General features: G+C 70.2%; 44 protein-coding genes, 2 tRNA genes and 3 pseudogenes (1 of these 49 running past the window's edge). 39 read left to right on the forward strand and 10 right to left on the reverse strand.

Annotation, left to right across the window (positions count from 1 at the left end; genetic code table 11):
* A pseudogene (locus tag KUM44_RS04025) lies at positions 1-866 on the forward strand (serine/threonine protein kinase); the annotation flags it as partial.
* 71 nt (positions 867-937) lie between these two features.
* On the opposite strand, the gene KUM44_RS04030 reads toward KUM44_RS04025, so the two are convergent.
* On the reverse strand, positions 938-2,413 hold the full coding sequence (locus tag KUM44_RS04030) for an amino acid permease (protein ID WP_217206296.1): 1,476 nt from the start codon (positions 2,411-2,413) through the stop codon (positions 938-940).
* Positions 2,414-2,630: 217 nt separating this feature from the next.
* Between KUM44_RS04030 and KUM44_RS04035 the strand changes: the two genes are divergently transcribed.
* Positions 2,631-3,116, forward strand: coding sequence for a ribose-5-phosphate isomerase (locus KUM44_RS04035; RefSeq protein ID WP_217206297.1), 486 nt, complete (start codon positions 2,631-2,633; stop codon positions 3,114-3,116).
* Positions 3,117-3,299: 183 nt separating this feature from the next.
* Positions 3,300-4,109 carry an Fpg/Nei family DNA glycosylase gene (locus KUM44_RS04040; protein ID WP_217206298.1) on the forward strand — a complete coding sequence of 270 codons (810 nt, stop codon included), beginning with the start codon at positions 3,300-3,302 and terminating at the stop codon, positions 4,107-4,109.
* Positions 4,110-4,140: 31 nt separating this feature from the next.
* On the opposite strand, the gene KUM44_RS04045 is transcribed toward KUM44_RS04040, so the two are convergent.
* Entirely contained in the window at positions 4,141-5,397 is a 1,257-nt protein-coding gene (locus tag KUM44_RS04045; RefSeq protein ID WP_217206299.1) for a GNAT family N-acetyltransferase, read from the reverse strand.
* 162 nt (positions 5,398-5,559) lie between these two features.
* Between KUM44_RS04045 and KUM44_RS04050 the strand changes: the two genes are divergently transcribed.
* Positions 5,560-6,756, forward strand: coding sequence for a PP2C family protein-serine/threonine phosphatase (locus KUM44_RS04050; protein WP_217206301.1), 1,197 nt, complete (start codon positions 5,560-5,562; stop codon positions 6,754-6,756).
* Between the two features lie 488 nt (positions 6,757-7,244).
* Positions 7,245-7,712: an HD domain-containing protein gene (locus KUM44_RS04055; RefSeq protein ID WP_217206303.1), complete on the forward strand. Its 468-nt coding sequence runs from the start codon at positions 7,245-7,247 to the stop codon at positions 7,710-7,712.
* Positions 7,713-7,760: 48 nt separating this feature from the next.
* Here the strand turns inward: KUM44_RS04055 and KUM44_RS04060 are convergent, their stop codons facing one another.
* Positions 7,761-8,900, reverse strand: coding sequence for an acyltransferase family protein (locus tag KUM44_RS04060; RefSeq protein ID WP_374202008.1), 1,140 nt, complete (start codon positions 8,898-8,900; stop codon positions 7,761-7,763).
* Between the two features lie 612 nt (positions 8,901-9,512).
* Between KUM44_RS04060 and KUM44_RS04065 the strand changes: the two genes are divergently transcribed.
* The 5 genes and pseudogenes from KUM44_RS04065 (at position 9,513) to KUM44_RS04085 (ending at position 13,549) form a co-directional block, all read left to right on the forward strand.
* Entirely contained in the window at positions 9,513-9,707 is a 195-nt protein-coding gene (locus KUM44_RS04065) for a hypothetical protein (RefSeq protein ID WP_004001285.1), read from the forward strand.
* A gap of 111 nt (positions 9,708-9,818) precedes the next feature.
* On the forward strand, positions 9,819-11,987 hold the full coding sequence (locus KUM44_RS04070) for a PQQ-binding-like beta-propeller repeat protein (RefSeq protein WP_217206305.1): 2,169 nt from the start codon (positions 9,819-9,821) through the stop codon (positions 11,985-11,987).
* Positions 11,988-12,308: 321 nt separating this feature from the next.
* Positions 12,309-12,545, forward strand: a pseudogene (locus KUM44_RS47475) (transposase); the annotation flags it as partial.
* A 244-nt stretch (positions 12,546-12,789) separates the two neighbouring features.
* Entirely contained in the window at positions 12,790-13,245 is a 456-nt protein-coding gene (locus KUM44_RS04080; RefSeq protein ID WP_254389019.1) for a hypothetical protein, read from the forward strand.
* 127 nt (positions 13,246-13,372) lie between these two features.
* The gene (locus KUM44_RS04085; protein ID WP_217206308.1) at positions 13,373-13,549 is read left to right on the forward strand and encodes an integrase; all 177 of its coding nucleotides are present in this window, start codon (positions 13,373-13,375) and stop codon (positions 13,547-13,549) included.
* Between the two features lie 69 nt (positions 13,550-13,618).
* Here KUM44_RS04085 and KUM44_RS04090 read toward each other — a convergent pair.
* Positions 13,619-13,689 (reverse strand) — tRNA-Gly (locus KUM44_RS04090).
* A 131-nt stretch (positions 13,690-13,820) separates the two neighbouring features.
* Between KUM44_RS04090 and KUM44_RS04095 the strand changes: the two genes are divergently transcribed.
* The 5 genes from KUM44_RS04095 to clpX all read left to right on the forward strand — a co-directional run bounded on the left by KUM44_RS04095 (position 13,821) and on the right by clpX (position 18,685).
* Positions 13,821-13,897, forward strand: a tRNA-Pro gene (locus KUM44_RS04095).
* Positions 13,898-14,130: 233 nt separating this feature from the next.
* On the forward strand, positions 14,131-15,525 hold the full coding sequence (gene tig, locus KUM44_RS04100) for a trigger factor (protein ID WP_217206309.1): 1,395 nt from the start codon (positions 14,131-14,133) through the stop codon (positions 15,523-15,525).
* Between the two features lie 351 nt (positions 15,526-15,876).
* A complete protein-coding gene (locus KUM44_RS04105; protein ID WP_217206386.1) occupies positions 15,877-16,485 on the forward strand; it encodes an ATP-dependent Clp protease proteolytic subunit in 609 nt (202 codons plus the stop codon).
* A 52-nt stretch (positions 16,486-16,537) separates the two neighbouring features.
* Complete coding sequence (locus KUM44_RS04110; RefSeq protein ID WP_308402482.1) at positions 16,538-17,218, forward strand: ATP-dependent Clp protease proteolytic subunit; 681 nt, start codon at positions 16,538-16,540, stop codon at positions 17,216-17,218.
* A gap of 180 nt (positions 17,219-17,398) precedes the next feature.
* On the forward strand, positions 17,399-18,685 hold the full coding sequence (clpX, locus tag KUM44_RS04115; RefSeq protein ID WP_217206310.1) for an ATP-dependent Clp protease ATP-binding subunit ClpX: 1,287 nt from the start codon (positions 17,399-17,401) through the stop codon (positions 18,683-18,685).
* A gap of 72 nt (positions 18,686-18,757) precedes the next feature.
* On the opposite strand, the gene KUM44_RS04120 is transcribed toward clpX, so the two are convergent.
* The gene (locus KUM44_RS04120; protein ID WP_217206312.1) at positions 18,758-19,723 is read right to left on the reverse strand and encodes a hypothetical protein; all 966 of its coding nucleotides are present in this window, start codon (positions 19,721-19,723) and stop codon (positions 18,758-18,760) included.
* A 136-nt stretch (positions 19,724-19,859) separates the two neighbouring features.
* Here KUM44_RS04120 and KUM44_RS04125 point away from each other — a divergent pair, with 136 nt between their 5' ends.
* From KUM44_RS04125 to KUM44_RS04175, 11 genes are all read left to right on the forward strand, one after another.
* Positions 19,860-22,484 (forward strand): valine--tRNA ligase, encoded by a 2,625-nt coding sequence (locus KUM44_RS04125; RefSeq protein WP_217206314.1) that lies wholly within the window; start codon positions 19,860-19,862, stop codon positions 22,482-22,484.
* Between the two features lie 171 nt (positions 22,485-22,655).
* Positions 22,656-24,158: a folylpolyglutamate synthase/dihydrofolate synthase family protein gene (locus tag KUM44_RS04130; RefSeq protein ID WP_217206317.1), complete on the forward strand. Its 1,503-nt coding sequence runs from the start codon at positions 22,656-22,658 to the stop codon at positions 24,156-24,158.
* 7 nt (positions 24,159-24,165) lie between these two features.
* Positions 24,166-24,522 carry a DUF4233 domain-containing protein gene (locus tag KUM44_RS04135; RefSeq protein WP_217206319.1) on the forward strand — a complete coding sequence of 119 codons (357 nt, stop codon included), beginning with the start codon at positions 24,166-24,168 and terminating at the stop codon, positions 24,520-24,522.
* 70 nt (positions 24,523-24,592) lie between these two features.
* Positions 24,593-25,006: a nucleoside-diphosphate kinase gene (gene ndk / locus KUM44_RS04140; RefSeq protein WP_062720617.1), complete on the forward strand. Its 414-nt coding sequence runs from the start codon at positions 24,593-24,595 to the stop codon at positions 25,004-25,006.
* 269 nt (positions 25,007-25,275) lie between these two features.
* Complete coding sequence (locus KUM44_RS04145) at positions 25,276-26,295, forward strand: rod shape-determining protein (RefSeq protein WP_004931372.1); 1,020 nt, start codon at positions 25,276-25,278, stop codon at positions 26,293-26,295.
* A gap of 199 nt (positions 26,296-26,494) precedes the next feature.
* Positions 26,495-27,544 carry a rod shape-determining protein MreC gene (mreC, locus tag KUM44_RS04150; RefSeq protein WP_217206320.1) on the forward strand — a complete coding sequence of 350 codons (1,050 nt, stop codon included), beginning with the start codon at positions 26,495-26,497 and terminating at the stop codon, positions 27,542-27,544.
* Positions 27,545-27,557: 13 nt separating this feature from the next.
* Positions 27,558-28,241, forward strand: a complete 684-nt coding sequence (mreD, locus tag KUM44_RS04155; protein ID WP_217206321.1) for a rod shape-determining protein MreD — start codon at positions 27,558-27,560, stop codon at positions 28,239-28,241.
* A 197-nt stretch (positions 28,242-28,438) separates the two neighbouring features.
* Entirely contained in the window at positions 28,439-30,700 is a 2,262-nt protein-coding gene (mrdA, locus tag KUM44_RS04160) for a penicillin-binding protein 2 (protein ID WP_217206322.1), read from the forward strand.
* A complete protein-coding gene (gene rodA, locus KUM44_RS04165; RefSeq protein ID WP_217206323.1) occupies positions 30,697-31,896 on the forward strand; it encodes a rod shape-determining protein RodA in 1,200 nt (399 codons plus the stop codon). Before mrdA ends, rodA begins: the two co-directional genes overlap by 4 nt.
* Positions 31,897-32,722: 826 nt before the next feature.
* On the forward strand, positions 32,723-34,234 hold the full coding sequence (locus KUM44_RS04170; RefSeq protein ID WP_217206324.1) for a CYTH and CHAD domain-containing protein: 1,512 nt from the start codon (positions 32,723-32,725) through the stop codon (positions 34,232-34,234).
* An 81-nt stretch (positions 34,235-34,315) separates the two neighbouring features.
* Positions 34,316-36,295: a TIGR03960 family B12-binding radical SAM protein gene (locus KUM44_RS04175; protein WP_217206325.1), complete on the forward strand. Its 1,980-nt coding sequence runs from the start codon at positions 34,316-34,318 to the stop codon at positions 36,293-36,295.
* 281 nt (positions 36,296-36,576) lie between these two features.
* Here KUM44_RS04175 and KUM44_RS04180 read toward each other — a convergent pair whose 3' ends face one another.
* The 4 genes from KUM44_RS04180 to KUM44_RS04195 form a co-directional block, all read right to left on the reverse strand.
* Positions 36,577-36,966, reverse strand: a complete 390-nt coding sequence (locus tag KUM44_RS04180) for a hypothetical protein (protein ID WP_217206327.1) — start codon at positions 36,964-36,966, stop codon at positions 36,577-36,579.
* Positions 36,967-36,983: 17 nt separating this feature from the next.
* A complete protein-coding gene (locus tag KUM44_RS45030) occupies positions 36,984-37,427 on the reverse strand; it encodes a protease inhibitor I42 family protein (RefSeq protein ID WP_217206329.1) in 444 nt (147 codons plus the stop codon).
* Positions 37,428-37,444: 17 nt separating this feature from the next.
* A complete protein-coding gene (locus KUM44_RS04190; protein ID WP_217206331.1) occupies positions 37,445-39,061 on the reverse strand; it encodes a WXG100 family type VII secretion target in 1,617 nt (538 codons plus the stop codon).
* Between the two features lie 64 nt (positions 39,062-39,125).
* On the reverse strand, positions 39,126-39,506 hold the full coding sequence (locus KUM44_RS04195) for a type VII secretion target (RefSeq protein ID WP_217206333.1): 381 nt from the start codon (positions 39,504-39,506) through the stop codon (positions 39,126-39,128).
* 277 nt (positions 39,507-39,783) lie between these two features.
* On the opposite strand from KUM44_RS04195, the gene KUM44_RS47480 reads away from it, so the two are divergent.
* From KUM44_RS47480 to KUM44_RS04250, 11 genes and pseudogenes are all read left to right on the forward strand, one after another.
* Positions 39,784-39,873, forward strand: coding sequence for a hypothetical protein (locus tag KUM44_RS47480; protein ID WP_374202009.1), 90 nt, complete (start codon positions 39,784-39,786; stop codon positions 39,871-39,873).
* A gap of 109 nt (positions 39,874-39,982) precedes the next feature.
* Positions 39,983-40,339, forward strand: a complete 357-nt coding sequence (locus KUM44_RS47485; RefSeq protein WP_374202010.1) for a universal stress protein — start codon at positions 39,983-39,985, stop codon at positions 40,337-40,339.
* Positions 40,340-40,361: 22 nt separating this feature from the next.
* Positions 40,362-40,487: pseudogene (locus KUM44_RS04210) on the forward strand (gluconokinase); the annotation flags it as partial.
* Between the two features lie 209 nt (positions 40,488-40,696).
* A complete protein-coding gene (locus tag KUM44_RS04215) occupies positions 40,697-41,821 on the forward strand; it encodes a hypothetical protein (protein ID WP_217206335.1) in 1,125 nt (374 codons plus the stop codon).
* A 48-nt stretch (positions 41,822-41,869) separates the two neighbouring features.
* Entirely contained in the window at positions 41,870-42,652 is a 783-nt protein-coding gene (locus KUM44_RS04220) for a TIGR03936 family radical SAM-associated protein (RefSeq protein WP_217206337.1), read from the forward strand.
* A 262-nt stretch (positions 42,653-42,914) separates the two neighbouring features.
* Entirely contained in the window at positions 42,915-46,982 is a 4,068-nt protein-coding gene (locus KUM44_RS04225; protein ID WP_217206338.1) for a ribonuclease E/G, read from the forward strand.
* A gap of 419 nt (positions 46,983-47,401) precedes the next feature.
* Complete coding sequence (locus KUM44_RS04230; protein WP_217206339.1) at positions 47,402-48,514, forward strand: DegT/DnrJ/EryC1/StrS aminotransferase family protein; 1,113 nt, start codon at positions 47,402-47,404, stop codon at positions 48,512-48,514.
* On the forward strand, positions 48,511-49,536 hold the full coding sequence (locus KUM44_RS04235; RefSeq protein WP_217206340.1) for a Gfo/Idh/MocA family protein: 1,026 nt from the start codon (positions 48,511-48,513) through the stop codon (positions 49,534-49,536). Before KUM44_RS04230 ends, KUM44_RS04235 begins: the two co-directional genes overlap by 4 nt.
* Entirely contained in the window at positions 49,526-51,109 is a 1,584-nt protein-coding gene (locus KUM44_RS04240; protein WP_254389020.1) for a glycosyltransferase family 4 protein, read from the forward strand. The genes KUM44_RS04235 and KUM44_RS04240 overlap by 11 nt, the downstream gene beginning before the upstream one ends.
* Entirely contained in the window at positions 51,106-52,770 is a 1,665-nt protein-coding gene (locus KUM44_RS04245; protein ID WP_217206341.1) for a glycosyltransferase family 2 protein, read from the forward strand. The genes KUM44_RS04240 and KUM44_RS04245 overlap by 4 nt, the downstream gene beginning before the upstream one ends.
* A gap of 12 nt (positions 52,771-52,782) precedes the next feature.
* Complete coding sequence (locus tag KUM44_RS04250; protein ID WP_217206342.1) at positions 52,783-54,066, forward strand: nucleotide sugar dehydrogenase; 1,284 nt, start codon at positions 52,783-52,785, stop codon at positions 54,064-54,066.
* Between the two features lie 97 nt (positions 54,067-54,163).
* Here the strand turns inward: KUM44_RS04250 and KUM44_RS04255 are convergent, their stop codons facing one another.
* Positions 54,164-54,766 (reverse strand): acyltransferase, encoded by a 603-nt coding sequence (locus tag KUM44_RS04255; protein ID WP_217206343.1) that lies wholly within the window; start codon positions 54,764-54,766, stop codon positions 54,164-54,166.
* Positions 54,767-55,037: 271 nt separating this feature from the next.
* Between KUM44_RS04255 and KUM44_RS04260 the strand changes: the two genes are divergently transcribed.
* Together KUM44_RS04260 and KUM44_RS04265 are read left to right on the forward strand one after the other, a co-directional pair.
* A complete protein-coding gene (locus KUM44_RS04260) occupies positions 55,038-56,510 on the forward strand; it encodes a VCBS repeat-containing protein (RefSeq protein WP_217206344.1) in 1,473 nt (490 codons plus the stop codon).
* Between the two features lie 18 nt (positions 56,511-56,528).
* A protein-coding gene (locus KUM44_RS04265; RefSeq protein WP_217206345.1) for a LamG domain-containing protein crosses the window boundary here: on the forward strand, positions 56,529-57,671 show its beginning. It continues 2,568 nt past the right edge of the window; only the first 1,143 of its 3,711 coding nucleotides appear in the window; it begins with the start codon at positions 56,529-56,531; its stop codon lies off the right edge, out of view.

Here is a 57,671-nt window from a genome sequence, read left to right on the forward strand (position 1 = left end):
CCCCCACCCCCTCCGAACTCGCCTCCCAAGCCACGTCGGAGGCCTGCTCGGAGGTCCGTTCACCCACTCCGACCGGCAACTCCGGCGCAGCCGCACCCCACCGCCCCGGCGTCTCCCTGGCCCGCTCCGAAGCGGTGACCGAGCAGCGTCCCGCGCCCGCAGGTGCCCGCCCGCACGGCGTCATGCCACCGGGCGAGCTCCCCGGCCCCGCCGTCCCGGCGGGACGACAACCCCGGCGCGGGCGACGCCGTACAGGGAGAGTCGGCGCCGTCGGGATCGTCGCCGCAGGCGCCGCCGTGGCGGTCGTCCTGGCGATCAACCCCGGCGCGCCCGAGGACGACCACGCCGGCTCCGCACCGTCACGGTCGCCGTCGTCCTCCTCCGTGTCCTCCCCGGGCGACGACCCGTCCACCACGGTCGAGGGCACCTCGAGGCCGCAAAGCCTCCCGCCGGGATCGCGCAGGGAGGCGGGCGGGTTCGCGTGGGTGCCGCCCGAGGGCTGGCGGCGGGACGTCAAGACCGGGTCGGAGGTCCACTACACCTCCCCGGACGCCGAACAGGAACTCGCCGCCAAGTCCTCTCTGGCCCGCGACGACCTGATGGACTCCTGGCAGAAGTCGGAGCAGAACGCCCAGCAAGGGCAGCAGTACCGCAAGATCCGCCTGGAACGGACGACGTTCCGCGGGCACCCGGCCGTCGTCTGGGAGTACACCTTCACGCTCCAGGGCGACCCCTGGCACGCCCAGCTGCTGGGCTTCACCGTGGACGGCAAGTCGTACCAGATCAACACGTGGTACCAGCCGGACATGGAGACAGAGGCGTTGCAGACCTACGAGAAGGTGAGAGACAGCTTCACGGTGCTGTAGGCACGCAAACCGAGGGGCCTTCGGAAACGCGCACGCGTTCCGAAGGCCCCTCGCCGCCTCGAACCTTGGGCTCAGCCGGTCTTGACCTCATCGCGCGGCGCGTCCGGAACGGCAGCCGCCCCGCCTCCCACCGCACGACCATGCCCCCGACCGGCCTTCTGCTTCGCGAAGGCCACGATCAGCACGACCGCCGCCACCAGCAGCGACAGCAGCACGGTCCGCCGGCCGTCGTGCTCGGTGTCGGTCAGCATGTAGCCCAGCACGAACACGATCAGCGCGGCCGTCGCCCAGGTCAGATACGGGTACAGCCACATCCTCACGACCAGCTTCTCCGGCGCCTCGGCCTGGATGATCTTCCGCATCCGCAGCTGCGAGAAGCAGATCACCAGCCACACGAACAGCGCGACCGCACCGGAGGAGTTGACGAGGAAGAGGAAGACGGAGTCCGGGAACTTGTAGTTGAAGAAGACGGCGACGAAGCCGAACACCACGGACACGAGGATCGCCGTCCGCGGCACACCCTGGCCGGTCGTCCGCGCGAACGACTTCGGCGCATCCCCGCGCTGGCCGAGCGAGAAGGCCATACGGGAGGCGGTGTAGAGGCCGGAGTTGAGACAGGACAGCACCGAGGTCAGCACGATGAAGTTCATGATCTGGCCGGCGTGCGGGATACCGAGGGAGTCGAGGGCGGCGACGTACGAGCCGTCGTCGGCGATCGACTTGCTGTCCCAGGGCAGCAGAGCCACCACGACGAAGATCGAACCGAGGTAGAAGACGGCGACACGCCAGATGATGCTGTTGGTGGCCTTGGTGACCGCCCGCTGCGGGTTCTCGGACTCACCGGCGGCCAGGGTGGCGATCTCGCTGCCCATGAAGGAGAAGACGACGAGCAGCACACCGGTGAGGATCGCCCCGGCACCGTTGGGCAGGAAGCCGCCGTGGTCGGTGAGGTTGCTCAGCCCGGCCTGCGAGCTGTCGACGCCCGGCAGCAGCCCGAACACGGCGAGCCCGCCGACGACGATGAACGCGGCGATGGCCACGACCTTGATCCCGGCGAACCAGAACTCGAACTCACCGTAGGAGCCGACGGAGACCAGGTTGGTGGCGGTGAGCACCACCATCACGATCAGCGCCCAGCCCCACTGCGGGACGGCCGGTATCCACCCCTCCAGGATCTCCGCACCGGCGGTCGCCTCGACCGCCAGCACGACCACCCAGAAGAACCAGTACAGCCAGCCGATCGAGAACCCGGCCCAGGGCCCGAGCGCGCGGTCGGCGTGGGCCGAGAACGACCCGGACGTCGGGTTGGCCGCGGACATCTCGCCGAGCATCCGCATCACCAGTACCACGAGCGTGCCGACGAGGGCGTACGACAGGAGGATGCCGGGTCCTGCGGTGGCGATACCGGAGCTGGACCCGACGAAGAGTCCGGCGCCGATGACGCCACCGATGGCGATCATGGAGAGGTGACGGTTCTTGAGTCCGGCCTGGAGGCCATGGCCGCCGACGGCCGGCTCGGCCGTCTTCTGGTTCGGCTGCGAAGTCATGGAACGGATTTCCTTTGAGCCGTGGGGAGCGGTCCTCGTACGAGTCGTAACGGAGCGGCGTACGAGTCGAACCAGTGAATCGGAGGAGAACGGATTCGGGAACCTTTGATTCGGGATTGTTACTTGAGGTTTCCTTGAGCTTCCATGGCGTGCGTCACATGAAACGCGATCGACACCCGGCGCTGCTGCCCTGAAACAGCCGTGTCACACTCGTTCCATGCGCGTGTATCTCGGCTCCGACCATGCGGGCTTCGAACTCAAGAACCACCTCGTCGACTGGCTGAAGGCGGCGGGCCACGACCCGGTCGACTGCGGCCCCCACATCTACGACGCCCAGGACGACTACCCGCCCTTCTGCCTCCGCGCGGCGGAGCAGACGGCCGCGGACCCCGACGCCCTTGGCATCGTGATCGGCGGCTCGGGCAACGGCGAGCAGATCGCCGCGAACAAGGTGAAGGGCGTCCGCGCGGCCCTCGCCTGGAGCGAGGAGACGGCGTCCCTGGGCCGCCAGCACAACAACGCGAACGTCGTAGCGGTCGGTGCCCGCATGCACACGCAGGACGAGGCGACGAAGTTCGTCGAGACGTTCCTCAACACCCCGTACTCCGGTGACGAGCGTCACACCCGCCGCATCACCATGCTCGCCGCATACGAGACGACGGGCGACCTCCCCCCGATCCCCCCGCACCACCCCCAGCAGTAGCACCCGTGAGCCCGTCCGGCGTTTGAGGACGAGGCCGCAGGCCGATGGGGGTCCAGGCGGCGAAGCCTCCTGGCGGGGTCGAAGGGGCGGAGCCCCTTCAAGGGATGGGACGGGTAGGGGCGGCGGGGGCGAAAAAACCTGGCGCCCCCACCCCACCCCACTCCACACGAACAAGGAGCCACCGTGCCCGAGGGCCACACCATCCACCGTCTGGCCCACGACTACGCCACAGCGTTCCGCGGCACGACCCCCCACGTCACCAGCCCCCAGGGCAAGTTCTCCGACGCCGCCGCCCTGCTCGACCACGCCGAACTCACGCACACCGAGGCCCACGGCAAGCACCTCTTCCTCGGCTTCCGCGACACCGACTGGATCCACATCCACCTCGGCCTCTTCGGCAAGGTCAACTTCGGCCCCACCCCCGCACCCCCACCCACGGAAACCGTCCGCCTCCGCCTGGCGAACAGCACCGCATACGTGGACCTCCGCGGCCCCACCACCTGCGCCCTGATCACCGACACCGAGAAGCAGGCGATACACGACCGCCTCGGCCCCGACCCCCTCCGCGCCGACGCCGACCCCCACCAGGCCTACCGACGGATCTCCCGCAGCCGTACGACGATCGCCGCCCTGCTCATGGACCAGAAGATCATCGCGGGCGTCGGCAACGTCTACCGCGCCGAAGTCCTCTTCCGCCACCGCATCGACCCGTACCGCGCCGGCCGGGACATCACCCCCGCGCAATGGGACGCCATCTGGACGGACCTGGTCGACCTCATGCACGAGGGCGTCCGCAACAACCGCATCGACACCGTCCGCCCCGAGCACACCCCGGAGGCGATGGGCCGCCCGCCGCGGGTGGACGACCACGGCGGCGAGGTCTACGTCTACCGAAGGGCCACCCTGCCCTGCCACATCTGCGGCGGCGAGATCCGCACCGCCGACCTCGCCGCCCGCAACCTCTTCTGGTGCCCGAACTGCCAGACCCCGTAAGGTCGTTGCCGGATCCGCCCCCGGCTCGGGCTCAGAACCCGTGCGGCAGCCAAGGTGCCACAGCCGAAGCGAACCCCACGGAGGCCTCCGCCAGCGCCCCCTGCCGCAGCTCCCGCACCCGCCCGGCCGCGCCCAGCGCCTCCAGGCTCACGCCACCGAGATAGGCCGCCCCCAACTCCCGTACGGACAGGGAGAGATCGGCCGCGTCGGTCGTACGCTCGCAGGACGCGCCCTTGGGGTCGCCCGACAGCCGCCAACGCCCGGCGTTCCAGGGACAGAAGGCGTCCTCGACCTCCAGCACCACATCCACCGGCGCCTGATAGGTCCGCGCCTCCAGCGCGGCCCCGAGGTCCACCAGCCGTACATGCAGGGAATCCCGCACCCGCAGTGCACAGCGCCGGATGTCGGACACCTGGTACTGCCAGGCCTCGTCCACCGGACGCCCGTACGCCTTCACCGTGGACGTGAGGTCGATGTCGAACAGGAACCGCCACAACGCGGCCTGCGCCGCCGGGTCCAGGGCCTCGGTGTCCCGCAGATGGACGACGCTTTTGGGCCCGCCGGCATCCCACTCCGGCTTGACCCGGAAGCGCGCGTACCCCACGACCTCGCCGTCCCGCTCCGCCAGCACGCACTGCAAGGGTGACGCGCCGTCCCGGTCGCTCTCCGGGTCGAGCAGCCCGAGCCGCTCCCAGCCGGGCGTCCGTACGAGCATCCCCGGCCGCCCGGGGACCTTGCGCGCGTACACGGCCTCGCACACGTCGAGGACGTCGGCCGCGACGGCGTACCGCAGACGTACGTCATCGGTGCCGGGCGGCACGGACAGCCGGACGCGGGCCGTGTCGATCTCGCAGTTCGCATGGAAGGTGCCGATGCCGTACCCGAACCGGCCGTAGATCTCCGGCTCGGAGGCGGTCAGTACGGCGAGCGGCCAGCCCCACGCGCGCACGTCGTCGAGCTGCCGGCGCATCATCGACGTCAGGACGCCGCGCCGGCGGTGCGTCGCGGCGACGCTGACCATGGTGACCCCGGCGGCGGGCACGGCGGCCCCGCCGGGCACGGTCAGCCGGAAGCTGAAGGCACCGGCCGTGCCCACGCACGCGTCCCCGTCCCAGGCACCGAGGGAACGGTCGAGCTCGGTGAGGGAGTTCCACAACTCCCGCTCCTCGGCTGCCTCCGGGACCCCGCCGAAGCCGCGGATCAGCGTGTCGTACCAGTTGTCCCACTCGTCCCGTCGTAACACCCGCAGCTCGGCGTACCCGGGGTGGCTCGCACTGTCATTCGCCATGAACCATGCCTACCAGGGCATTGCTGGACGAGCGAGGGAATTTCTCGTTGGCGGCTACGAGGTGGCTTTCCGTGAAGTTCACTGTGAAGTTGAACCTCGGACGGGGGACAAGTGGGACCTCCCGTGCCAAGCAGCTGGTCCGATGGATAGGGTCCCGAACTAATGGCAGCAGGACGAGAGCGGCGCACGGCGGCCGAGACGTTCACGGCCCGGTTGAAGATGCAGTGGCACCGGGCCCGCGTCGGCGTGCGCAGAAGCGCGGTGGACTACTTCCGCGGCGACGGCTCGGACTGGATCGCACTGGCCGGCCTCCTGCTGACCGTCCCCCTGATCTGCGCCGTGACGATGGCCAACCCGGTGTGGTTCTCCCCGGCCGCGCTGGTCCTCCCCATCGTCGCGGGCGGCCTGCTGCTGCGCCCGGCGAGCCTGCTGGGCCTGTACGCGGCGGCGGCGACGGCGCTGATCGTGGAGTCGGTGCAGCTGGGCCCGTACACGGAGGGCCCGTCCCGTGTCACCCCGGGCGTGGTCCTGGTCGTAGCCGCCTGCGGCTTCTTCGGTCTCCTCATCGCACAGTTCCGCAGCCGCGTGGGCGTGCCCTGGCGGCGCGGCGGCACGATGCTCTTCGACCTGCGCGAACGCATCCGCGTGCAGAGCAAGCTGCCCAGCCTGCCGCACGGCTGGCATCGCGAGATGGCACTGCGCCCGGCGGGCGGCCAGTCCTTCTCGGGCGACTTCGTCGTCGCGGCCCGCACCAACGGTGGCCGCACCCTGGAGGTCGTCCTCACGGACGTCTCCGGCAAGGGCATGGACGCGGGCTCCCGGGCCTTGCTGCTGTCCGGGGCGTTCGGCGGCCTCCTGGGAAGCCTGCCCCCGCACGCCTTCCTCCCGGCGGCCAACGGCTACCTGCTCCGCCAGGACTGGGACGAGGGCTTCGCCACCTCGATCCACCTGGTCCTGGACCTGGACTCGGGCGACTACGAGCTCTACTCCGCGGGCCATCCCCCGGGCCTCCAGCTGAGCGCGGGCAGCGGCCGCTGGGAGGAGAAGGCGGCCGAGGGCCCCCTGCTCGGCGTCTACGACGGTGCCCAGTTCGACCCCGTCAAGGGCTCACTCCGCCCCGGAGACGTACTGATGCTCTTCACCGACGGCCTGGTCGAGACCTCCGACCGCGACATCGTCGAGGGCATAGACCGCCTCACCGGCGAAGCCGACCGCTACGTGGCCGGCGGCTTCCACGGTGCCGCCTGGCACCTCATCGAGGCAGTGGCCAAGGACGTCAACGACGACCGAGCCCTCTTGCTCATCTGCCGAGAGGGCCCGACGGCCGGCCCGGGCAACCTCAGCCCGTCCAACATGTGACCCGCACGGCGCACATCGCCTCACGACCCACCCACGGTCTCTCTCGACGCCGACCCAGGCACCTTCGGCCCGTCCGGCATTCGAGGACGAGACATCGCCGTCCCGAACCCCTGCCCACCCGGCAGGGGCGTTGCCTGACGGCCGGAGGCAGCCACTTTCGGTGTCGAGCCGGGCTTCTTCAGCCCAGGGGCGTTGCCTGACGGCCGGAGGCGGACTTTCGGCGTTGGCCCGGGCTTCTTCAGCTCCGTGAGGACGAGCCATTGCCGTCCCGAACCCCCGCCCACCCGCAGGGGCGTTGCCTCACGGCCGGAAGCGGCCACTTTCGGCGTCGGGCCGGGCTTCTTCAGCCCGTCCGGCGTTTGAGGACGAGGCCTTTCGGGCCGAAGCGGGGGTCCAGGGGGCGGCAGCCCCTTGGCGGGGTGGAAGGGGCGGAGCCCCTTCAAGGATGGGACGGGTAGGGGCGGCGGGGGCGAGGGCACACTGGACCAGTGACCGACACCGACCACCCGACCCCGCTGTCCCTGGCCGACGTGGAGGCCATCGCCCGCACCGCCCACGCCCACCAGACCGACAAGGCCGGCCACCCGTACACCGAGCACCTCAGAGCCGTAGCAGAGGGCGTACAAGAGCGCGGCGGCGACGAGGCCCAGATCGCCGCGGCCTGGCTCCACGACGCGGTGGAGGACGACGCCCTCTCCGAACAGTGGCTGGAAGAGGCCCCACTGAGCCCCCGCACCAAGGCGATCGTGCGCGCCGTCACCAAGCGCCCGGGAGAACCCCTCGAGACCTACGCCGCCCGCATCCTCACCACCCCGGGCGCCCTCCTCGTGAAGGAGGCGGACCTGGCACACAACGCGGACCCTGCCCGCCTGGCCGCCCTGGACGAACCCACCCGCAAACGACTGACCGAGAAGTACGCACGGATGCGCGCACTTCTCGGCCTGACCGGAGACTGACTCTCCGCGATGTTCTGATGTGTAGGTGTGCGGGGGAAGGGCGCAGGATCAGGCGCTGACCTTCTCCCGAGCGCCCGCACCCTCCCGCTTCTCACGCGCACGAGCCAACTCGGCCGCGTCCCGCTTGAACGCCCACTCCATCTTGGGCTCCATGGCGAACCGGAACACCCGCTGGACAGGAGGAGTGCACAGCAGCGTCACACCGACCGCCGCGACGACGGAGACGAAGATCTCACCGAGCGGCCGGTGCAGCCAGTCGTGGTCGAACCACCCCTGGTAGTCCCCGGCCTTCACGAAGAACCCGTGCAGCAGATAGCCGTACAGCGTCCCCGCCCCGAGCGCCGTGAACCACATGTGCCGCCGCGGCACCCACGCGAAGAAGCAGGCCGTCAGCAGCAGCGAGCAGCCGAACATCGCGAGCACCATGACGGGCCCGGCCCACCACGGCGCACCGAGCTCCTGCGCGGCGTCCCGGTGGTAGAACCACGCGGTGTTCATCCGCGGCACGGCCCACCACCCGAAACCCAGCGCCATCGCGAACACCGGCACGGCCAGGATCCGCACCGTGCGCGTACGCACCATGTGGAAGTGCTCGGGCTTCATGCACAGGCCCAGCACGAAGTACGGCAGGAACTGGAACACCCGCTGGAGATCGAGGTCGTCACCGATCTCCGGGGTCACGGTCGCCGCCATGGCGAGGCCCAGCGCGAGCGGCAGCGGCCAGCGCACCATCTTCCAGATGGGGGTGGTCATCCGCCAGATGAACAGCGCGCACAGGAACCAGGTCAGGTACCACGGGTCCAGGAGGCTGATCTCCTGGCTCGGGTCCTCGTCGATCCAGCGCTTGAAGAGCGGATAGGCCGACTCGAAGACGATGTACGGCACCGCGACGCCGGTGATCAGGCGCTTCAGCCGGTTGGGGGTCGCGTCGAAACTGCGCGAGAAGAAGCCGGAGATGATGATGAACGCCGGCATGTGGAAGGTGTACACGACGGTGTACACGGCCTCCAGGATCCGGCTGTCACCCTTGATCGGCTCCCAGCTGTGTCCTATGGCGACGAGCACGATCGCCAGGTACTTGGCGTTGTCGAAGAACGCGTCGCGCTGCTTGGCACCGCCGGACGCGGATCTCTTGTCGGTCTGAGCCGGCTGGCTGTGCTGGTTCTGCGGCGAGCGCGGACTGGGCACTCCGTCCGCCGACGACTCTGCCGGGGGGAGTGGCGCTCTGTTGTGGCCGTGCGGTCGCAGCGAGTTGTTCACAGACCCTCCCGCCGAAAGCCGGGGGAGTCGATCGAGGCCCTCGCTGCGCATGCGGGGGACGAGGCAGCATGGAACATCTGAGGCACCCTAGCGTTGCCTGTGGGATTTCGTAAAACCCGCGAGATCATTACCGGTTATTGCGCTCGACCCCGTGTGTACAGCGAACATGCACTGGCAGGACACCTATTGGACACCCGTATTGTCCGGATTCATCCGGACTAAGGGGTGCATATGCTCAGGAGATGACTCCGATGGAATGATCAACTCACGCGTAATTCGAAATACCCGCGAACATGTTGTGTGCCGATGGAAACGAACCCGCCGAATTCCCTTCGCGGGTGTCCACCCGAAATCCTGTACGGGTGCAATGTGAGAGGTTGTCGCGCCCCGTGGGCCCGCACACATCCCGCACAGGTGTGGCGAACGAAACGTCACGTGCCGCATAGCGGGGCCCGGTTGGTGGCACGATGGTTCTGGCGGGGGTGCGCGGGGTCGCGTCCCCGGGCCGGGAGAGCGGACCGACCGAGGGTGTGATCTGTTGTGGCCATTTCGCTGTCAGTGGTGTTGCTGTTGGCGATCGTCTTGGTGGTGCTGATCCGTGGCGGATCCCTGAAGGCTGGTCCCGCCGTCGTCGCCGTGCTGTTCGGCTTCTTCCTCGCCTCGACGGGCATGGCCGACGACATCCAGAGATTCCTCAACTCGATAGCCGAGACCATCAACTCCATCCAGTTCTAGGGGCTGTTCCGGGGCTGTTCCGGGGTGTCCCGGGGTCCGTGGGGTGGCCCGGAAGGGTACGGATACCCTCGTTCGTGATCGTCGAACGGTCCGGAACGGGGGAACGTACGGATGGCGCTGCGCGAGACGGACCCGGCGGAGGTGGGCGGCTACCGGATCGAGGACCGCCTCGGCTCCGGTGGCATGGGCGTGGTCTACCTCGCCCGTTCGGCCTCCGGCCGCCGCCTGGCCCTCAAGGTCGTGCACGCGCAGTACGCCGACGACGACGAGTTCCGCACCCGGTTCCGCCGCGAGGTGGCCGCCGCCCGCCAGGTCAGCGGCGCCTTCACCGCCCCCGTCGTGGACGCGGACGCCGACGCGCCGCGCCCCTGGATGGCCACGCTCTACATCCCCGGCGCGGACCTCGGCACCCACATCCGCCGCCACGGCCCCCTGCCCCTGCCGCAGTTGCGCGAACTCGCCGCCGGCCTCGCCGAGGCCCTGCGGGACATCCACCGCGCCGGCATGGTCCACCGGGACCTGAAACCGGCCAATGTGATGCTCGCCGAGGACGGCCCCCGCGTCATCGACTTCGGCATCTCCCGCGCCGCCGAGTTCGCGCCCTCCGACGTCCTCACCCAGACCGGGCGCGTGATGGGCACACCGCCCTACATGTCCCCGGAACAGTTCTCCTCCCCGCAGGACGTGGGCCCGGCCGCCGACGTCTTCTCCCTCGGCTCGGTCCTCGCGTACGCCGCCACCGGACGCGGCCCCTTCGACAGCCCGAGCCCGTACGAGACGGCCATCCGGGTCGTGGAGGGCACCCCCGAACTCGACGGCACTCCGTCCGAGTTGCTCACCTTCATCCGGCTCTGTCTGGAAAAGCGCCCCAAGTCCCGCCCCTCGCCGGACGCCTTGCTGACCCTGCTGCGCGACGGCGCCCTGCCCGACCCGCGCCCCGCGGAGGAGCCCCCGGCCGTGGTGGACCCGGCCGAGGTGGACCCCGGTCGCCCCCGCCCCCGCCGCAGACGCCTCTGGCTGGCCTCCGCGGCCGGTGCGGTAGTCCTCGCGGCCCTCGCCACCACGACGGTCGCCCTCACCGGCGACGACACCGACCCGGGCGATCTGCCCCTCGGCTGGCAGGCCTGGCACAACAAGTCGAAGGACCCGAGCGTCGACAAGGACCCGATAGGCGCCGACGGTCCGTTCAACCGCTGCGCGGCCACCGGCCGCTCCCTCGTCTGTGCGGGCGACGACGTCATGGCGACCCGCTTCGCCCTCGCCGACGGCCGCAACACCTGGGCCCGGCCGATCGACGAGACCGCCGACGACAACGGCAGCAGCAACTCGGGCACGATCATCGCCGCGCGCAGCGGCCGCGTGTACGTCTACGGCGCCGACGACCGGCCCGTCGGCGAGGACGGGGGCAGCTCCTACCGCTACACCGTCCAGGCGCTCGACGCCGAGACCGGCAAGGTGATCTGGAAGACGGTCACCGGCGAAGGCGACGGGGCCTCGGAGCCCAACGCCGAAGAGGGCTTCTCCACCGCCGTCCCGGAGGGCGTCATCACCGTCCAGGGCGCCCAGGGGCAGCAGTACACCCTGCTCGACCCCGCCGACGGCAAGGTCCGCTGGAAGCGTCCGATGCCCGACACCGACACGCAGACGTGCCTGCTCCGCACCGCCGCCCGGAACGCGTACCTGGTGTGCCAGAGGTGGGGCGAGGAGGGCCATGCCAGCAGCACGAGCGTCGCGCAACTCGACCCGGCCACCGGCCGTCCCCGCTGGACCGTGCGCGTCAAGGGAGAGCAGGACATCGTCGGACAGGCCGACGGGCGCCTGGTGGTGCTGAACACGACCGGCGTCCGCCGCACACTGACCCTGATCCATGCCGCCTCGCACGTCATGACGACCGTACGGCTGTCGCAGCCCCAGCCCGAGGGCACCACCCCCACCCTCCTGGGCGACCGGCTCTACGTCACGTCGCACAGCGGCGGCGTCCGTGCGGTCGACCCGGGCAGCGGGCGCCAGCTCTGGGAGAGCAACTCCACCGTGGAGTCGCCGGGCCGCCCGATCGCCACCGCGTCCCACCTCTACGTGGCATCCCCGAGCGGCCGCCTGGCGGCCCTGAACCTGCGCACCGGCACCGTGGAGGCCACGCTCCAGGGACGCGACGACGGCGGCACCGCCGACTTCTCCGACGTAGGAGCTCCCCCGACCCTCGTCGGCGACGCCCTCTACGTCCCGTACGGCACCCGCTCCGTCTACACGGTGGACATCCGCACCCTGCGCGGCGACTGACCGGACCCCCGGAAACGATCAGGGCCAGGCGGAGGAATCATCCTCTGACCTGGCCCTGAGCCGTATGGAGCGGGCGCCGGGAATCGAACCCGCGTAGCTGGTTTGGAAGATCGCGTATGCGGATCGGCGCTCAGCTGGCGAGACGCTGACCTCGGTGTTCCCGAGGCGTTGGCCGACGTTCCCCGTGGGTCCCCGCTCGTTGCTGCTCGATCGGGCACGTAGGGGGCACGCATAGCCTTCTCCCGCCCTGCCAAGACGCGGGCGCCGAGTGCGACGCCGGCGGGCATAGGGCGAATAGGGCGTGTCTTCAATTGGTCTTGCATGGTCGATCACGGTCTGGTGATACGTCGCCATGAACTGGCCGATGCGGAGTGGGAATTCGTCCGGCCGCTGCTGCCCGAGTCATTGCGGGGCCGCAAGCGGTTGGATGACCGAAGGGTGCTCAACGGGATCGTGTGGAAGTTCCGCATGGGCACGGCCTGGCGCGATGTGCCCGAGCGGTACGGCCCGTGGCAGACGCTGCACACCCGCTTTCGCCGTTGGGCCCTGGACGGCACGTTCGAGCAGATGCGCCAGGCAGCCCAGTCCCAGGCGGATGCGGCCGGCGACATCGACTGGCTGGTGTCGGTCGACTCCACTGTCGTACGCCCCCACAGCATGCCGCCGGGGCTCGAGAAGGGGGCTCCGCAGCCCCTGCCTCGGACGCACCCCGAGCGCCCCCACCCTGATAGCTGTCAGGGTCACGACGTCTCTGGTGCGGTCTACGGTTCGAGTCGTCGGTTACGACCACAGAGGAGACCCCATGGGACTGAGAAAACGAGCGGCTGCGACGGTCGCGACGCTGATCGCCGCGTTCCTTCTTCCGCTGGCCGCGCAGGCACCGGCCCAGGCCGCCGCCACCGCGTGGACGCCGGGGATCTCCCCCCTGCACTCAGGCGAGTGGGTGAAGCGGGACATACAAGGTGGTGACGCTGCTGAGCAGGCGCTCAAGGATTGCGCCCGGGCATCAGGGATCGCCTGTGTATCGGTCGGTCAGGGTGACGGCAAACAGAGCATCTTCCACCTGTTCAAGTGCGGTACGCGGTCGCTCTCGAACTTCATCGACGCGCTCACCGTGATCAACAACCAGACGGGCGGAGCCGAAGTCCGTTTCACGGGGCCCAAGGTGGGTACATACCGCGCCCCTGCCCACCCCAGCACCATCTGGAAATTCCCGAACGAGGCGACGCTCGACTTCAACACCATGTCCATCTGCTGAGGTCACACCGGCCCGGACACGCCGATCAGGGTGTCCGGGCTATCGCCCGTACGACTCAGGAGCTACTCGACGACTGACCCTGGTCTCCAGGGCACCGAGCAGAACCAGGGCCTCTTTGTTGTCGCGCATGGGCCACAGCACCGCCCGCGCCGCGCTGATCTACCAGCACGCCAGCGCCGACCGTGACCGGCTGATCGCCGACGCTCTGAGCGGCCTCGTCGACAAAGCACGCAAGAAGGCTCGCAAGGCCAAGAAGAAGCAAGATCGAAGGCCCAAGGGGCACGAGGGGGACACGGCGGACTGATCGGAGCCTCCGAAAACGATCAGGGCCAGGTCGAGGAAACATCCTCTGACCTGGCCCTGAGTCGTACAGAGCGGGCGACGGGAATCGAACCCGCGTAGCTAGTTTGGAAGACTAGGGCTCTACCATTGAGCTACGCCCGCACAGGACGCGCCGCAGGTCAGGTGACCGCGGCACAGAAGGCATCGTAGCGGGTCGGGCCCCCTCATCGCACACCCCGTAAATGCGGGGGCCGCGCTGTCTGCGGGCATGTACCCTACGTGTCGCACCAGCACGGGGTGTGGCGCAGCTTGGTAGCGCGTCCGCTTTGGGAGCGGAAGGCCGTGGGTTCAAATCCCGCCACCCCGACCACCGACCGGCCCTCACCGGTCATCCGCGCGGTCGCCCCGCTTGATCGCCTTTGGGGCGTTGAGCGGCTGCGGTTACTATGCAAGCTGCGCGCCCGTGTGTCTCATCCACAGGAACCTCTGGACATCCCCGGACATCCACAGGAGATCCTCTGGACGTCCTTCGGGCGACGAAATCCGCCGGACCAGTCTGGCCCCGGCAGAACCCAAGAAGTCAGCCCCCAAGGAGACCGAACCGTGAAGAGCGCCGTGGAGACCCTGAACCCGACTCGGGTTCGGCTCAGCATCGAGGTGCCCTTCGAGGAGCTCAAGGACAGCCTCGACGCGGCGTACAAGAAGATCAACCAGCAGGTCACGGTGAAGGGCTTCCGCAAGGGCAAGATCCCGGCCCGCGTCATCGACCAGCGGTTCGGCCGCGGCGCCGTGCTGGAGGAGGCCGTCAACGACGCGCTGCCGAAGTTCTACACCGAGGCGGTCAACGAGGCGGAGATCGACGTCCTGGGCCAGCCCGAGGTCGACATCACCGAGCTGAAGGACGGCGAGACGCTGAACTTCACCGCCGAGGTCGACGTCCGCCCGACCATCGAGATCCCGGACTACTCCGGCATCGAGGTCGAGGTCGACGCCGTCGAGGTGACCGACGAGGACATCGAGAAGTCGGTCGAGCAGCTCCGCGAGCGCTTCGCCTCCACCTCCCCGGTCGAGCGTGCCGCCGAGGACGGCGACGTCGTCACGATCGACCTCCAGGCCAAGGTCGACGGCGAGGTCCTGGAGGACGGCGTCGCCGAGGGCGTCTCCTACACGATCGGCTCCGGCGAGCTGCTGGACGGCATCGACGACGCCGTGAAGGGCCTTGAGGCCGGTGGCGAGGCCACCTTCACCTCCGAGCTCAAGGGCGGCTCGGCGGCCGGCAAGGCGGCCGAGGTCACCGTCAAGGTCACGCAGGTCGCCGCGCGCGAACTGCCCGAGCTGGACGACGAGTTCGCGCAGCTCGCCTCCGAGTTCGACACCCTCGACGAGCTGAAGGCCGACAGCCGCAAGCGCCTCGAGAACATGAAGCAGTACGACCAGGCCACGCAGGCCCAGGAGCGCGTCCTGGAGAAGCTGCTGGAGCTCGTCGAGGTGCCCGTCCCCGAGAAGCTGCTCGAGGACGAGATCAACACCCGCAAGCACAACCTGGAGCACCACCAGCTCGGCCAGATGGGTCTCGACCTCGAGAAGTACCTCGAGATCCAGGGCAAGACGGTCGAGGAGTTCGACGCCGAGACCAAGGAAGCCGCGGTCAAGGGCATCAAGACGCAGTTCGTCCTCGACGAGCTCGTCAAGCAGGAGAAGCTGAACGTCAACCAGGAGGAGCTCACCGAGCACCTCATGCGCCGCGCCGCCTCCTCCGGCATGTCCCCCGACCAGTTCGCCCAGGCGGTCGTCGAGGGCGGCCAGGTTCCGCTCCTGGTCGGCGAGGTCGCCCGCGGCAAGGCCCTGGCCGTCGTGGTCGAGAAGGCCACGGTCAAGGACACCAACGGCGAGCTCATCGACCTCGACGACGAGGACGAGGTCGAGCAGGCCACGGAGACGGTCGAGGCCGCCGAGGGCACCGCGGACGCCTCCGACGAGGAGAAGACCGAGGGCTGAGCCCACGACGCCTTGTAAGCCGTAAGAAGGGCCCTGGGGGTGTGACATCCCCCGGGCCCTTCTTTACGTTCGGCTGGACAGCGCCCCCCAAAGGGGCGCGGGGAACTGCGCGACCAGCCCCATTCAGCCTGTAGCTGCCCACCCTCAGTCGGAGCTATGGCGAGGATCCCGGCCCGCCCAGCGGAGCGCATGCGCTCACAGCGAACACCGCAAGAACCGGGATTGCAGCACAGGGCCACCGCGTTAGGGTCCATGAGTATGAGGGCAGGGGAGTCCCCGTTGCCCACGCAGAAGACGTGCAGACGGCCCGGCGCCGTCGTAAGACGAGCAGGTGGATACGTGACGAATCTGATGCCCTCCGCCGCCGGCGAGCCCTCCATCGGCGGTGGCCTCGGCGACCATGTCTACAACCGGCTGCTCGGCGAGCGAATCATCTTCCTCGGCCAGCCGGTCGACGACGACATCGCCAACAAGATCACCGCGCAGTTGCTGCTCCTTGCCGCCGACCCGGACAAGGACATCTACATGTACATCAACAGCCCGGGCGGTTCGATCACGGCCGGCATGGCGATCTACGACACCATGCAGTACATCAAGAACGACGTGGTGACCATCGCCATGGGCCTCGCGGCCTCCATGGGCCAGTTCCTGCTCAGCGCGGGCACCCCCGGCAAGCGCTTCGCGCTGCCGAACGCCGAGATCCTGATCCACCAGCCCTCCGCCGGTCTGGCCGGCTCGGCCTCCGACATCAAGATCCACGCCGAGCGGCTGCTGCACACCAAGAAGCGCATGGCCGAGCTCACCTCCCAGCACACTGGTCAGACGATCGAGCAGATCACCCGTGACTCGGACCGCGACCGCTGGTTCGACGCCTTCGAGGCCAAGGAGTACGGCCTCATCGACGACGTCATCCCGACGGCCGCCGGGATGCCGGGCGGCGGCGGCACCGGGGCGGCCTGACGGCCCCCTGCACAGCCCCCAGCCGACCGCCTCAGCCCCTAGGAGACAGACAGTGAACGACTTCCCCGGCAGCGGCCTGTACGCCCGCACCGAGGCCGAGTACACCGGCCCGCGCGCCGAGTCCCGGTACGTGATCCCGCGCTTCGTCGAGCGCACCTCGCAGGGCATCCGCGAGTACGACCCGTACGCGAAGCTCTTCGAGGAGCGCGTGATCTTCCTCGGCGTGCAGATCGACGACGCCTCCGCGAACGACGTCATGGCGCAGCTGCTGTGCCTGGAGTCGATGGACCCCGACCGGGACATCTCGGTCTACATCAACAGCCCGGGCGGTTCCTTCACCGCGCTCACGGCCATCTACGACACGATGCAGTTCGTGAAGCCGGACATCCAGACGGTCTGCATGGGCCAGGCCGCCTCCGCCGCCGCCGTCCTGCTGGCCGCCGGCACGCCCGGCAAGCGCATGGCACTGCCCAACGCGCGCGTGCTGATCCACCAGCCGTACAGCGAGACCGGCCGCGGTCAGGTCTCCGACCTGGAGATCGCCGCCAACGAGATCCTCCGGATGCGCTCGCAGCTGGAGGAGATGCTGGCCAAGCACTCCACCACGCCGATCGAGAAGATCCGCGAGGACATCGAGCGCGACAAGATCCTCACGGCCGAGGACGCGCTGTCGTACGGGCTGATCGACCAGATCATCTCCACACGGAAGATGAACAACGCCGACGTTCGCTGACGCGGACCCGGTATTGTCTGCTGCCCCTTGGCACGGTTTGGGACGGTGCACGTCAAAGTGAACCGCGCCAAGGGGGGCCCGAACGGGGGGCCAGGCAAGGTACCGTCGACATAAGGCAGCACCAGGAGCCGCTGGATTCGAAAACGTCCAGGCGTCTCCCAGGCGAAGGGGAAGCACACCGTGGCACGCATCGGTGACGGCGGCGATCTGCTCAAGTGCTCGTTCTGCGGCAAGAGCCAGAAGCAGGTCAAGAAGCTCATCGCAGGCCCTGGTGTGTACATCTGCGACGAGTGCATCGATCTCTGCAACGAGATCATCGAGGAAGAGCTCGCGGAGACCAGTGAGGTCCGCTGGGAGGAACTGCCCAAGCCGCGCGAGATCTACGAGTTCCTCGAGGGGTACGTGGTCGGCCAGGAGGCAGCCAAGAAGGCGCTCTCCGTCGCCGTCTACAACCACTACAAGCGCGTCCAGGCCGGCGAGAACGGCGGCGCCCAAGGCCGCGACGACGCCATCGAGTTGGCGAAGTCCAACATCCTGCTGCTGGGCCCCACGGGCTCCGGCAAGACGCTGCTCGCCCAGACCCTGGCCCGCATGCTGAACGTCCCGTTCGCCATCGCCGACGCCACCGCGCTCACGGAGGCCGGGTACGTCGGCGAGGACGTCGAGAACATCCTGCTGAAGCTGATCCAGGCGGCCGACTACGACGTCAAGAAGGCCGAGACCGGGATCATCTACATCGACGAGATCGACAAGGTCGCGCGGAAGAGTGAAAATCCGTCGATCACCCGGGACGTCAGCGGCGAGGGCGTCCAGCAGGCCCTGCTGAAGATCCTCGAGGGCACCACCGCCTCGGTCCCGCCCCAGGGCGGCCGCAAGCACCCGCACCAGGAGTTCATCCAGATCGACACGACGAACGTCCTGTTCATCGTGGGCGGCGCGTTCGCCGGTCTGGAGAAGCTCATCGAGTCCCGGGCCGGCGCCAAGGGCATCGGCTTCGGCGCGACGATCCGCTCCAAGCGTGAGCTGGAGGCCAAGGACCAGTTCGAGGACGTCATGCCCGAGGACCTGGTCAAGTTCGGCATGATCCCCGAGTTCATCGGCCGCCTCCCCGTCATCACGAGCGTCCACAACCTGGACCGCGAGGCCCTGCTCCAGATCCTGGTCGAGCCCCGCAACGCCCTGGTGAAGCAGTACCAGCGCCTCTTCGAACTCGACGGCGTGGAGCTGGACTTCGAGCGCGAGGCCCTGGAGGCCATCGCCGACCAGGCCATCCTCCGCCAGACCGGCGCCCGCGGCCTGCGCGCCATCATGGAGGAAGTCCTCCAGGGCGTGATGTACGAGATCCCGTCCCGCAAGGACGTGGCCCGCGTCGTCATCACGGCGGACGTCGTTCACTCGAACGTGAACCCGACGCTGATTCCGCGGGACGCGCGGGGGCGCGGGCCGGGGGAGCAGAAGACGGCGTAGCCCGCCGCAACACAGACGTAGAGAAGGGCCCCGGTCGATCGACCGGGGCCCTTCTACGTGGAGCTACGGGTGTCAGGCCTTGACGCGGACCTCCGCGCGCACCTTCGTGGTGATGTCGATCGCCACGTCCTTGGTGACGTCCGTGGTGGCGTCACCAGGTGCCACCACGGCGATGGTGCTGTAGTCGGCCCAGGCGCAGAACCAGTTGGTCCGCTCCTGCTTGGTCATCAGGTCCTGGCTCTTGGCCGACTGGCACTTCATGACCGCGCCGTCGAGGTCGGCGGACTCGGGCTCGCCGACGAACTCGGCCTTGCCGGCGCTGCTGGAGGAGGAGGAATCCTCCGTCGCGCCCTTCTTGAGCCCTGCGAACAACGCGTCCAGGGCCTTCTCCGGGTCGGTGATCTCGCCGTAAACACCCCTGTACGAGATGCTCTTGGCCTTCGCCAACTTGCCCAGATCGGGCATGGAGCTGTTCGGGTCGTTGGGGTCGTAACCCGAAAGGTCCGCGGTCGAATAGACACCGGTCACTTCGGTGCCGTTCTTGAGCCCGCTCTTCTCCAACTCCGACGCCAAGTCGTCGCTGGATGCCTGGCCCCCCTTTGTGATCTGGCTGTACTCGCTGAGCAGCTTCTGCGGAGTCGCCAGCTTGTGCGCGCCGTCGTCCTCAAGGCTGCCGCCCGCGCCACCACCGCCGCCGAGCACGAAGTACGCCCCGACGCCGATCGCGGCCACGACCGCCACGGCGCCGATGATCAGGCCGGTCTTCTTGCCGCCGCCACCCGGCGCCGGAGGCTGCGGCACCCCGTACGGGGCCTGGCCGTACGGCGGCTGCTGCTGGCCGTACGGGCCCGGCTGCTGGGGCGGGACGCCCGGGGCCTGCTGCGGGTAGCCGTAACCGGGCTGGGGCTGGGGAGCCTGCTGGGGGTAGCCGTAGCCGGGCTGGGGCGCCTGCGGCTGCTGGCCGTACGGACCGGGCTGGCCGTACGGACCGGGCTGCTGGGGCTGCCCGCCGTACGGGCCCGGCTGGTTGTAGCTCATTCCTGGGTTCCCCTCCAGATGCTTATGTGTTCCTGACATCCTGGCGCAGACACAGGCAACGCATGGCATCGGGGTGCCCACCGTTACAGAACAAACGCGTTTCGGGACACGCCCGCGACACCCCTAAACTGAGCGGGTGACCGAGAACGCTCAGCAGCAGCCACCAGCGCCCGACACCGAACTGCCGACCCAGTACGCGCCGGCCGATGTAGAGGGGCCGCTGTACGAGCGCTGGGTAGAGCGCGGTTACTTCGAGGCGGACGAGAAGAGCGACAAGCCGCCGTACACGATCGTGATCCCGCCGCCGAACGTCACGGGCTCGCTCCACCTCGGGCACGCCTTCGAGCACACCCTCATCGACGCGCTGACCCGGCGTAAGCGCATGCAGGGTTACGAGACGCTGTGGCAGCCCGGCATGGACCACGCCGGTATCGCCACGCAGAACGTCGTCGAGCGCGAGCTCGGCAAGGAGGGCAAGTCCCGGCACGACCTGGGCCGTGAGGCGTTCGTCGAGCGCGTTTGGCAGTGGAAGGGCGAGTCCGGCGGGCAGATCAGCGGACAGATGCGTCGCCTCGGTGACGGCGTCGCGTGGTCGCGTGAGCGCTTCACCATGGACGAGGGTCTCTCCCAGGCCGTCCAGACCATCTTCAAGCGGCTCTACGACGACGAGCTGATCTACCGCGCCGAGCGCATCATCAACTGGTGCCCCCGGTGTCTCACGGCCATCTCGGACATCGAGGTCGAGTACCAGGACGACGATGGCGAGCTCGTCTCCATCCGGTACGGCGAGGGCGACGACGCCATCGTCGTGGCGACGACGCGTGCCGAGACGATGCTCGGTGACACCGCCGTCGCCGTCCACCCCGAGGACGAGCGCTACCGCCATCTCGTCGGCCGTGAGATCGAGCTGCCGCTCACCGGCCGCCGTATCCCCGTCGTCGCCGACGAGCACGTCGACCCCGAGTTCGGCACGGGTGCCGTCAAGGTCACCCCGGCGCACGACCCGAACGACTTCGAGATCGGCCAGCGTCACAACCTGCCGTCCCTCGCCGTGATGGACGAGCACGCGGTCATCACCGCCCACGGCCCCTTCCAGGGCCTGGACCGTCTGGAGGCCCGCTCGGCCATCGTCGCCGCGCTGCGCGCCGAGGGCCGGATCGTCGCGGAGAAGCGGCCGTACGTCCACTCGGTCGGCCACTGCTCGCGCTGCAAGACCACGATCGAGCCGCGTCTGTCGATGCAGTGGTGGGTCAAGGTCGGCCCGCTGGCGAAGGCGGCCGGCGACGCGGTCCGCGACGGCAAGGTCAAGATCCACCCGCAGGAGATGGAGAAGCGGTACTTCGACTGGGTCGACAACCTTCACGACTGGTGTATTTCCCGGCAGTTGTGGTGGGGTCACCGGATTCCGGTCTGGTACGGCCCGGAAGGTGAAGTCGTCTGCGTCGGCCCCGACGAGGAGCCGCCGAGCGGTGAGGGCTGGCGTCAGGACACCGACGTCCTCGACACCTGGTTCTCCTCCGGGCTCTGGCCCTTCTCGACCCTCGGCTGGCCCGAACAGACCGCGTCGCTCGCGAAGTTCTACCCGAACTCCGTCCTGGTCACCGGCTACGACATCCTCTTCTTCTGGGTCGCCCGGATGATGATGTTCGGCCTGTACGCGATGGACGGCACCCCGCCGTTCCACACCATCGCCCTGCACGGCATGGTCCGCGACCAGTTCGGCAAGAAGATGTCGAAGTCCTTCGGGAATGCCGTCAACCCCCTTGACTGGATGGACAAGTACGGCAGCGACGCCCTCCGGTTCACTCTCGCCCGCGGCGCCAACCCGGGCGTCGACGTCCCGATCGGCGAGGACTGGGTCCAGGGCTCCCGCAACTTCGCCAACAAGATCTGGAACGCGACGCGCTTCGCGCTGATGAACGGCGCCACGGTCGACGGCCCGCTCCCGGAGCCGTCGGCGATGTCCTCGACCGACCGCTGGATCCTCTCCCGCCTCAACTCCGTCGTCGCCGAAGTCGACGCGTTCTACGAGGACTACCAGTTCGCCAAGCTGTCCGACGCACTCTTCCACTTCGCGTGGGACGAGGTCTTCGACTGGTACGTCGAGCTGTCCAAGACGACGTTCCAGGCGGGCGGCGAGGCGGCCGAGGTCAGCAAGCGCGTCCTCGGTGAGGTCCTCGACGTCACGCTGAAGCTGCTGCATCCGGTGGTCCCGTTCGTCACGGAGACTCTGTGGACCACCCTGACGGGCGGCGAGTCGATCGTGATCGCCAAGTGGCCGGCCGACAGCGGCTTCCGCGACAAGGGGGCGGAGCAGGAGATCGAGTCGCTCCAGTCCGTCATCACCGAGGTCCGCCGCTTCCGTGCCGACCAGGGCCTCCAGCCCGGCCAGCGCGTCCCGGCCCGCCTCACCCTGGACGGCACCGCCCTCGCCCCGCACGAGCCGGCCATCCGCCAGCTGCTGCGCCTCCAGCCGGAGGGCGAGAACTTCGCGGCGACGGCGACGCTGCCCGTCGCGGGCGCCGAGGTCGCGCTGGACCTCTCCGGCGTGATCGACGTCGCGGCCGAGCGCAAGCGCCTCGCGAAGGACCTGGCCGCCGCCGAGAAGGAAAAGGCCCAGGCCACGGCCAAGCTCGGCAACGAGGCCTTCCTGGCGAAGGCCCCGGACAACGTCGTGGAAAAGATCCGCGGCCGCCTCGCGAAGGCGGACGAGGACATCGCCCGCATCGCCGCCCAGCTGGAGAGGCTGCCGCAGGCGTAGGTGTTTGTACGGCAGTGAGGGCCCCCGGTGCTGTGAGGCGCCGGGGGCCTGCACGTACCTCAGGGGCGCGGGGAACTGCGCGACCAGCCACAACGCACCCGCAGCCGCCAGGCAACACCACGCACCCCACTCCCTGGGCGCACTGTCAGTCGCCCTCCGTAGACTGACCCCGTGAGCGACCAGAACGAGCCCGACCCCCTCGACCCCTTCGACGAGATCATCGCGGAGGAGACCGACCGCGACCCCGACCTGGCGGTCATCGAGGCCGGCAGCCGAACCCTGCGCACCCAGGGCGGCAAGCCCCAGGCCGACGTGCCCGCCCGCCCCGAGGACCCCGAGGTCGACAAGGCCCTGCGCGAGGTCGAGGCGGAGCTCGCGACGCGCTGGGGCGAGACCAAGCTGGAGCCCTCCGTCAGCCGTATCGCCGCGCTCATGGACGTCCTCGGCGAGCCGCAGCGGTCGTACCCCTCGATCCACATCACCGGCACCAACGGCAAGACGTCGACCGCCCGCATGATCGAGGCTCTGCTCGGCGCCTTCGAGCTGCGCACCGGTCGCTACACCTCACCGCACGTCCAGTCGATCACCGAGCGGATCAGTCTGGACGGCGCCGCGATCGCCGCCGAGCGCTTCATCGAGACGTACCAGGACATCAAGCCGTACATCGAGATGGTCGACGCACAGCAGGAGTACCGGCTGTCCTTCTTCGAGGTGCTCACGGGCATGGCGTACGCCGCCTTCGCCGACGCGCCCGTCGATGTCGCCGTCGTGGAAGTGGGGATGGGCGGCTCCTGGGACGCCACGAACGTCATCGACGGTGACGTCGCCGTCGTGACGCCCATAGATCTCGACCACACCGACCGGCTCGGTGGCACGCCCGGTGAGATCGCCGCCGAGAAGGCCGGGATCATCAAGCAGGACGCCACCGTGATCATGGCCCAGCAGTCGGTGGACGCCGCGCAGGTGCTGCTGAAGAAGGCCGTGGAGGTCGACGCGACCGTGGCCCGTGAGGGCCTGGAGTTCGGGGTCGTGGCGCGTCAGGTCGCCGTCGGCGGACAGCTGGTCACGCTGCGCGGACTCGGTGGCGAGTACCCCGAGGTGTATCTGCCGCTGCACGGCGCGCACCAGGCACACAACGCCGCCGTGGCTCTCGCCGCCGTGGAGGCGTTCTTCGGCGTCGGCTCCGCGCGGGCCGAGTCGCTGGACATCGACACCGTCCGCAAGGCGTTCGCCGCGGTCGCCTCGCCGGGACGGATGGAGGTCGTACGGCGGTCGCCGACCGTCGTACTGGACGCGGCGCACAACCCGGCCGGCGCGCGGGTCACCGCCGAGGCGATCGGGGAGGCCTTCGACTTCAGCCGGCTCATCGGGGTCGTCGGTGCGAGCGGCGACAAGAACGTACGGGGGCTGCTGGAGGCCTTCGAGCCGATCTTCGCCGAGATCGTCGTCACACAGAACTCCTCGCACCGCGCCATGGACGCCGACGAACTGGCCGCCATCGCCGTCGAGGTGTTCGGCGACGAACGTGTGCAGGTCGAGCCGCGGCTGCCGGACGCCCTGGAGGCCGCGATCACGCTGGCCGAGGAGGAGGGCGAGTTCGCGGGCGGCGGTGTGCTGGTCACCGGGTCCGTCATCACGGTCGGCGAGGCCCGGCTGCTGCTGGGGAAGGGCTGAGTCCGGAATGCGTACGCTCTGTTCCTCGACCCTGATCGGCGAGTTCTTCGTCATCGGCTTCGCCGGTCTGGTCGCGATGAAGGACCCGGACCTGTCCATGTCGACGGTGTGGACGGTCAGCGGTGTCGCGATGTTCCTGTGCGTGCTGCTGTGCGGTCTGGTGACCCGCCCCGGCGGTGTCGCCCTCGGCTGGGCGCTTCAGATCGCCCTGATCGCCTCCGGCTTCATCGTGTCGACGATGTTCATCCTGGGCGTGATCTTCGCGGCGCTGTGGTGGGCCTCGGTGCACTACGGGAGGAAGGTCGACGAGGCGAAGGCGAGATTCGCCGCGCAGAGCCACTCCTCTACACCTGACGCTGCGTAACAGGGGCCCGGACACGCCCTGTAACCTCATCCCACCGCACCACCGGCCGGAAGTAAGAAGGAGCCCTCCCGTGACCCAGCGCACCCTCGTCCTGCTCAAGCCCGACGCCGTCCGTCGCGGCCTGACCGGCGAGATCATCAGCCGTATCGAGCGCAAGGCCGGCTGGCAGATCACCGCGCTGGAGCTGCGCACCCTGGACCAGGACACGCTGGAGCAGCACTACGGCGAGCACAAGGGCAAGCCCTTCTACGAGCCGTTGGTGGAGTTCATGGCCTCCGGCCCGGTCGTCGCCCTGATCGTCGAGGGCGAGCGGGTCATCGAGGGGCTGCGTGCCCTCGCCGGCCCGACCGATCCGATCGCCGCCGCGCCGGGCTCCATCCGCGGTGACTTCGGTGTGATCGTCCGGGAGAACCTCATCCACGCCTCCGACTCCGAGGAGTCCGCCGAGCGCGAGGTGAAGATCTTCTTCCCGGGCCGTGCCTGAGCCCACTCAACCGGCCCGACCTGGGGCGGCCGAAGAAACCCGGCCGCCCGGCGGCATATGCGCGGCGATCGAGGGAACGAGTGCCCCCGATGGCCCGTCTCCACAAGCGGGGCGGCTCGCCATCTGCTGACAATGGCGAAGACCCTCCCGCAGTGTTCGCGAAAGCGCGTCTACGATAGAAGCCTTCACGTCACAGCACCCACTTCGCCGACCTGAAAAGCCATCAAAAGCTCCCAGGGAAGGCCAGACGAATCCTGATGGGGAACTCAATGTCGTTCATCGGCCGTGACATGGCTGTCGACCTCGGGACCGCCAACACGCTGGTGTACGTCAGGGGTCGCGGGATCGTACTCAATGAGCCGTCCGTCGTCGCGATCAACACCAACACCGGTGGCATCCTCGCGGTCGGCGCCGAAGCGAAGAAGATGATCGGGCGCACGCCCGGCAACATCGTTGCCGTACGTCCGCTGAAGGACGGCGTCATCGCCGACTTCGAGATCACCGAGCGGATGCTCCGCTACTTCATTCTGAAGATCCACAAGCGGCGTTATCTGGCTCGTCCGCGGGTCGTCGTCTGTGTGCCCTCCGGCATCACGGGCGTCGAGCGCCGCGCCGTCATCGAGGCGTCGTCCCAGGCCGGCGCCCGCCAGGTGCACATCATCGAGGAGCCCATGGCCGCGGCCATCGGCTCCGGCCTGCCGGTCCACGAGGCCACGGGCAACATGGTGGTCGACATCGGCGGCGGCACCACGGAGGTCGCGGTCATCTCCCTCGGCGGCATCGTCACCGCCCAGTCCATCCGCGTCGCGGGCGACGAACTGGACAACGCGATCATCCAGCACATCAAGAAGGAGTACTCCCTTCTGCTGGGTGAGCGGACGGCCGAGCAGATCAAGATCACGATCGGTTCCGCGTACGACCTCGACGCTGACGAACACACCGAAATCCGTGGCCGGGACCTCGTCTCCGGGCTGCCGAAGACCGTCGTCATCTCCGCGGCCGAAGTGCGCAAGGCCATCGAGGAACCGGTCAACGCGATCGTGGACGCGGTGAAGACGACCCTCGACAAGTGCCCGCCGGAGCTGTCCGGCGACATCATGGACCGAGGAATCGTTCTGACCGGCGGCGGCGCCCTGCTGCGCGGCCTCGACGAGCGGCTGCGTCGCGAGACCGGCATGCCGATCCACATCGCCGAGGACCCGCTCGACAGCGTGGCACTCGGCTCCGGCAAGTGCGTCGAGGAGTTCGAGGCGTTGCAGCAGGTGCTCGACGCCCAGCCCCGCAGATGACGTAACTCTTCGATTCCGCCGTACGGGATGATCTCCTCTCGTACGGCGGATCGTTGATATAGAGGCATAAGCTGCCCAAGAGCCGCCAAGCGCGTCATTCAAGTTCGCATACAACTCCGCACACAAATTCCGTATACGAACCCTTCGGGTTTCCCTGGGGTTTCCCGAACTCCTATGAGGAAGGGCACGGCCGCCGCACGTGAGGGACACACGAGAGAGCCGGCTGCTCCTGGTGCTGCTGATCGCCATCGCGTTCGCGCTGATCACGGTGGACATCCGCGGCGGTGAGGATTCTCCGGTCGACGGCGCCAGGTCCGCCGCGGCCACGGTCTTCGGCCCGATCGAGAACGGTGTGTCGGCGGCGGTCGACCCGGTCGGCAACGCGGTCGCCGCGATCCGGGACTCCGGCGAGCGCCACGACCGGCTCGCCGCGCTGGAGCAGGAGAACGCCGCCCTCAAGGCGAAGCTCGGCAGCGACGACCGCAACCGCAGTCGGCTGAAGCAGCTGGACAAGGTGCTGAAGGTCGCGGGCGCGGGCCAGTACGGCATCAAGGGCGCCGAGGTCATCGCCATAGGAGCGGCCCAGGGCTTCTCCTGGACGATCACCATCGACGTCGGCGAGAACGACGGCATCCGGCGCGACATGACCGTCCTGAACGGCGACGGGCTGGTCGGGCGGGTCACCACCGTCGGCCCGAACACCGCGACCGTGCTCCTCGCCAACGACCCCGACTTCACCGTCGGCACCCGCATGGAGGCCAGCGACGAACTCGGCTTCGCCTCCGGCCAGGGTGACCGCCCGCTGCGCGTCGAACTCCTCAACGGCAAGGCCGAGGTGAAGAAGGGCGACCGGCTCGTCACCTTCGGCTCCCAGGCCGACAAGCCCTTCGTGCCGGGCGTCCCCGTCGGTGTCGTCTCCCGCGTCGACCCGTCCGGCGGCGGCCTGACCCGCACCCTCTACGTCACGCCGTACGCCGCGTTCTCCAAGCTGGACATCGTCGGCGTCGTCGTCCAGGCCCCCACCAAGGACCCGCGTGACACGGTGCTCCCCGACAAGCCCGAGCCGACGCCCACGCCCACCGTCACGGTCACCGTCACGCCGGGTGCCGACGGCACGGTCGACGGTCAGGACCAGCCCGAGGGGGACGGCCAGAACCAGCCTCAGGCGGACGGTCAGTCAGAGCCGCGGGCCGACGGGCAGTATCAGCCTCCGGGCGACGGCCAGAACCAGTACGACCAAGAGCAGTAGGAGCTGAAGCCCCATGCGCGTCAACCGAATCCTGCTCTCCTCCGCCCTGATCGTGGTCGCCCTGGTGATCCAGGTGAGCGTCCTGGCCCGCCTCCACCTCCCGGGCGCCGTCCCCGACCTGCTGCTCCTCACCGTCCTGGGCCTCGCCATGGTCTACGGCCATGTCGGCGGCGCCCTCGTCGGCTTCGGCGCCGGTCTGCTCGCGGACCTCGCCCCGCCCGCCGACCACGCCGCCGGCCGCTACGCACTGGTGCTGTGTGTCATCGGTTATCTCGCCGGGCTCATCAAGCCCGACAACGGCCGGCTCAAGTCGGCCACCGGGCCGATGGTGGTCGTGGTCGTCGCCGCGATCGGCACGACCCTGCTGTACGCCGGGGTCGGCGCCCTCGTCGGGGACACCGCCGCCCGCCATGTCGGCCTCGGCAGCCTGCTGTTCACCGCCGCGCTGTACGACCTGCTGCTCGCCCCGTTCGTGGTCCCGGGGATCATGGCGCTGGCCCGGCGAGCGGAGAACGACCCGCTCGCCGACAGTAACTCCCAGACGAAGAAGGCCGACATCTCCACCGGCTGGCTCTCCGGCGGGACCGGGCTGCGCATCGGCGGCCAGCGCGGCGGCCTGAAGGGCGGCCTGAAGGTGAAGGCGGCACGGGTGCGAACGGCACGCGCCGGGCGTATCAAGGGGGTCAAGCGGCTGTGAGGACGGCGGAGTTCAGGACGGCGGAGTTCAGGACGGCAGAGTTCAGGACGGCGGAATTCACCCGGGAGGGTGAGGCCAGGCGGAACCGGGCCGCACAGGCCGGCCGTTCATCACTCGTACACACACAGTCGTATCCGCACTGGTACTCGCACCAGTACATGTACCGGTACTCGCACTGAGAGGGGGAGGCAGCCGCAGTGACCAACATCCCCGAGACCGGCCGGACGCCACGCGTCCAGATCCGGCTCATCGTCATCCAAGTCCTCGTCCTCTCCCTCCTCGGCACCCTCGGCGGGCGCCTGTGGTACCTCCAGATCCGCGAGGGCGACGCCTACGCCAAGGAGGCGTCCGGCAACCACGTCCAGCAGGTCGTGCAGCCCGCCGTGCGCGGCTCGATCCTGGACGCGCGCGGTGTGCCGCTCGCCGACAACGAGACCCGGCTGGTGGTCTCCGCCTCCCGCACCGACCTGCTGAAGATGAAGGACGACGGTGAGGCCGTCCTCACCAAGCTGGCCGGTGTACTGGGCATGACGCCCAAGGAGGTCAAGGAGAAGGTCCGGCTGTGTGACGCCAAGACCCCGCAGCCCTGCTGGAACGGCTCGCCGTACCAGCCGATCCCCATCACCGACGAGGCCACCCCCAAGCAGGCTCTACAGATCCGCGAGCGCGCCGAGGACTTCCCCGGCATCACCGCCGAGCCGCAGGCCCTGCGCCGCTACCCGAGCCCCGGCGAGTCCAACACCGCCCAGGTCCTCGGCTACCTCTCCCCGGTCACCGACACCGAGCTCCAGCAGGCCCAGGACACCGACTCCCCGTACCTGCGCTCCGACCAGGTCGGCCGCTCCGGCCTGGAGCGGCAGTACGACAAGGTGCTGCGCGGCAAGGCCGGCGTCACCCGCTACGAGGTCGACAACCTCGGCCGGGTCATCGGCCAGGCCAAGGCGGACGCCGCCCGGCCCGGTTCCAACCTCGTCACCAGCATCGACGCCCGAGTTCAGAGGGTCGCCGAGTACGAGCTGAACGACGCCATGAAGCAGGCCCGCAAGGAGTGGGACCGCAACACCAACAGGCCGTACAAAGCCGACTCGGGCGCGGTCGTCGTGATGGAGGCCAAGACCGGCCGCATCGTCGCCATGGCGTCCAACCCGACATATGACCCGAACGCCTGGGTCGGCGGCATCTCCGCCAAGGACTACAAGACGCTGACCGGCAAGTCCTCCAACTACCCGCTGCTCAACCGGGCGATCCAGGGCCAGTCGGCCCCGGGCTCCATCTTCAAGGTCATCCCGACGGCCGCAGCGGTGAACGCGGGCTACTCCTTCGACGGCCCCTACCAGTGCTCCAGCTCGTACTCCATCGGCGGCCAGGTCTTCAAGAACTTCGAGTCCAAGGGATACGGCCCGATCAGCCTCGGCCGCGCCCTGGAGGTGTCCTGCGACACCGTCTTCTACCGGCTCAGCCACGAGGAGTGGAAGCGGGACGGCGGCACCAAGCCCAAGAAGAACGCGGGCGACTGGTTCTACAAGACGGCCCACCAGTTCGGCCTGGGTGCGGAGACCGGCATCGACCTGCCCAACGAGGTCACCGGCCGCGTCCCCGACCGCCAGTGGAAGCAGGACTACTGGAAGGCCAACAAGGACGCCTGGTGCAAGTACGGCAACAAGGACGGCAGCTACGCCGAGAAGATCGCCTACGAGAACTGCCTCGAAGGCAACCGGCTGCGCGCAGGTGACTCCGTCAACTACTCCATCGGACAGGGCGACACCCTCGTCACCCCCATCCAGATGGCCACCATCTACGCGGCCATCTCCAACGGCGGCACCCTCTACGACCCCACGGTCGGCAAGGCCGTCGTCAGCGCCGACGGCAAGACCGTCAAGGAGATCAAGCCCAGGTCGCACGGCAAGCTGCCGATAAGCAAGCAGACGCTGGCCGCGATGGACGACGCCCTCGCCGGTGTCGCCACCCGCGGTACCGCCGCCTGGCGGTTCGCGCAGGTCGGCTGGCCGCAGGACAAGATCCCGATGCATGCCAAGACCGGTACCGCCGAGGTCTACGGCAAGCAGACGACCTCGTGGTTCGCGACGTACACCAAGGACTACTCGATCGTCATGACGATCTCCCAGGGTGGTACGGGTTCCGGCGCCTCGGGTCCGGCCGTGCGCAACATCTACGACGCGCTGTACGGCGTCTCCGACGACGGCACGATCAACAAGAAGAACGCGCTGCTGCCCACCCCCGCGAAGAGCCTGCCGAAGGTCCGCGCGGACGGCACCATCACCTCGCCGAAGGTTTCCAAGGACCCGGCGAAGGACCAGCGGGCCAGCCAGGAGGGCGAGGCCGGGCCGGACGAGCAGCAGCTCGCCGGGACCGTGGCACCGCCGACGAACGAGAACCGGGACACCCGGCGCAGGCGGCGCGGGAGCCGTCGGCGGGGAAGCCGGAGGATGCTCACATGACCGGCGCCAACAGTTTCCAGGTCTCCGGGTACGGGCCCGAACGGGCGGGCTGGACCCGCCTGTTCGCCCGCGACTCGCTCGCCCGCCGGCTGGACTGGCCGATACTGCTGTCGGCCATCGCGCTGTCGCTGATCGGCTCGATCCTCGTCTTCTCTGCGACCCGCAACCGCACCGAGCTCAACCAGGGCGACCAGTACTACTTCCTGATCCGGCACATCCTGAACACCGGCATCGGGGTCGCGCTGATGATAGGGACCGTGTGGCTGGGCCACCGCACCCTGCGCACGGCCGTGCCGATCCTGTACGGCGTCTCGGTCTTCCTGATCCTGCTGGTGCTCACCCCACTCGGCTCCACCATCAACGGCGCCCACTCCTGGATCAAGCTCCCCGGCGGCTTCTCGCTCCAGCCCTCGGAGTTCGTGAAGGTCACGATCATCCTGGGCATGGCGATGCTGCTGGCGACGAGAGTGGACGCGGGCGACAAGCAGTACCCGGACCACCGCACGGTGGTGCAGGCGCTGGGCCTGGCCGCCGTGCCGATGCTGATTGTGCTGCTCATGCCCGACCTCGGCTCGGTCATGGTCATGGTGGTGATCGTGCTGGGCGTGCTGCTCGCGTCCGGTTCGTCCAACCGCTGGGTCTTCGGGCTGATCGGGGCGGGCACCATGGGGGCGGTGGCGGTCTGGCAGCTGGGCGTCCTGGACGACTACCAGATCGCCCGCTTCGCGGCGTTCGCCAACCCCGAGCTCGACCCGGCGGGGGTCGGCTACAACACCAACCAGGCGCGTATCGCGATCGGTTCCGGCGGGCTCGCGGGCTCGGGGCTGTTCCACGGCTCGCAGACCACCGGCCAGTTCGTGCCGGAGCAGCAGACCGACTTCGTCTTCACCGTGGCGGGGGAGGAGCTGGGCTTCATCGGCGGCGGGCTGATCATCCTGCTCCTCGGCGTGATCCTGTGGCGGGCCTGCCGGATCGCCCGCGAGACGACCGAGCTGTACGGGACGATCGTCGCGGCGGGCATCGTGGCGTGGTTCGCCTTCCAGGCTTTCGAGAACATCGGGATGACCCTGGGCATCATGCCGGTGACCGGTCTGCCGCTGCCGTTCGTGTCGTACGGCGGGTCGTCGATGTTCGCGGTGTGGGTGGCGGTGGGGTTGCTGCAGTCGATTCGGGTGCAGCGGCCGATGTCGGCGTGACCGCTGCGCTGGGCCTGAGCCGGGGGGTGCTGGCTGGGGCTGGTGTTGGTTGGGTTGGGGTGCTGGCTGGGGCTGGTGTCGGCTGGGCTGGGGTGCTGGCCCGGGCTGGTGTCAGCCGGACGAGGGCGCTGGCAGGGGCTGGGGCGTCGACTCGGGACTGGTAGGAGCGCCGGTCTGAGGTGCCGGTGCCGGATGGGGCCGCCGTCTTGTGAGGGCTGGGTGTCTGCCGGGCGGGGTGTTTTGGCCGGGCTCCGAGGATCAGGGGGCGAGATGGAGCAGGCGTGGGCGATCTGGCCGCGCCCCTCATCTGGCGCCTTTCCAGGGGCTGGGGCCAGCCCGGTGCCCGGGCGGTGGCGCGGGGCTGCGGTGGCCGCCTGCCGACCGGTGGCTGGCGCTCCGCAAAGTGGTACGGGGCGGTTCGCCGATCCGGTACCCGCGCCCCACGCAACCGGTGCCTGTGCGTTCCGCCAGCCCGGTGCCGGGTCCTCCCTTGCTGATCCGGTGCCGCTCCATGCAACCGGTGCGTGTGCGCTTCGCCAGCCCGGTGCGGGGCCCCTGCTGATCCGGTGCCGGCGCTCCACCCAACCGGTGCAGGGAGCCTCGTCGAACGGTGCCGGGGGTTCCATCGAACTGGCTCCGGGGGTCTCGTCGACCTGGTGCCGGGTGCTGCGCCGCACTGGCTCCGGGTGCTCCGCCGGACTCGTGGCGGGTGCCTCGTCCGAGCAGGTCTCACCGATCGGTTTCCTCGCCATCACCCCCCTGTTCGCCTGGGGTTCATGGCTGGTAAGCCCTGTCGTCCAGTCGTGACTGCCACTAGATTCAGGTCATGGCGGACACGAAGCGCGAAATCGAGCGGAAGTATGAATCCGACGACAGTGGCTTGCCCGACCTGACCGGCGTCGCAGGGGTCGCGGCCGTCATCGACAAGGGGGTCGCGCATCTCGACGCCACCTACTACGACACCGCGGACGAGCGTCTCGACGCGTCGTCGATCACGCTGCGCCGCAGAACGGGCGGCTCGGACGCCGGCTGGCATCTGAAGTTCCCCGTGGCGCCGGGCGTACGGGACGAGATCCAGGCCCCGCTGTCCGACACCCTGCCCCGCACCCTCGCCGGCCTCGTCCGCTCCCGGGTCCGGGACGCCGAGCTGGTGCCCGTGGTCCGGCTGCGCTCCGACCGTGATGTGCGCGACCTCGTGGACGCCGAGGGGCTGCTGCTCGCCGAGGTCAGCGTGGACGCCGTACAGGCAGAGCGCCTCACCGGAGGCGGCCGTACCGCTCAGTGGACCGAGATCGAGGTGGAACTGGCCGACGGCACCGACCCGGCGTTCCTCGACAAGGTCGAGAAGAAGCTGAAGAAGGCGGGCGTACGGCCTTCCGCCTCGGCCTCGAAGCTGAAGCGGGCCCTGGTGGAGACGGCACCGAAGAAGAAGCGGGGCAAGAAGGCGGAGGAGGCCGCGGCGGCGCCGGCCACCGCCGGGGATCACGCCCTCGCCTACCTTCGCGCACAGCGGGATGCGATCGTCGAGCTCGATCCGGCCGTGCGGCGGGACGTGTACGACTCCGTGCACCGGATGCGGGTCGCCACCCGGCGGATGCGCAGCGCCCTCAAGTCGTACGGCAAGGTCCTCGACCGGGAGATGACCGACCCGATCGGTGACGAGCTGAAGTGGCTGGCCGGGGAGCTCGGCGTCGACCGGGACCAGGAGGTGCTGACCGAGCGGCTGACGGCGGCCGTCGACGAGCTGCCGCGCGCGCTGATGGTCGGGCCCGTCCGCACCCGGCTGCGCACCTGGGCGCGTGCCCGCGGCGGGGGATCGCGGCGGCGTCTGACCAACGTGCTCGACGGCGCGCGGTATCTGCGGCTGCTGGAGTCCCTCGACGCCCTGGTGGCCGATCCGCCGCTGCTGAAGGCGGCCGGCAAGAAGCCGGAGAAGGTGATCGGGAAGGCCGTACGCAAGGACCTGTCGAAGGTGTCCCGACTGGTCGAGCGGGCGTTCGAGCTGGAGCCCGGACAGGAGCGGGATCTCGCGCTGCACGAGGCGCGGAAGAAGGCCAAGCGGACGCGGTACGCGGCGGAGTCGGCGGTTCCGGCGCTGGGCGGGCCGGCCACCGCCCTGGTGAAGTCGATGAAGAGCCTCCAGAACCTGCTCGGCGACCACCAGGACAGCGTGATGACCCGGGAGGCGCTGCGGGAGCTGTCCCGGCAGGCGCACGGGGCGGGGGAGCCGTCGTTCACGTACGGGTTGCTGTACGGGCGTGAGGAGCGGCGGTCGGCCGAGGACGAGGCCGAGCTGCCCGGGCTGTGGAAGGAGATCAAGAGCGGGACGAGCATCTGAGCGTGCGGGGGGCCGTCGCGGTCGAGTTAGGCTAGATGGTCACCCCTGTCAGTTCAGTCCCAGCTCACGAAGGTTCGCGAGATGTCTGCCGAAGTCGCTGCGGCCGCCGAGTCTGTGTTCCCGCAGCTCGAAGCTCTGCTCCCGCATGTGCAGAAGCCGATCCAGTACGTCGGCGGAGAGCTCAACTCCACGGTCAAGCCGTGGGAGTCCTGTGACGTCCGCTGGGCGCTCATGTACCCCGACGCGTACGAGGTCGGGCTGCCCAACCAGGGCGTCATGATCCTCTACGAGGTCCTGAACGAGCAGGAGGGCGTCCTCGCCGAGCGCACGTACAGCGTGTGGCCGGACCTGGAGGCGCTGATGCGGGAGCACCGCGTCCCGCAGTTCACGGTGGACAGCCACCGGCCGGTGAAGGCGTTCGACGTGTTCGGCCTGTCCTTCTCCACCGAGCTCGGCTACACCAACATGCTCACGGCCCTGGACCTGGCCGGGATCCCGCTGGAGTCCAAGGACCGGACCCTCGACGACCCGATCGTCCTGGCCGGCGGCCACGCGGCCTTCAACCCCGAGCCGATCGCGGACTTCATCGACGCCGCGATCATCGGCGACGGCGAGCAGGCCGTGCTGGACATGACGAAGATCATCCGCGAGTGGAAGGCGGAGGGCCGGCCGGGCGGCCGCGAGGAGGTCCTCTTCCGCCTCGCGAAGACGGGCTCGGTGTACATCCCGGCCTTCTACGACGTCGAGTACCTCGCGGACGGCCGTATCGCCCGTGTCGTACCGAACAAGAGCGGTGTCCCGTGGCGCGTGTCCAAGCACACCGTCATGGACCTGGACGAGTGGCCGTACCCCAAGCAGCCCCTGGTCCCGCTCGCCGAGACGGTCCATGAGCGGATGTCGGTCGAGATCTTCCGCGGCTGCACCCGCGGCTGCCGTTTCTGCCAGGCGGGCATGATCACCCGCCCGGTGCGCGAGCGCTCGATCACCGGCATCGGCGAGATGGTCGAGAAGGGCCTGAAGGCGACGGGCTTCGAGGAGGTCGGCCTGCTGTCGCTGTCGAGCGCCGACCACAGCGAGATCGGCGACATCGCGAAGGGCCTGGCGGACCGCTACGAGGAGGACAAGATCGGTCTGTCCCTCCCGTCGACCCGCGTGGACGCCTTCAACGTCGACCTGGCGAACGAGCTGACCCGCAACGGCCGCCGTTCCGGTCTGACCTTCGCCCCCGAGGGCGGCAGCGAGCGCATGCGCAAGGTCATCAACAAGATGGTGAGCGAAGAGGACCTGATCAGGACCGTCGCAACCGCCTACGGCAACGGCTGGCGCCAGGTGAAGCTGTACTTCATGTGCGGCCTGCCCACGGAGACCGACGACGACGTCCTCCAGATCGCCGACATGGCGATGAACGTGATCGCGAAGGGCCGCGAGGTGTCGAGGTCCAACGACATCCGCTGCACGGTCTCGATCGGCGGCTTCGTCCCCAAGCCCCACACCCCGTTCCAGTGGGCCCCGCAGCTCTCCGCCGAGGAGACGGACGCCCGCCTGGAGAAGCTCCGGGACAAGATCCGCGGCGACAAGAAGTACGGCCGCTCGATCGGCTTCCGCTACCACGACGGCAAGCCCGGCATCGTCGAGGGCCTCCTCTCCCGCGGCGACCGCCGCATCGGCGCCGTCATCCGCGCGGTCTACGAGGACGGCGGCCGCTTCGACGGCTGGCGCGAGCACTTCTCCTACGACCGCTGGATGAGCTGCGCCGACAAGGCGCTGGCCCCCTTCGGCGTCGACGTCGACTGGTACACCACGCGCGAGCGGACCTACGAGGAGGTCCTCCCCTGGGACCACCTGGACTCCGGCCTCGACAAGGACTGGCTCTGGGAGGACTGGCAGGACGCCCTCGACGAGACCGAGGTCGAGGACTGCCGGTGGACGCCGTGCTTCGACTGCGGTGTCTGCCCGCAGATGGATACGGCCATCCAGATCGGGCCGACCGGGAAGAAGCTGCTGCCTCTGACGGTCAAGAACGGCGGTCCGACGCCGGCTTCGGGTGGTCACTCGCACTGAAGGGGGCGGAGCACTCGATCGGGTCCCGACGGGTGCTCCGCGTCTGCGTCCGCGTCCGCCAGTGCCGACGGTCTCGTCCCGACGGTCTCGTCCCGTACGCCTTTGCCCGAGGTTTCTGGCGGCGCTCCGTGTCGGTGACGTCTGCCACGGGACGGTCGCCGGCGGCGTTTCGCCGACGTCGCCGCGGGGTGGCGGCCGCCCCGTCGGGTGCAGGGGCGACAGTCGGGTCGCGTCCGACAACCGATGTGGACGCAGTCGCCACGGGGCCGCAGGGGCTGAGCTCAGCGGGCAGCGCGCTCCCGGGTGGTGCGGCGCAGCCCGATGAGTTCCGCGACCGCCTCCAGCCAGCGGGCCACGACCTCGTCGCCCTCCACGGGCCGGGCCACCGGCGCGGCCGCCTCCAGCCAGCCGCGCATCAGGTCCGAGGCCGCCGACTCGGGCAGCAGCTCCGGCAGCCGGGCGGTGTAGCCGGTGCCACCGCTGCGGACGGTCCTGCCGAGGAACGCCACCGAGCGAGGCTGGACCCCGAGGCGGTCGAGCGTGACCGCGGCGCCCACGGCTCCGTCGCCGAACAGGGCGCTGCGACGCGGGCCCGGGGCACCGATGCCGTAGCGCAGGAGCATGGCGACGTCGGCCTGCACTGACTCTTCGTCGGTCTTGCCGGGGTTCATCGGTACCTCCGTTCCGGTCATCGCACGGTGACCGTGTAGATGAAGTACGCCGGGTCGTTGCCGGGGCTGCCCGTCGCGGTGCGGTCGTCGCCGTCGGGGCAGACGCCCAGGACGCAGTAGCTCATTTTGATCTTCGTGGTGCCCGCGGCGACGGCCTGGAAGGTGAAGGTCTGCGTACCGTCACCGCCCCCGTCGAGACCGCTGTCGCCCGCGAAGTCCTCCTCCCGGTCGCCCTCCTGGCGCACCGTGGCAAGGTCGGGACCGGGGTCTGCGATGCTCCAGTCCTGGCCCATCGAGGGGTTGGCCGGGAGCGTCAGCTCGAACGTGTCGCCCGCGTCCACCTCGATGGACCGTTCGTCGGCCTCGAACGTCTCGGGGCCGAAGAGGCCGCACCCGGACAGCATCACGGCCGTCAGCGGCAGGGCCAGGGCGGCGGCGGACAGGCGGTGGCGGGACTTCACGGGGATCGGCCTTCCGTTCACTGGGCGGGCAGGTGGACGCCGTAGGCGTCGGGCAGGTCCTTGTCGGAGGCCTTGCCCATGTTGCCGTTGACGAAGTCGTCCTCGCTGACCCACGTGGTCGTCCCCCAGGGGTTGTAGACCTGAAGCATGTCGCCCTCCTGGCCGATGATCATCATGGAGTGGCCGACCCGGTCGCCGTTCTCGTCCTTGCCCTCGACGCCGATCGGGACGGGTCTGCCCTCGGCGACGGCCAGCTGGATGTCGGGGAGCGCGTCCCTGCGGTCGTCCGCGCTCCGGATCTCCTGGAACTCGTACTCGCCGCCCGTGTGCGGGCTGATCTCCTTGTTGGAGATCTCGGTCTTGCCCTCGTTGTCCATGCCGTCGGGTGTCGTGCCGAAGGGGAAGTCGTACTCGTCGTTGCCGTCGCCCTCGTCGTGCATCCGCAGCTGCTCGTCGCGCAGCCGCTCCCGGAAGGCGTCAGGGTCGTCCTCCTGCCCGGACGGGCCGCCGGTGAGTTCGAGGGCGTACACCGGATCGACCATGGCGCGCCCGGTGACGACGGTCGAGGGCACGCAGGTGTTGCCTTCCTGCGACCACCTCTCGCCGTTGAACGTCTGCTGGTCCGTGTTGTGGTTGGAACCCTTGTTGGGGCCGCTGGTGTTGATCCCCTCGTCCTTCATGCTGTCCCCGGCGGTGGTGACCGGCGTCAAGTGCCGCCGCAGCCAGTCCGGGTCCTTGCCGTGGATCTTGTCGCGGAACTCGCCGACCTCCTTGACGTCGTACCCGGCGGCCAGTGCCTTCACCAGGTACGCCCGTTCCTGCGGGGTCTTCGCCTCGGCGAGCATCCGCTCGAACTCGGCCTCCTCGCGGGCGTCGAGGCGCTCCATCGCGCGGCCCGAGCGCTCCAGGTCGTTCGCGGTCAGCAGCTCGTTCATCTCCGCCGGGCCGCCGGGGCCCGCGATGTCGGCGAGCACGAGGCGGTCGGCGGCGGAGATGTTGTCGGTCTTCATCTGGCCCGCCCGGGCCTCGGACGCCAGCTTGTTGAGGTCGCGCGCAGCGGCCCGCGCCGCGTCGTCGGCCACCTCCGCGGCGGTGTGCATCGTCTTGGCCCCCGCGGCCGCGATGCTGCGCGCCCGCAGCCGTTCCGCCTCCTCGGCGTCCTTCTCCACCATGTCGTCGAAGAAGCCGTCCTCACCGCCGAGCATGCCGAGCGCCTCGCGCAACTGCTCGCGGCCGCCCGCGTCCTGGGACTTGGCGTTGGTCAGCGCGTCGGCCAGGCGGAACAGGGCGCCGGCCGCCCCGCTGAACGCCTGCTCCATCTGCTCGGCGGAGCGCGCCGCCGCCATCACCACCTCGGACGCCCGCGCGCCGGTACTGCCCACCCAGGCGTCGGGCAGGCCCTCGCTTGCGACCTTCTGCACCCGCCGGCGCACGTCGGCGACGTCGTCGATCTGTTTGCGGTAGGTCTTGGCGAGACCCTCGATGACCCCGGGGTCACCTACCGGCGCCGAGACGGCCAGGGCGTTGTTGATGGCCCCGATGAGATCGTTCTTGCTGGCGGCCGAGGAGATGGAGTCGTGGTACTCGGCGAGCTTCTGGCGCCGGTCGGTGGTGGATTCGCCTGCGTCGGACATGACGGGTGCGGCCTTCTGTCGTGGTGAGGGCAGGAGTGCGGACTCGCAGGTGGACGTAGGACGCTCAGCCGAAGTCGGACAGGCCGCGCGGCGGAGTGCCGGGCGCGGGCATGGTCGTCACGCTCTCGCCGCCCGCCGCGCTCATGCCCCGGATGGAGGCGTGCTCGGCGCCCTGGTAGTTCGCCTTGGACACCCGCACCTTGTCGGCCAGCTCGTGCAGGGCACTCTCCAGGACCTTGGCCTCGGCCTGCCAGTCACCGGCGAAGTTGTTGTACGCGGGGCCCGCGTCGGAGCCGCCGAGGACGTCCGAGGGGTAGCAGGTGGTGTCCTTGACCGCCCCGGCGATGGCACCGACGTCGTCACCCGCCGTGTCGAGCGTCTGCGCCTCGCTGTTCATCGCGCTCGTCTGGACTTGATAGCCCCCGGCGTGCCCTTGCACGGTCATGTCCGGCCCCCGTTTTCTGATCTTGAGGGCGCAATGTAGCAGGGGCCGGTGTCATGAACACTGCGATGACTCGCGATCGCAGGTTGCCGGGCGCCGGCACCTTCGACTCATGCCCGCGAACGCCGTCGTCGTACCCGGCCTGGGCGCAGCTCGGCTCGCTCCCGGTCGCGAGCGGCGTACCCCGACCCGACGACGGGACATGGCCTGGACCTCCTCGGAGCCGGCGAGGAGGAACCATGGCTGACCAGCGTGACGGGGGGACCGCATCGTGGTCGGGATGGACGGTTCGGACTCGTCGAAGAAGGCCCTTCGGCGGGCGGTGCGGCAGGCGGAGCTCACGCGGGGTGAGGTGAGGTGCCGACGGTGACCGCCTGGGGCATGCCGCAGTTTCACGGCGCGCTCGGCTGGCTGTCCCCGTCGAGCAGCGACGAAGGGACGCTGGAAGGCCGGGCACGCACTACGGCACGCCCGCCGGCGTGCTGCTCCGTATGGCGCGGGACGCGTCCCTGCTCGTGGTCGGCAGCCGGGGGCTCGGAGGGCTCGCCGGGCTGCTGCTGGGGTCCGTCGCCCAGCACTGTGCGCAGCACGCGGCCTGTCCGGTCTGGGAGGTGCGCAGCGAGGTCCGGGCGTTCACGTACTCGGCCGGGCTGTGCCAGGTGGCGCTGGACCGGGCCGTGCGGATGGGGGAGCGGCTGGCCCTGCCCGGGCGGGTCGCCCAGTGGCGGGCCTCGGCCGACGAACTGCGCCGGCTCATCCTGGAGCAGTCCTGGGACGAGCGGGCGCGGACCCCGGACCTGTTGCACGAGCCGACGGCCCCGCCGGACGACGTCTGACGACTCCCCCGATGCGGCCCGCCTGCTCGCGGAGAGGCTGGGCATCCCCTTCGCGGAGGCAGACGACCTGCACCCGCCGGCCAACATCGCCAAGATGTCGGCCGGCATCCCGCTCGACGACGCGGACCGGCAACCCTGGCTGGAGTCCCATCTCTTCGCCGCCCTCGGCCGGCCCGTCCTGGACGGCCTCGGCGTGGTCGGCGGCGGCGCACACGTCCGCCACGAGGACGTCCTGCTGGACCGCGTCCCCGCACGGACGGCACGGCTGGCGGGGCTGCTCACGGCGTACGCGCAGTAGTTGCCGGATCGTGTCCCTGACCCGCATCCGACCGGCCCGCTCCCGGCGTCTACGACGGTATGGATCTCGAAAAGCCACCACCGCCGCACCGCCCGGCACCCCAGGAACCCCAGGGGTGCCTGGTGGCCGCGATCCGCGTTCCGGTCCGGATCGTGGTGCTCGTGCTGGTCGTGCCGGTACGGATGGCGTGGGACGCGCTCGTCGTCGCCGGACGCTTCCTGAACGACACCGTGCTCCGGCCCGTGGGGCGGGCGCTGCTGTGGCTCGGGCGGGCGCTGTTCGTGTGGCCGTTCGTGGCGCTGTGGCGGTACGTCGTCGTGCCGGTGGCGCAGGGGCTCGCCTGGCTGGGGAACGTCCTTCTCGTCGTGCCCCTCGTATGGCTGTACCGGTACGTCCTGACTCCCGTCGGGCACGCGTGCGCGTGGCTCGCGCGAGGGATCGGGGCCGGCCTGGGGTGGCTCTACGCGCGCGTGCTCACTCCGATCGGGCACGCGGTGATGTGGGTCCTGCGAGGATGCGGGGCCGTACTAGCCGCGATCGGGCTCGGCATCTTTGCCGCGGTGGCCTGGCTGGCGCGGTATCTCCTCGTCGTCCCCGCCCGGTGGGTGTACGCGTGGATCCTCACGCCGGTCGGGCAGGCCGTCGCCTGGTGCGCGAGGGGCCTCGTGTGGCTCCTGAGCACGGTCGTCACCGGTATCGGGCTCGCCCTGTACTGGATCGCGCGCGTGCTGTTCGTGCTGCCCGCGCTGGGCCTGTACCGCTGGGTCCTCACACCCGTCGGCCATGTGCTCGCCGTCGTCGGCAGGGAGATCCGGGACGCGCTCGGGCACGCCTGGCGGGTCGCCGGGCGGATCTCGCTCGCCGTCGGACGGTTCCTCGCGAGCCTCTTCCGGTGGACCTTCGTGGAGCCGGTGCGCTGGGTGTACCGGACGGTGCTCACACCGGTCGGGCACGTCGTCCGGGACGCGGTGCTGCGGCCCGTCGCCGAGGCCGCGCGCAGTGTGGGACGCGCCACCCGGCAGGCCCTCACCGCCGCCCGCGAGTCCGTACGGCAGGCGCGGGCCGACTTCCGGCGGATGCTCTTCGGCGAGCCGAAGCAGCCGGAAGCAGTCGCCCGGCGGGAACCTCGCGGCCGCGAGACACGTACTCTTGGTAGCAGTACGACCGCTCTCACGAAGGACTGAACGACACTGGGCAAGCGACAGCCCGTAGGCCCGCCGCCCGCACCAGCGGTGCAGCGCATCCGACTGCGCTACACCAAGCGCGGCCGCCTCCGGTTCACCAGCCACCGTGACTTCCAGCGCGCCTTCGAGCGTGCGCTGCGCCGCGCCGAGGTGCCGATGGCGTACTCGGCGGGGTTCACGCCGCATCCGAAGGTGTCGTACGCCAATGCCGCACCCACCGGCACGGGCAGTGAGGCGGAGTACCTGGAGATCGCGCTCACCGAGGCGCGCGATCCGGAGCAGCTGAGACTGCTCCTCGACGAGTCGATGCCCACCGGGCTGGATATCGTCGAGTCGGTCGAGGCCCGCACCTCCGGGCTCGCCGACCGGCTCACGGCGTCCGTCTGGGAGCTACGGCTCGACGGCGTGGACCCGGCCGAGGCCGACCGCGCGGTCGCCGCCTTCAACGCCGCGGAGACCGTCGAGGTCCAGCGCATGACCAAGAACGGCGTACGCACCTTCGACGCCCGTCCGGCGGTCGTCCACCTGGAAAGCACCAACGGAACAGAAACGCACAGTTCGCCTGCTGATAGGCCGACCGACCAGCCCTGTGCGATACTGCGGCTGGTTGTTCGGCACGTGACGCCTGCCGTACGACCCGACGACGTCCTGTCCGGTCTCCGCGCCGTGGCCGACCTGGCGCCGCCGGTCCCCGCAGCGGTGACCAGGCTGGCGCAGGGGCTGTTCGATGAAGAGACCGGCACGGTGACCGACCCGCTCGCGCCCGACCGCGAGGCAGCGACGGCCCCAACCAAGGCCGAGAACGCTGCCGCCGCGACGGCGTCGGCGTAAGGAAGGTCCCGCGTAGGGACGGACGTCGAAGCGCCGCCCTCGTACTCGGGAGCCACCTGGGTCGGGCAGCGCACCGACCAGAAGACTTTCGCCAGGCCGTACGCATTCGGCGTACGGAACCGGCGAGACAGGACACAGAGAGCTCCCGTGCGGCGCCCGCGCCCCGGACGGCGGCAGTCGCGCAACGCGCGAGCCGCGGACGTCACCGGCATATCGCCGGACCAGGCGCGGCGCCCGGGAGCCTGACGGGAGAAACGCCCGCATGCTCGAACCGACCGAACCCAATGAGGGTTCCGAACTGAACACTCCCAGCGACACCCTGCCGCCGCGTCGTCGGCGCCGTGCCGCCTCCCGCCCGGCGGGCCCGCCGTCGGCTGCCGCCGAGACCCACCCCGCAGAGGTGGTCGAGCCGGCCATACCGGTCGCCGAGACCGCCGATGTGGCGGCACTGAGCGACGAGGCCGAAACGGCTGAGAAGCCTGATGAGAGCGTCGAGGCCGAGGTGACTCCTGAGGCCGCGGAGACCGAGGAGCGCGCAGAGACCGAAGCGGCGGAAGAGGCGGCGGAGGCCCCACCTGCCCCCCGTTCGCGTCGTCGTGCGGTGCGCCGCGCGTCCGCGCCCGCCGGGGCTCCGGCCGCCGCCGAGGCCGCCGAGACCGTGGTGCCCGTGACTGCCACCGCGCCGGTCGCCGAGGAGGCCCCAGCCGCTGCCGAGAGCACCGAGGTGACCGAGGAGGCGGCGCCGCCCCGTACGCGTCGTCGTGCGGTGCGCCGCGCGTCCGCCCCTGCCGGCGCCCCCGCCGCGGCCGAGGCTGCCGAGAGCACCGCCCCCGCCGAGGTGCCCGCCACCGCTGAGGCTGCCGCCCCTGCGGAGGCGGAGGAGACCGTCGAGGAGGCGGCCCCCCGTCGTACGCGTCGCCGTGCCACGCGTCGGGTGTCCGCACCCGAGGCCGCTCCGGCCGACGAGAGCGCCGAGGCGCCGGTGAGCGCCGAAGCCCCCGCCGAGGCGGAGGAGGCCGCCGAGGCTGCCGAGGAGGCCGCCCCGCGTCGTACGCGTCGCCGTGCCACCCGCCGTGTCGCCGCGCCCGCCGAGGCCGCTGCCGACCAGGCTCCCGCCGAGACGCCGGTGACGGCGGAGACGCCCGTGACCCCCGGCATCGAGACCGAGACCGCCGCCGTCGCCGGTGTCGCCGCGCCCGCCGAGGAGCCCGCGGCCGAGGCCGACGAGGAGGCCGGCCCCCGCCGTCGCCGTCGGGTCGTCCGACGGGCCGCCGCCGGATTCGCCGCCCCCGCTCAGGCCCCGGCCTCCGAGGCCCCCGAGGCTCCGCGCCCGGCACGCCCCGCCGTGGCCGTGTTCCAGGCGCCCGTGTTCACCGAGCCGCAGTTCCAGACGCCCCAGCGGGCCGCCGCAGAGGCTGCCGCCGAGGCGGAGACCGAGGACGTGGCGGAGGCTCCTGCGGAGGAGCAGCCCGCGGCGGCGCGGCGTCGTCGTCGGCGCCGTGGCGCCGGGTACGGCGAGGAGACCGAGGCCCAGGCCGTCGAGACCGCAGTCGAGGACGAGACCGAGGAAGCCGAGGAAGCCGAAGAGGCCGCCGAGGACGTCGTCGAGGGCGAGGACTCCGACGAGACCGAGGAGACCGGGTCGCGTCGGCGTCGTCGCCGTGGCGGCCGTCGCCGGCGTCGCGGTGACGCCGCGGACGCCGAGTCCGAGGGCGCTGACACCGAGGACGAGGCCGCGGCCGAGCAGGCCGCGCAGGACGCCGAGGACACCGCCGAGCAGGAGGAAGAGGACGCCGAGGACGCCCGCGAGGAGGGCGGCGGCTCCAGCTCCAGCAGCCGTCGCCGCCGTCGCCGTCGGCGTCGCGCCGGTGACTCCGCCGTCGACAGCGAGCCCGGTGACGGCGACCCCGAGCGCACCGTCGTCAAGGTCCGCGAGCCCCGCCCGAAGGCGGAGCCGTCCGACGAGGTGCAGTCCATCAAGGGCTCCACGCGTCTGGAGGCCAAGAAGCAGCGCCGCCGCGAAGGCCGTGAACAGGGCCGCCGCCGCGTGCCGATCATCACCGAGGCCGAGTTCCTGGCCCGCCGTGAGGCCGTCGAGCGCGTGATGGTCGTCCGGCAGAGCGGCGAGCGCACGCAGATCGGCGTCCTCGAGGACAACGTGCTCGTCGAGCACTACGTCAACAAGGAGCAGGCGACCTCGTACGTCGGCAACGTCTACCTGGGCAAGGTCCAGAACGTGCTGCCGTCGATGGAAGCGGCCTTCATCGACATCGGCAAGGGACGCAACGCCGTCCTGTACGCCGGTGAGGTCAACTTCGAGGCGCTCGGCATGGCCAACGGCCCGCGGCGCATCGAGTCCGCCCTCAAGTCCGGCCAGTCCGTGCTCGTCCAGGTGACGAAGGACCCGATCGGTCACAAGGGCGCCCGTCTGACCAGCCAGGTCTCCCTGCCGGGCCGCTACCTCGTGTACGTCCCCGAGGGCTCGATGACCGGCATCAGCCGCAAGCTGCCCGACACCGAGCGCGCGCGTCTGAAGACCATCCTCAAGAAGATCGTCCCCGAGGACGCGGGCGTCATCGTGCGCACCGCCGCCGAGGGCGCGAGCGAGGACGAGCTGCGCCGTGACGTCGAGCGGCTCCAGGCACAGTGGGAAGAGATCCAGAAGAAGGCCAAGAACGGCAACGCTCCGACGCTGCTGTACGGCGAGCCGGACATGACCGTCCGGGTCGTCCGGGACATCTTCAACGAGGACTTCTCCAAGGTCGTCGTCAGCGGTGACGACGCCTGGGAGACAGTCCACGGGTACGTCTCGCACGTGGCGCCGGACCTGGCCGAGCGGCTGTCGAAGTGGACCAGCGAGGTCGACGTCTTCGCCACGTACCGGATCGACGAGCAGCTCGCCAAGGCGCTGGACCGCAAGGTCTGGCTGCCCAGCGGCGGTTCGCTGGTGATCGACCGGACCGAGGCGATGGTCGTGGTCGACGTCAACACCGGCAAGTTCACCGGACAGGGCGGCAACCTCGAGGAGACCGTCACCAGGAACAACCTGGAGGCGGCCGAGGAGATCGTCCGCCAGCTGCGGCTGCGCGACCTCGGCGGCATCATCGTCATCGACTTCATCGACATGGTGCTGGAGTCCAACCGGGACCTGGTGCTGCGGCGTCTGCTGGAGTGCCTGGGCCGGGACCGTACGAAGCACCAGGTCGCCGAGGTCACCTCGCTGGGCCTGGTCCAGATGACCCGTAAGCGGGTCGGCCAGGGCCTGCTGGAGTCCTTCTCCGAGACCTGCGTCCACTGCAACGGCCGCGGTGTCATCGTGCACATGGAGCAGCCGACGGCCGTCGGTGGCGGCGGCAAGCGCAAGAAGCGCGCGCGGGCCGGTGCCGGTCCCGAGCACGTCCACGAGGCCGCCGTCGCCGTCGAGCCGGTCGAGACGGCCGAGGAGGAGGCGGAGACCGAGGCCGAGGTCGCGGCCGAGGCCGCCGAGCCCGCCGCGCTCCCGGAGCCCGCCTTCGCGCCGGACGAGGAGCTGTACAGCAGCGTCGCCGAGGCGGAGGCCGCGGCCGGCCGCGGTGGCCGTTCGCGCCGCCGTGGCGGTCGGCGGGCATCGGCCCCGGCGGGTGCGCCCAGGAAGCCCGAGGCCGTTCCCACGGCCCAGGACGTGACCGTCGCCGACGAGGTCGCGCGTCCGGTGCAGCCGGAGTCGGCCGCCGAGGCGAAGGCCGAGCCGGTGGCCGTGGAGGACGCGGTCGTCGAGGCCGTGGCCACCGAGGCCCCGGCCGTCGAGGAGGCCGCGCCCAAGGGGCGTACGCGGCGTCGCGCCACCCGTAAGGTGTCCGCGCCCGCAGGGTCGCCCGCGGGGGCCGAGGCCACCGTGGTGACCGTCGCCGAGACCGCGGCACCGGCGCCCGAGCCGGTGGCGCAGGCCCCGGCCGAGGCCCCGGCGGAGCAGGCCGGGGCGCCTGCGGCCGAAGCGGTCGCCGAGAGTGCCGCTCCGGCCCGCCCGCGGCGCCGCGCCGTGCGCAAGGCCACCGCGCCGACCGCCTCCGAGGACACGGCCGTCGTGGTCGTCCCGGCCGCGGAGACCGAGGTCACCGCTGGGGCCCCGGCCGCCGAGGAGGCCGTCGAGCAGACGGCTCCGGCCAAGAAGACGGCCCGTAAGACGGCCAAGAAGGCGACGGCGAAGAAGGCCGCGACCAAGAAGACCGCGGCCAAGAAGACGGTCGCGAAGAAGGCGACGGCCAAGAAGGCGGCGAAGAAGCCGGCGGCGAAGAAGACCGCGGCGGCGGAACAGAAGGCGTCGTCCGTCTCGGCCTCGACGGAGGACTGACCGGAACGACCGACGGCCTCGGGGTCACCCAGACCCCGGGACCGATCCTCCCGACACGAGCGCGGGGCACCGGAACCACCCGGTGCCCCGCGCTTCGGCGTTCACGGCTCCCACCGTCGGTGTTCGCCTTCACGTTCTTTTCATCATCCGGTCACTGTACGTATCGCTTGTGAGCGACAGCACGCCAAATCAAGGTTTCGCTGTGATAACCGGGAGGTAATTCGTTGTTCTTGTGCTGGTAACGTGACCGCGGTCCCGGCAGCTGAGACGCTCGCCGCCGTAGACCTCCCGCAAGGCACCCCACTGGGGGGTGGGGTCCTGCGCCCAGGGATGCGGACGTGCTGCGCTCGACAAGCGTCCCTCCCGACCTGGCACGACGTGGTGCGCCCCTTGAGGTCGCCGAAGAGGAGGGGGAGTCGATGAGTGACGCCCAGGAGTTGATACCGGCTGCCAAGCCCGTCATCGACGAGCAGGAGATCGAGGCCGCGGTGCGCGTACTGCGCAGCGGCAGGGTTGTCCAGGGCCCCGAGGTGGCGGCCTTCGAAGAGGAGTTCTCGGAGCTGGTGGACGGGCGGACCTGCGTCGCTGTCAACTCCGGTACCTCCGCGCTGCATCTGATGCTGATGGCGCTGGGCCTCGGCCCGGGCGACGAGGTGATCGTCCCCTCGTTCTCGTTCGCCGCTTCCGCCAACGCCGTACGCCTCGTCGGCGCGGACGTGGTCTTCGCCGACATCGACGCCGACACCTTCTGTCTGGATCCGGCCGCCGTGGAGGCCGCGATCACCCCGCGCACCGCCGCGATCATGCCGGTGCACCTGTACGGCCACCCCGCCGCCATGGACAGGATCATGGCGATCGCCGAGAAGCACGCGCTGGCCGTCGTCGAGGACGCCTGCCAGGCGCACGCGGCCGCGCTGAACGGCACACCGGTCGGCGCGTTCGGCAACGGCGGAACCTTCAGCTTCTACCCGACCAAGAACATGCACAGCCTCGAAGGCGGCATGGTCTCCGCCGACGCCGAGACGGCCCGCGTCCTGCGGCTGCTGCGCAACCAGGGTATGGAGCAGCGCTACGCCAACGAGATCGTCGGCGCCAACGTCCGTATGACCGACGTCTCCGCCGCGATCGGCCGCGTGCAGCTGACCAAGCTGGCCGGCTGGACCGAGCGCCGGATCGCCAACGCCGCCCACCTCACCGAGCACATCACGGCGCCGAACGTGATCACGCCGAAGGCCGCCGAGGGCGTCCGGCACGTCTACCACCAGTACACGGTGCGTATCCGGGGTGACCGGGATGCCGCCATGGCCCGCCTGACCGAGGCCGGGATCGGCAACGCCGTGTACTACCCGACCCCGATCCACCGGCTGAAGCCGTACTGGGATCCGGATCAGAAGGCCGGCCGTACCTGGGACCTGCCCGAGACCGAGCGCGCGGCCGCCGAGGTCGTCTCGCTGCCGGTCCACCCTGCCCTGACCCAGCCGGACCTGGACCGCATCGTGGCCGCTGTGAACCAGCTGGGGGAAGAGCTGTGAGCGCCGGAAGACCCCTGCGGGCCGGACTGGTCGGCCTCGGTTCGATGGGGCGCCACCACGCCCGGGTCCTGGCCGGTCTGGAGGGCGTCGACTTCGTCGGCGTCGTCGACCCGATGGGCGACAAGTACGGCGCCGCGCAGGGCGCGCCGGTGCTCGACACCGTGGAGCAGCTGCTCGCACTGGGCGTCGACTACACCGTCGTCGCCTGCCCCACGGCCCTGCACGAGGAGGTCGGCCTGCGGCTCGCCGAGGCCGGGGTGTGCGCACTGGTCGAGAAGCCGGTCGCCGACACCGTCGAGGGCGCCCGTCGCCTGGTCGAGGCGTTCGAGTCGCGCGGCCTGGTGGCCGGCGTCGGCCACATCGAGCGCTGCAATCCGGCGCTGCGTTCGCTGCGCGCCCGCCTGGAGTCCGGTGAACTGGGCGACGTCTACCAGGTCGTCACGCGGCGTCAGGGCCCGTTCCCGCACCGCATTGCCGACGTCGGCGTGGTCAAGGACCTGGCCACTCACGACATCGACCTCACCGGCTGGGTGACGGGCCGCGAGTACGTGTCCATCGCCGCGCACATCGTCTCCAAGAGCGGCCGCCTGCACGAGGACATGGTCTCCGCGGTCGGCCGCCTGGACGACGGCACGATGGTCAACCACCTCGTGAACTGGCTCAGCCCCCTCAAGGAACGTTTCACCTCGGTCACCGGCGAGCGCGGCTGCTTCATCGCCGACACCCTCACCGCGGACCTCACCTTCCACTCCAACGCGGCGGTCGCCACCGAGTGGGAGGCGCTCCAGGCCTTCCGGGGCGTCGCCGAGGGCGACATGATCCGCTACGCCATCCAGAAGCGGGAACCGCTGCTCGTCGAGCACGAGCTGTTCCGGGACGCAGTCCTCGGCAAGCCGGCGGACATCTGCACCCTGCGTCAGGGGATGCGCACGGTCGAAGTGGCCGCCGCGGTCCTCGAGTCGGCGGTGTCGGGACGCAGTGTTGATCTTCGGTCGGAGGAATTGGCAACCCATGGCAGTTGAGAACCACGCGGCGGCGCGGCGGGCCACGCGCGGGCGGATCGTGATGCTCGTCGACAACGGCGTCAACGGCGACTCGCGCGTGCAGAAGGAGGCCCGCTCGGCCGCCGAGGCCGGCTGGGACGTCGTCCTGCTGGGCAAGGCCAGGGGCAAGAAGGAGGAGACCTGGCAGATCGGCGACGCCGAGGTCCGCCTGATCCGTGTGCCCGGCCCGATGGCCCGGCGGCGCCACGAGTACCGGCGCGCCGTGCTGCGCTCCCCGCTGGCCTACAAGCCCGGTCCGCTGGCCGCGTACCGGCAGCAGCGGATCAAGGCCTGGCGGGCCGATCTCAACATCCGGCTGATTCTCGCCCAGCGGGAGGGCTCGGCCCTGGCCCGGCTGCGGCTGCTGGTGCCGCGGCTGACCGCCCGGCTGATGTACTCCTGGGTGAAGCTGCGGCACCGAAAGACCCTGGCGCTGGAGAAGCGCCGCAAGACCATGGACTCGGCCCTGGACCGGTTCACCACGGCCTTCTGGCAGAAGACCATGGGCAACCGCAGCTGGCGTCGGCTCGACCCGCACCTTTGGGACTACGAGCTGGCGTACGGCAAGGTCGTCGACGAGCTCAAGCCGGACCTGATCCACGCCAACGACTTCCGCATGCTCGGCGTCGGCGCCCGCGCCACGCTGCGCGCCCGGGCCCGGGGCAGGAACGTCAAGCTCGTCTGGGACGCCCACGAGTTCCTGCCCGGCATCAAGCCGTGGAACCCGCATCCGCGCTGGCATGTCGCCCAGTGCGCGCACGAGCGCGAGTACGCGCGGCACGCCGACGCCGTCACGACGGTGTCGGAGACCCTCGCCGGGATGCTCCAGGAGCGGCACGGGCTGAAGGCGAAACCCACCGTCGTCCTCAACGCCCCCGACGCGGAGGTCTCGCCGGAGCAGGCCGCCGAACCCGTCCCGGACCTGCGGGAGCTGTGCGGCATCGGGCACGACGTCCCGCTCACCGTCTACAGCGGCGCGGCCGCACCGCAGCGCGGCCTCGACATCATGGTCGAGTCCCTGCCGTTGCTGCCCGAGGTCCACACGGCGTTCGTCGTGCTCAACACGGGGTCCGAGTACATGCGGACCCTGCGGGCGCGGGCGGAGGAACTCGGCGTCGGCGATCGGCTGCACATCCTGCCGTACGTGCCGCATTACCAGGTGGTGCGGTTCCTGTCGGCCGCGGACCTCGGGGTCATCCCGATCCACCACTGGCCGAACCACGAGATCGCGCTCATCACCAAGTTCTTCGAGTACTCCCACGCGCGGCTGCCCCTGGTGGTCAGCGACGTGAAGACGATGGGCGCCATGGTCGAGAAGACCGGTCAGGGCGAGGTGTTCCGGGCCGAGGATCTGGAGGACTATGTGCGTGCGGTGAAGTCGGTGCTCGGCGACGCCGAGCGGTACCGGGGCGTGTACGACACGCCGGGGCTCCTCGACCAGTGGACGTGGGAGGCGCAGGCCGACGTACTGGACTCCGTCTACACCGCACTGCTGCCCGGCAGCGGGTCCCGTCAGGCGGGCGACCGCACAGTGGTGGAGGCACGGGCATGACCACCCCCGACGTCAGCGTGATCGTCGCTGTCTACAACACCATGCCCTACCTGACGGAGTGCCTGAACTCCCTGATCGGGCAGAGCATCGGCCTCGGCCGGCTGGAGATCGTCGCCGTCGACGACGGGTCCACGGACGACAGCGGCCGCGAGCTCGACCGCTTCGCCGAGCGGTACCCGGACACCGTCAAGGTGATCCACCAGGCCAACTCCGGCGGGCCGGCCGCCCCCAGCAACCGGGCGCTCGACATCGCCACGGGCCGGTACGTCTACTTCATCGGCTCCGACGACTACCTCGGCGAAGAGGCGCTGGAGCGCATGGTGGCGGCCGCCGACGAGCACGGCTCGGACGTCGTCGTCGGCAAGATGGTCGGCACCAACGGCCGGTACGTGCACCAGGCGCTGTACAAGGAGAACGCGGCGGACGTCAGCCTGTACGACTCCGCCCTGCCGTGGACCCTCGCCAACACCAAGCTGTTCCGGCGGGAGTTGGTCGAGCAGCACAAGCTGCGCTTCCCCGAGCACCTGCCCGTGGGCAGCGACCAGCCGTTCACCATCGAGGCGTGCGTGCGCGCCAAGAAGATCTCGGTGGTGGCCGACTACACGTGCTACTACGCGGTCAAGCGCGGCGACGCCAGCAACATCACCTACCGGGCCGACCACCTGGCCCGGCTGCGGTGCACCGCGGAGATCATGGACTTCACCGCGGGGATCGTCGAGGAGGGCCCGCGGCGTGACGCCGTGCTGCGCCGGCACTTCACCTGGGAGCTGGCGAAGCTGGTCCAGGACGACTTCCCGGCCCTGGACCGCGAACTGCGGCGGGAGATCTGCGCGGGTATCGCCCGGCTCGCCGACACCTACTTCACCGACGGCATCCGTGACGCCATGGACGTCAAGCGCCGGGTGCGGATCTGTCTGGCGCAGGCCGGAGCGGTCGACGAGCTGTGCGAGGCGATCACCTCGGAGAAGCAGCACGGGGCGCCGCCGTTCGTCGTCGAGGGCGAGCGCGCCTACGCCCGCTATCCGGGCTTCCGCGACCCGCGCATCGGCCTGTCCGACCGCTGCTTCGAGCTCGTCGGCGAGGCGGTCCCCGGCCGGCTCGCCAAGGGCACCGAACTGCTCACCTCCGCCTGGGAGCAGGAGGGCGAAGGCATCACCTACACGGCCTCGGTCAAGGTCGGCGTCGTCGGTGACGTCGACAGTGCCGTCCTTCGGTTCGCGCAGGGCGCCATGCCCAAGTCGGCCGACAAGCCCGGCGCCAGGAAGCTGCCGGCCGGGCACGGCCTCGCCGAGCCGGTCGGCGAGTTCAGCACCGAGCCCGCCGAGGACGGCGCCGGCACGGTGCTGCACGCGCGCGTCCCGCTGGAGCGGCGGACGGCCAAGCTGGGCGTCCGCGTCTACCTGGACGTCGCGGGTGCGACGTACGAGATCCCCGTGCGCGGCAAGGGCAAGCCGATGCCGCTGGCCCGCCGCTGGGGTGCCTACGAGGACCCGTACCGGGCCTCGGCCGTGGTCAACCCCAAGGGACGCGTGGTGATCGACACCGCCCGGATGTTTCCGCCGAAGCAGTCACTGGCCCAGCGGGTGAAGGCGCGCCTCGCCCGCAGCATGCGGCCCCGACGATCCGCCGCCGCGAAGCCGAGCGGTGCCAAGAGGAAGTAGTAGCGACCGTCCATGAACATCTGTGTAGTAGCGCTCGGCAAGATCGGTCTGCCGCTGGCCGTGCAGTTCGCCTCCAAGGGCCACCGGGTCATCGGCGCGGACGTCAACGAGAAGGTCGTGGAGCTGGTCAACGCCGGCACCGAGCCATTCCCCGGTGAGCACGACCTGGACGTCAAGCTCAAGCAGGCCGTCGACGCCGGGCTGCTGACGGCGACGACGGACACCGCGGCCGCGGTCGCCGAGTCCGAGGCCGTCGTCGTGGTCGTCCCGCTGTTCGTCGACGCCGAGGGCGTGCCGGACTTCGGCTGGATGGACGCCGCGACGAAGGCGATCGCGCAGGGCCTCAAGCCCGGCACGCTGGTGTCGTACGAGACGACGCTCCCGGTCGGCACCACCCGCACCCGCTGGGCGCCGATGCTCGCCGAGGGCTCCGGCCTCACCGCCGGCGAGGACTTCCACCTGGTCTTCTCGCCCGAACGCGTCCTGACCGGCCGTGTCTTCGCCGACCTGCGCCGCTACCCGAAGCTGGTCGGCGGCATCGACGAGGCGTCGACGGCCCGCGGTGTGGAGTTCTACGAGCAGGTCCTCGACTTCGACGAGCGCACCGATCTGCCGCAGCCCAACGGTGTCTGGGACCTGGGCACCGCCGAGGCCTCGGAGCTCGCCAAGCTCGCGGAGACGACGTACCGCGATGTCAACATCGGCCTGGCGAACCAGTTCGCGCGCTTCGCCGACGCCAACGGCATCGACGTCAAGAAGGTCATCGAGGCCTGCAACTCCCAGCCGTACAGCCACATCCACCAGCCGGGCATCGCAGTCGGCGGCCACTGCATCCCGATCTACCCGCGGATGTACCTGTGGAACGACCCGGCGGCGACCGTCGTGCGCTCCGCCCGCGAGGCCAACGCCGCGATGCCGGAGTACGCCGTCGACCTGCTCGCGGCGGCGTACGGCGATCTGACCGGGGCCCACGTCCTTGTGCTGGGCGCGGCCTACCGTGGCGGCGTCAAGGAGACCGCCTTCTCCGGTGTCTTCCCGACGGTCGAGGCGCTCAAGGCGCGCGGCGCGGTGCCGTACGTCTCCGACCCGATGTACACGGCGGAGGAACTGGTGGGGCTCGGCCTCACCCCGCACACCGGCGAGAAGGTCACCGCGGCCATCCTCCAGGCCGACCACGCCGAGTACCGCGACCTGACCCCCGCCGACCTCCCGGACGTCACGGTCCTGGTCGACGGACGCCGTACGACCGACCCGGAGGCCTGGAAGGGCGTCCGGAGGGTCGTCATCGGCGGCTGACCCCGGATTGCACGTAGCCCCCACCCGACGGGGATGGGGGCTACTGGCTGCCGGACCTCAACGCACCAGGCTCAGCATCCGAATCGCCGGGCGCGGCTCAGACCGCTCGTTCCGTCAGAACGCCCTCCTTGGCGTCGTACAGGGCACCGGTCTGGGGGCACTCCCACACGCCCGGCTCACCGGCCCGCTCGACCAGCCGGACCCCGGCCCTGCCGACCCAGCCGACCTGGCGGGCGGGGACGCCCATCACCAGCGCGAAGTCCGGGACGTCCTTGGTGACGACGGCTCCGGCGGCGACCATCGCCCAGCGGCCGATGCTGATCGGCGCCACGCAGACCGAACGCGCCCCGATGGACGCCCCGTCGGCGATCTTCACCCCGACGGCATCCCAGTCGCCGCCCCGCTTCTGCCTGCCCTCGGGGTCCACGGAGCGCGGGTTGTGGTCGTTGGTCAGCACCACGGCGGGGCCGATGAAGACACCGTCACCGAGCTCGGCGGGCTCGTACACGAGGGCGTGGTTCTGCAGCTTGCAGTTGTCGCCCATGCGCACGCCCGAGCCGACGTACGCGCCGCGGCCGATGACACAGCCCTCGCCGAGGCGGGCGTTCTCACGGATCTGCGCGAGCTCCCACACGCTGCTTCCGGCGCCGATCTCGGCACTGTCGTCGACCTGGGCGCTCGGCTGGACCCTGTAGTTCACTTCTCCGCCTTCCGGTGTTCGGCTTCGCTTCGTGAGCATACGGGGCTGCGCCCGAGTGGAGAGAAGTGGAGTAATCCTGTTACCTGTGGGGCTCCTGTGACTGATGTCACCTTTATTTGGGGCATGCGTGTATTGCATGTGCATATCAGGTGAAGGAATGATCCTCAGGCCTTTAATCGCTCTTTATCTTGAGGTGTCTGTGCCAAGGGTGGGGAAAACATGGCGGCGCAGTGCGGCCGCTGTTCTAGCAGGGACGTTCCTGGCCTGGGGGGTGGGGACCGGGGGCACGCCCGCAGCGGCCGCCGTCGCCTGTCCGTCGGGCGTCGAATCCGACTTCAACGGTGACGGGACCAGGGACACGGCCGTCGCCGATCCCGAGGCGGCCGTCGACGGCGTGGCGAAGGCCGGTGCCGTGCACGTCGTCTACGGCGGCGGCAAGGGGACCACGACGCTGACGCAGGCGCTCGACGCCGTCCCGGGTGCGCCCGAGACGGGCGACCAGTACGGCTACTCGATGGCCGTCTACGACGCCGACCTCGACGGCTGTAGCGACCTGGTGGTCGGCGCGCCCTACGAGGACATCGGCGCCGCGCCGGACTCCGGTGTCGTCCACGTCATCTACGGCTCCACCAGCGGGCTGAACGCCGGGAGCAAGCCGGTCAAGGAGTTCCTCCAGGGCGCCGACAAGCCGCTCGGCGGCGGGGCGGAGACCGACGACTGGGTCGGTTACGCGGTCGCGGCCGGCAAGACCTCGACCGGCTCGCCGTTCCTGCTGATCGGCGCCCCCGGCGAGTCGATCGGCACCCTCGAGGACGCCGGTGCCTTCCACTACGTCAGCGGCACCGCGCAGAACGCCGTGATGGTCCATCAGGACACCGACGCCGCCGGCGCCGTCTCCGGCACGGCCGAGCAGGACGACCGCTTCGGCTCCTCCCTGGCCGCGACCCCGACCCACTTCGCGGTCGGCTCGCCCGGCGAGGCGCTCGGCTCCGTCACCTTCGCGGGCGGCGTGGGCTACTTCAACCACACGCTCACGTCCGGCTACCCCAAGCCGCTCGGCGGACTCGGCCAGGACCAGGACACGATCAGCGGCGCCGAGGAGGTCGGCGACCAGTTCGGCGACGCGGTCGCCATGGTGCCGTACCGGCCCTCGGGCGCCACCTCCACCACCGAGTCGCTGCTCGTGGTCGGCGTTCCGGGCGAGGACCTGTCGACCACCGTGGACGCGGGCGCTGTCCACGTGTTCCGGATCACCGCGAGCGGCTCGTTCTCGCAGACCGCCTGGATCGACCAGAACACCGTGGACGTCCACGAGGAGGCGGAGGCAGGCGACCTTTTCGGCAAGCGGCTCGCCGCCGTCAACATCTCCCCGAACATCACCTCCACCGGCACCACGACCCGGGTCGCGATCGGCGTGCCCGGCGAGGAGTGGGCCGAGGACAACCCCGACAAGGGCGGTGTCCAGATCGCCCCGCTGGTCGGTGCGCCCGGCGACTCCGACAGCTGGATCGACCCCGGCTACGGCATTCCGTCCGCCGCCGCACCGCGCATGCTCACCGGCCTCGCCCTGGGCGCCACCCCCTCGCTGCTGTACGTGGGTGTGCCCTACGGCCCGGCCGACGGGCGGGCCGTCTACGGCTTCCCGTGGAACGTGCCCGCCGGCGGTGCGCCGACACAGACCTTCAAGCCCGGTGAGGGCGGCATTCCGGCGGGCGGCGTCGCGTTCGGCGCGACGGTCCGCTGATCTGACGGGACAGGAACCATGACACCGATACACAGCGGGCGCCTGCCCGCGCACAGACCCGGCCGACCGCAGGGCACCCGAGTGCTGCGTCGCGCCGCACTCGCGGCCGTCGTCGCGGGTGCCGTACTCACCGGCACCCTGGCCGCCCTCCCGGGCACCACGCCCACCCCTGACCAGACGCCCGTCGCCGCCGAGCGCCCCGCCCAGACCGAGCAGCAGGCCCTCGCCGTCGCCAAGAAGAGCGGCAAGAAGACCGAGGTCGTCGGCATGCGCACCGAGCGCCGGGAGATCTTCGCGGAGCCGGACGGCACCTTCACCGCCCGCGAGTACACCGAGCCGGTCCGCACGGTCCGCGACGGCACCTGGGTCGACGTCGACGAGACGCTCGTCAAGCACGCCGACGGCACCTGGGGGCCCAAGGCCGCCACCGTCGAGCTCAGCCTGTCCGACGGCCGGGCGGGCAAGCCGTTCGTCACCATGCGGCGGGCGGGCCGTGAGTTCGCCCTGACCTGGCCGTACGGCAAGCTCCCCGCGCCCCACGTCGAGGGCGACACCGCCACCTACGCCGACGCCCTGCCCGGCGTCGACCTCACCGTGCGCGCCGAGGCCGACGGCTTCGGACACCTCCTGGTCGTCAAGACGCCCGAGGCGGCGGCCGACCAGCGGCTGGCCCGGCTCGACCTGGGCATGACCACCGACGGTCTGAAGGTCGCCGAAGACGCCACCGGGGCGATCGTCGCCGAGGACGCCGTCGTCGGCGGCACCGTCTTCCAGGCGGGCAAGCCAGCGATGTGGGACTCGGCCGCCGTGACCGAGGAGGCCGCGCGCAAGCAGGGCCCGAAGGCCGTGGCCAAGGCCCTCGGCTCCGCCGCGGCCGGCGCCGACGCGACCCCCGCGTCCGGCCCGCGGTCCGACACCACGCGTACGCGGAGCACGACGCAGGACGGCGGCACGGCCCCCGAGCCCGCCCTCGACGGCCCCGGCGGCGGCGGGCGGGTCGCCCCGCTCGGTGTCGAGGTGGCCAAGGGCAGGCTGAGCCTCCTCCCCGACCGGAAGATGCTGTCCGCCGAGGACACCGTCTTCCCGGTGGTCATCGACCCGATCCAGCGCACCACCTCGCGCACCTCCTGGACCGGCGTCATGTCCGGGATGCCCAGCGAG

This window comes from Streptomyces sp. AC550_RSS872 (genome assembly GCF_019049285.1).
In the GTDB taxonomy this organism is placed as follows: Bacteria; Actinomycetota; Actinomycetes; order Streptomycetales; family Streptomycetaceae; genus Streptomyces.

What these genes read in the sequence shown, in the direction of transcription:
- KUM44_RS04070 (WP_217206305.1), top strand. Translation starts at nt 9,819, where the DNA reads ATGGCGCTGCGCGAGACGGACCCGGCGGAGGTGGGCGGCTACCGGATC.
- KUM44_RS04195 (WP_217206333.1), bottom strand. Translation starts at nt 39,506, where the DNA reads ATGACCGTGCAAGGGCACGCCGGGGGCTATCAAGTCCAGACGAGCGCG.
- KUM44_RS04085 (WP_217206308.1), top strand. Translation starts at nt 13,373, where the DNA reads ATGGGCCACAGCACCGCCCGCGCCGCGCTGATCTACCAGCACGCCAGC.
- KUM44_RS04250 (WP_217206342.1), top strand. Translation starts at nt 52,783, where the DNA reads ATGAACATCTGTGTAGTAGCGCTCGGCAAGATCGGTCTGCCGCTGGCC.
- KUM44_RS04105 (WP_217206386.1), top strand. Translation starts at nt 15,877, where the DNA reads ATGCCCTCCGCCGCCGGCGAGCCCTCCATCGGCGGTGGCCTCGGCGAC.
- KUM44_RS04080 (WP_254389019.1), top strand. Translation starts at nt 12,790, where the DNA reads ATGGGACTGAGAAAACGAGCGGCTGCGACGGTCGCGACGCTGATCGCC.
- KUM44_RS04030 (WP_217206296.1), bottom strand. Translation starts at nt 2,413, where the DNA reads ATGACTTCGCAGCCGAACCAGAAGACGGCCGAGCCGGCCGTCGGCGGC.
- KUM44_RS04190 (WP_217206331.1), bottom strand. Translation starts at nt 39,061, where the DNA reads ATGTCCGACGCAGGCGAATCCACCACCGACCGGCGCCAGAAGCTCGCC.
- KUM44_RS04135 (WP_217206319.1), top strand. Translation starts at nt 24,166, where the DNA reads ATGCGTACGCTCTGTTCCTCGACCCTGATCGGCGAGTTCTTCGTCATC.
- mreD (WP_217206321.1), top strand. Translation starts at nt 27,558, where the DNA reads ATGCGCGTCAACCGAATCCTGCTCTCCTCCGCCCTGATCGTGGTCGCC.
- KUM44_RS04180 (WP_217206327.1), bottom strand. Translation starts at nt 36,966, where the DNA reads ATGAACCCCGGCAAGACCGACGAAGAGTCAGTGCAGGCCGACGTCGCC.
- KUM44_RS47480 (WP_374202009.1), top strand. Translation starts at nt 39,784, where the DNA reads ATGGACGGTTCGGACTCGTCGAAGAAGGCCCTTCGGCGGGCGGTGCGG.
- KUM44_RS04175 (WP_217206325.1), top strand. Translation starts at nt 34,316, where the DNA reads ATGTCTGCCGAAGTCGCTGCGGCCGCCGAGTCTGTGTTCCCGCAGCTC.
- KUM44_RS04035 (WP_217206297.1), top strand. Translation starts at nt 2,631, where the DNA reads ATGCGCGTGTATCTCGGCTCCGACCATGCGGGCTTCGAACTCAAGAAC.
- KUM44_RS04245 (WP_217206341.1), top strand. Translation starts at nt 51,106, where the DNA reads ATGACCACCCCCGACGTCAGCGTGATCGTCGCTGTCTACAACACCATG.
- KUM44_RS04120 (WP_217206312.1), bottom strand. Translation starts at nt 19,723, where the DNA reads ATGAGCTACAACCAGCCGGGCCCGTACGGCGGGCAGCCCCAGCAGCCC.
- KUM44_RS04050 (WP_217206301.1), top strand. Translation starts at nt 5,560, where the DNA reads ATGGCAGCAGGACGAGAGCGGCGCACGGCGGCCGAGACGTTCACGGCC.
- KUM44_RS04225 (WP_217206338.1), top strand. Translation starts at nt 42,915, where the DNA reads ATGCTCGAACCGACCGAACCCAATGAGGGTTCCGAACTGAACACTCCC.
- KUM44_RS04230 (WP_217206339.1), top strand. Translation starts at nt 47,402, where the DNA reads ATGAGTGACGCCCAGGAGTTGATACCGGCTGCCAAGCCCGTCATCGAC.
- rodA (WP_217206323.1), top strand. Translation starts at nt 30,697, where the DNA reads ATGACCGGCGCCAACAGTTTCCAGGTCTCCGGGTACGGGCCCGAACGG.
- KUM44_RS04145 (WP_004931372.1), top strand. Translation starts at nt 25,276, where the DNA reads ATGTCGTTCATCGGCCGTGACATGGCTGTCGACCTCGGGACCGCCAAC.
- KUM44_RS04170 (WP_217206324.1), top strand. Translation starts at nt 32,723, where the DNA reads ATGGCGGACACGAAGCGCGAAATCGAGCGGAAGTATGAATCCGACGAC.
- KUM44_RS04215 (WP_217206335.1), top strand. Translation starts at nt 40,697, where the DNA reads ATGGATCTCGAAAAGCCACCACCGCCGCACCGCCCGGCACCCCAGGAA.
- KUM44_RS04240 (WP_254389020.1), top strand. Translation starts at nt 49,526, where the DNA reads ATGGCAGTTGAGAACCACGCGGCGGCGCGGCGGGCCACGCGCGGGCGG.
- KUM44_RS04045 (WP_217206299.1), bottom strand. Translation starts at nt 5,397, where the DNA reads ATGGCGAATGACAGTGCGAGCCACCCCGGGTACGCCGAGCTGCGGGTG.